The sequence below is a fragment of the Streptomyces sp. NPDC040405 genome, assembly GCF_055595765.1.
This window is the reverse complement of record NZ_JBVIVI010000004.1, coordinates 521,557-577,393: the sequence shown is the minus strand read 5'-3', so window position 1 is coordinate 577,393 and position 55,837 is coordinate 521,557. Positions and strand designations below refer to the sequence as shown.

52 protein-coding genes and 1 pseudogene (1 of these 53 cut by a window edge) are annotated in these 55,837 nt (G+C 72.3%); 28 read left to right on the top strand and 25 right to left on the bottom strand.

Features of this window, described 5'->3' with window-relative positions; translation table 11 throughout:
• The 4 genes from ACZ59A_RS20280 to ACZ59A_RS20265 form a co-directional block, all read right to left on the bottom strand.
• A protein-coding gene (locus ACZ59A_RS20280) for an SDR family oxidoreductase (protein WP_470960463.1) crosses the window boundary here: on the bottom strand, positions 1-650 show its 5' portion. The gene continues 82 nt to the left of window position 1, outside the view; the window shows 650 of its 732 coding nt (coding positions 1-650); it begins with the start codon at positions 648-650; its stop codon lies off the left edge, out of view.
• Positions 651-671: 21 nt separating this feature from the next.
• Complete coding sequence (locus ACZ59A_RS20275) at positions 672-1,100, bottom strand: cupin domain-containing protein (RefSeq protein WP_470960462.1); 429 nt, start codon at positions 1,098-1,100, stop codon at positions 672-674.
• Positions 1,101-1,166: 66 nt separating this feature from the next.
• Entirely contained in the window at positions 1,167-1,832 is a 666-nt protein-coding gene (locus ACZ59A_RS20270) for a nitroreductase (RefSeq protein WP_470960461.1), read from the bottom strand.
• Positions 1,833-1,973: 141 nt separating this feature from the next.
• Positions 1,974-2,477 carry a MarR family winged helix-turn-helix transcriptional regulator gene (locus tag ACZ59A_RS20265; protein WP_470960460.1) on the bottom strand — a complete coding sequence of 168 codons (504 nt, stop codon included), beginning with the start codon at positions 2,475-2,477 and terminating at the stop codon, positions 1,974-1,976.
• 70 nt (positions 2,478-2,547) lie between these two features.
• Between ACZ59A_RS20265 and ACZ59A_RS20260 the strand changes: the two genes are divergently transcribed.
• From ACZ59A_RS20260 to ACZ59A_RS20250, 3 genes are all read left to right on the top strand, one after another.
• Complete coding sequence (locus ACZ59A_RS20260; protein ID WP_470960459.1) at positions 2,548-3,045, top strand: GNAT family N-acetyltransferase; 498 nt, start codon at positions 2,548-2,550, stop codon at positions 3,043-3,045.
• A gap of 97 nt (positions 3,046-3,142) precedes the next feature.
• Entirely contained in the window at positions 3,143-3,925 is a 783-nt protein-coding gene (locus ACZ59A_RS20255) for an MBL fold metallo-hydrolase (RefSeq protein ID WP_470960640.1), read from the top strand.
• Positions 3,922-4,542, top strand: coding sequence for a DedA family protein (locus ACZ59A_RS20250; protein WP_470960458.1), 621 nt, complete (start codon positions 3,922-3,924; stop codon positions 4,540-4,542). The genes ACZ59A_RS20255 and ACZ59A_RS20250 overlap by 4 nt, the downstream gene beginning before the upstream one ends.
• 69 nt (positions 4,543-4,611) lie before the next feature.
• Here ACZ59A_RS20250 and ACZ59A_RS20245 read toward each other — a convergent pair whose 3' ends face one another.
• Positions 4,612-6,249 carry an FAD-dependent oxidoreductase gene (locus ACZ59A_RS20245; RefSeq protein WP_470960457.1) on the bottom strand — a complete coding sequence of 546 codons (1,638 nt, stop codon included), beginning with the start codon at positions 6,247-6,249 and terminating at the stop codon, positions 4,612-4,614.
• A 158-nt stretch (positions 6,250-6,407) separates the two neighbouring features.
• Here ACZ59A_RS20245 and ACZ59A_RS20240 point away from each other — a divergent pair, with 158 nt between their 5' ends.
• From ACZ59A_RS20240 to ACZ59A_RS20200, 9 genes are all read left to right on the top strand, one after another.
• Complete coding sequence (locus ACZ59A_RS20240) at positions 6,408-7,574, top strand: SchA/CurD-like domain-containing protein (RefSeq protein WP_470960456.1); 1,167 nt, start codon at positions 6,408-6,410, stop codon at positions 7,572-7,574.
• Between the two features lie 73 nt (positions 7,575-7,647).
• Complete coding sequence (locus ACZ59A_RS20235) at positions 7,648-8,055, top strand: cupin domain-containing protein (protein WP_470960455.1); 408 nt, start codon at positions 7,648-7,650, stop codon at positions 8,053-8,055.
• Positions 8,052-9,311, top strand: coding sequence for a beta-ketoacyl-[acyl-carrier-protein] synthase family protein (locus ACZ59A_RS20230; RefSeq protein ID WP_470960454.1), 1,260 nt, complete (start codon positions 8,052-8,054; stop codon positions 9,309-9,311). Before ACZ59A_RS20235 ends, ACZ59A_RS20230 begins: the two co-directional genes overlap by 4 nt.
• Entirely contained in the window at positions 9,308-10,576 is a 1,269-nt protein-coding gene (locus ACZ59A_RS20225; RefSeq protein WP_470960453.1) for a ketosynthase chain-length factor, read from the top strand. The genes ACZ59A_RS20230 and ACZ59A_RS20225 overlap by 4 nt, the downstream gene beginning before the upstream one ends.
• The gene (locus tag ACZ59A_RS20220) at positions 10,576-10,833 is read left to right on the top strand and encodes an acyl carrier protein (protein WP_468047140.1); all 258 of its coding nucleotides are present in this window, start codon (positions 10,576-10,578) and stop codon (positions 10,831-10,833) included. Before ACZ59A_RS20225 ends, ACZ59A_RS20220 begins: the two co-directional genes overlap by 1 nt.
• A gap of 1 nt (position 10,834) precedes the next feature.
• Entirely contained in the window at positions 10,835-11,299 is a 465-nt protein-coding gene (locus ACZ59A_RS20215; protein WP_468047143.1) for an SRPBCC family protein, read from the top strand.
• A gap of 5 nt (positions 11,300-11,304) precedes the next feature.
• A complete protein-coding gene (locus tag ACZ59A_RS20210; RefSeq protein WP_468047146.1) occupies positions 11,305-11,628 on the top strand; it encodes a TcmI family type II polyketide cyclase in 324 nt (107 codons plus the stop codon).
• Positions 11,629-11,941: 313 nt separating this feature from the next.
• Positions 11,942-12,490: a hypothetical protein gene (locus ACZ59A_RS20205; protein ID WP_468047149.1), complete on the top strand. Its 549-nt coding sequence runs from the start codon at positions 11,942-11,944 to the stop codon at positions 12,488-12,490.
• Positions 12,491-12,577: 87 nt separating this feature from the next.
• Positions 12,578-13,336 (top strand): class F sortase, encoded by a 759-nt coding sequence (locus ACZ59A_RS20200; RefSeq protein WP_470960452.1) that lies wholly within the window; start codon positions 12,578-12,580, stop codon positions 13,334-13,336.
• Between the two features lie 107 nt (positions 13,337-13,443).
• On the opposite strand, the gene ACZ59A_RS20195 is transcribed toward ACZ59A_RS20200, so the two are convergent.
• The 5 genes from ACZ59A_RS20195 to ACZ59A_RS20175 all read right to left on the bottom strand — a co-directional run bounded on the left by ACZ59A_RS20195 (position 13,444) and on the right by ACZ59A_RS20175 (position 18,866).
• The gene (locus ACZ59A_RS20195) at positions 13,444-14,526 is read right to left on the bottom strand and encodes a methyltransferase (protein WP_470960451.1); all 1,083 of its coding nucleotides are present in this window, start codon (positions 14,524-14,526) and stop codon (positions 13,444-13,446) included.
• A gap of 11 nt (positions 14,527-14,537) precedes the next feature.
• Positions 14,538-15,605 (bottom strand): right-handed parallel beta-helix repeat-containing protein, encoded by a 1,068-nt coding sequence (locus ACZ59A_RS20190; RefSeq protein ID WP_470960450.1) that lies wholly within the window; start codon positions 15,603-15,605, stop codon positions 14,538-14,540.
• Positions 15,606-15,677: 72 nt separating this feature from the next.
• Positions 15,678-16,781: an MBL fold metallo-hydrolase gene (locus tag ACZ59A_RS20185; RefSeq protein WP_470960449.1), complete on the bottom strand. Its 1,104-nt coding sequence runs from the start codon at positions 16,779-16,781 to the stop codon at positions 15,678-15,680.
• Between the two features lie 28 nt (positions 16,782-16,809).
• Positions 16,810-18,030, bottom strand: a complete 1,221-nt coding sequence (locus ACZ59A_RS20180; protein ID WP_470960448.1) for an aminotransferase class I/II-fold pyridoxal phosphate-dependent enzyme — start codon at positions 18,028-18,030, stop codon at positions 16,810-16,812.
• Between the two features lie 92 nt (positions 18,031-18,122).
• Positions 18,123-18,866 carry an ANTAR domain-containing response regulator gene (locus ACZ59A_RS20175; RefSeq protein WP_470960447.1) on the bottom strand — a complete coding sequence of 248 codons (744 nt, stop codon included), beginning with the start codon at positions 18,864-18,866 and terminating at the stop codon, positions 18,123-18,125.
• A gap of 124 nt (positions 18,867-18,990) precedes the next feature.
• Between ACZ59A_RS20175 and ACZ59A_RS20170 the strand changes: the two genes are divergently transcribed.
• Positions 18,991-20,199 (top strand): PAS domain-containing protein, encoded by a 1,209-nt coding sequence (locus ACZ59A_RS20170; protein WP_470960446.1) that lies wholly within the window; start codon positions 18,991-18,993, stop codon positions 20,197-20,199.
• A gap of 13 nt (positions 20,200-20,212) precedes the next feature.
• On the opposite strand, the pseudogene ACZ59A_RS20165 reads toward ACZ59A_RS20170, so the two are convergent.
• A pseudogene (locus tag ACZ59A_RS20165) lies at positions 20,213-20,822 on the bottom strand (sigma factor).
• A 417-nt stretch (positions 20,823-21,239) separates the two neighbouring features.
• Between ACZ59A_RS20165 and ACZ59A_RS20160 the strand changes: the two are divergent.
• From ACZ59A_RS20160 to ACZ59A_RS20140, 5 genes are all read left to right on the top strand, one after another.
• A complete protein-coding gene (locus ACZ59A_RS20160) occupies positions 21,240-22,205 on the top strand; it encodes a TIGR03557 family F420-dependent LLM class oxidoreductase (protein ID WP_470960445.1) in 966 nt (321 codons plus the stop codon).
• A 39-nt stretch (positions 22,206-22,244) separates the two neighbouring features.
• Entirely contained in the window at positions 22,245-24,065 is a 1,821-nt protein-coding gene (locus tag ACZ59A_RS20155) for a thiamine pyrophosphate-requiring protein (protein ID WP_470960444.1), read from the top strand.
• A 30-nt stretch (positions 24,066-24,095) separates the two neighbouring features.
• Positions 24,096-25,187: an enolase C-terminal domain-like protein gene (locus ACZ59A_RS20150; RefSeq protein WP_470960443.1), complete on the top strand. Its 1,092-nt coding sequence runs from the start codon at positions 24,096-24,098 to the stop codon at positions 25,185-25,187.
• A 92-nt stretch (positions 25,188-25,279) separates the two neighbouring features.
• Positions 25,280-25,843, top strand: a complete 564-nt coding sequence (locus ACZ59A_RS20145; RefSeq protein WP_470960639.1) for a type 1 glutamine amidotransferase domain-containing protein — start codon at positions 25,280-25,282, stop codon at positions 25,841-25,843.
• Entirely contained in the window at positions 25,843-27,948 is a 2,106-nt protein-coding gene (locus tag ACZ59A_RS20140) for a catalase (protein WP_470960442.1), read from the top strand. The genes ACZ59A_RS20145 and ACZ59A_RS20140 overlap by 1 nt, the downstream gene beginning before the upstream one ends.
• Before the next feature lie 61 nt (positions 27,949-28,009).
• Here the strand turns inward: ACZ59A_RS20140 and ACZ59A_RS20135 are convergent, their stop codons facing one another.
• The 3 genes from ACZ59A_RS20135 to ACZ59A_RS20125 all read right to left on the bottom strand — a co-directional run bounded on the left by ACZ59A_RS20135 (position 28,010) and on the right by ACZ59A_RS20125 (position 30,868).
• Complete coding sequence (locus tag ACZ59A_RS20135) at positions 28,010-28,867, bottom strand: arylamine N-acetyltransferase family protein (RefSeq protein ID WP_470960441.1); 858 nt, start codon at positions 28,865-28,867, stop codon at positions 28,010-28,012.
• Positions 28,868-28,898: 31 nt separating this feature from the next.
• A complete protein-coding gene (locus ACZ59A_RS20130) occupies positions 28,899-30,167 on the bottom strand; it encodes an MFS transporter (RefSeq protein ID WP_470960440.1) in 1,269 nt (422 codons plus the stop codon).
• Between the two features lie 134 nt (positions 30,168-30,301).
• The gene (locus ACZ59A_RS20125) at positions 30,302-30,868 is read right to left on the bottom strand and encodes an NADPH-dependent FMN reductase (protein WP_468047178.1); all 567 of its coding nucleotides are present in this window, start codon (positions 30,866-30,868) and stop codon (positions 30,302-30,304) included.
• A gap of 501 nt (positions 30,869-31,369) precedes the next feature.
• Here ACZ59A_RS20125 and ACZ59A_RS20120 point away from each other — a divergent pair.
• On the top strand, positions 31,370-32,008 hold the full coding sequence (locus ACZ59A_RS20120; protein WP_470960439.1) for a MarR family winged helix-turn-helix transcriptional regulator: 639 nt from the start codon (positions 31,370-31,372) through the stop codon (positions 32,006-32,008).
• A gap of 37 nt (positions 32,009-32,045) precedes the next feature.
• On the opposite strand, the gene ACZ59A_RS20115 is transcribed toward ACZ59A_RS20120, so the two are convergent.
• Positions 32,046-32,633 carry a TIGR03086 family metal-binding protein gene (locus tag ACZ59A_RS20115; RefSeq protein ID WP_470960438.1) on the bottom strand — a complete coding sequence of 196 codons (588 nt, stop codon included), beginning with the start codon at positions 32,631-32,633 and terminating at the stop codon, positions 32,046-32,048.
• Between the two features lie 342 nt (positions 32,634-32,975).
• Here ACZ59A_RS20115 and ACZ59A_RS20110 point away from each other — a divergent pair, with 342 nt between their 5' ends.
• From ACZ59A_RS20110 to ACZ59A_RS20095, 4 genes are all read left to right on the top strand, one after another.
• Positions 32,976-33,359, top strand: a complete 384-nt coding sequence (locus tag ACZ59A_RS20110) for a DUF2795 domain-containing protein (RefSeq protein ID WP_470960437.1) — start codon at positions 32,976-32,978, stop codon at positions 33,357-33,359.
• A 53-nt stretch (positions 33,360-33,412) separates the two neighbouring features.
• Positions 33,413-33,793 (top strand): CBS domain-containing protein, encoded by a 381-nt coding sequence (locus tag ACZ59A_RS20105; RefSeq protein ID WP_468047186.1) that lies wholly within the window; start codon positions 33,413-33,415, stop codon positions 33,791-33,793.
• A gap of 162 nt (positions 33,794-33,955) precedes the next feature.
• Positions 33,956-34,768: a class I SAM-dependent methyltransferase gene (locus tag ACZ59A_RS20100; RefSeq protein WP_470960436.1), complete on the top strand. Its 813-nt coding sequence runs from the start codon at positions 33,956-33,958 to the stop codon at positions 34,766-34,768.
• 32 nt (positions 34,769-34,800) lie between these two features.
• Complete coding sequence (locus tag ACZ59A_RS20095; RefSeq protein WP_468047190.1) at positions 34,801-35,151, top strand: VOC family protein; 351 nt, start codon at positions 34,801-34,803, stop codon at positions 35,149-35,151.
• A 59-nt stretch (positions 35,152-35,210) separates the two neighbouring features.
• On the opposite strand, the gene ACZ59A_RS20090 is transcribed toward ACZ59A_RS20095, so the two are convergent.
• On the bottom strand, positions 35,211-35,753 hold the full coding sequence (locus ACZ59A_RS20090) for a GNAT family N-acetyltransferase (protein ID WP_470960435.1): 543 nt from the start codon (positions 35,751-35,753) through the stop codon (positions 35,211-35,213).
• Between the two features lie 262 nt (positions 35,754-36,015).
• Here ACZ59A_RS20090 and ACZ59A_RS20085 point away from each other — a divergent pair, with 262 nt between their 5' ends.
• A complete protein-coding gene (locus tag ACZ59A_RS20085; RefSeq protein ID WP_470960434.1) occupies positions 36,016-37,380 on the top strand; it encodes an MFS transporter in 1,365 nt (454 codons plus the stop codon).
• A 29-nt stretch (positions 37,381-37,409) separates the two neighbouring features.
• On the opposite strand, the gene ACZ59A_RS20080 is transcribed toward ACZ59A_RS20085, so the two are convergent.
• The 8 genes from ACZ59A_RS20080 to ACZ59A_RS20045 form a co-directional block, all read right to left on the bottom strand.
• On the bottom strand, positions 37,410-38,135 hold the full coding sequence (locus tag ACZ59A_RS20080; RefSeq protein WP_470960433.1) for a 4'-phosphopantetheinyl transferase family protein: 726 nt from the start codon (positions 38,133-38,135) through the stop codon (positions 37,410-37,412).
• Between the two features lie 99 nt (positions 38,136-38,234).
• A complete protein-coding gene (locus tag ACZ59A_RS20075) occupies positions 38,235-40,388 on the bottom strand; it encodes a S9 family peptidase (protein WP_470960638.1) in 2,154 nt (717 codons plus the stop codon).
• A gap of 7 nt (positions 40,389-40,395) precedes the next feature.
• Positions 40,396-41,742 (bottom strand): M20/M25/M40 family metallo-hydrolase, encoded by a 1,347-nt coding sequence (locus ACZ59A_RS20070; RefSeq protein WP_470960432.1) that lies wholly within the window; start codon positions 41,740-41,742, stop codon positions 40,396-40,398.
• On the bottom strand, positions 41,735-42,568 hold the full coding sequence (locus tag ACZ59A_RS20065; RefSeq protein ID WP_468047199.1) for a M55 family metallopeptidase: 834 nt from the start codon (positions 42,566-42,568) through the stop codon (positions 41,735-41,737). Before ACZ59A_RS20065 ends, ACZ59A_RS20070 begins: the two co-directional genes overlap by 8 nt.
• A 57-nt stretch (positions 42,569-42,625) precedes the next feature.
• Entirely contained in the window at positions 42,626-43,363 is a 738-nt protein-coding gene (locus ACZ59A_RS20060) for a methyltransferase domain-containing protein (protein WP_470960431.1), read from the bottom strand.
• Between the two features lie 48 nt (positions 43,364-43,411).
• The gene (locus ACZ59A_RS20055) at positions 43,412-45,946 is read right to left on the bottom strand and encodes a SpoIIE family protein phosphatase (protein ID WP_470960430.1); all 2,535 of its coding nucleotides are present in this window, start codon (positions 45,944-45,946) and stop codon (positions 43,412-43,414) included.
• Positions 45,947-46,140: 194 nt separating this feature from the next.
• Entirely contained in the window at positions 46,141-48,570 is a 2,430-nt protein-coding gene (locus ACZ59A_RS20050; protein ID WP_470960637.1) for an MFS transporter, read from the bottom strand.
• 334 nt (positions 48,571-48,904) lie between these two features.
• Positions 48,905-49,360, bottom strand: coding sequence for an SRPBCC family protein (locus tag ACZ59A_RS20045; protein ID WP_470960429.1), 456 nt, complete (start codon positions 49,358-49,360; stop codon positions 48,905-48,907).
• Between the two features lie 201 nt (positions 49,361-49,561).
• On the opposite strand from ACZ59A_RS20045, the gene ACZ59A_RS20040 reads away from it, so the two are divergent.
• Together ACZ59A_RS20040 and ACZ59A_RS20035 are read left to right on the top strand one after the other, a co-directional pair.
• Positions 49,562-50,581 (top strand): Rv2578c family radical SAM protein, encoded by a 1,020-nt coding sequence (locus tag ACZ59A_RS20040; protein ID WP_470960427.1) that lies wholly within the window; start codon positions 49,562-49,564, stop codon positions 50,579-50,581.
• Between the two features lie 85 nt (positions 50,582-50,666).
• On the top strand, positions 50,667-51,173 hold the full coding sequence (locus tag ACZ59A_RS20035; protein WP_470960425.1) for a GNAT family N-acetyltransferase: 507 nt from the start codon (positions 50,667-50,669) through the stop codon (positions 51,171-51,173).
• A 711-nt stretch (positions 51,174-51,884) separates the two neighbouring features.
• On the opposite strand, the gene ACZ59A_RS20030 is transcribed toward ACZ59A_RS20035, so the two are convergent.
• Positions 51,885-52,544 carry a HEAT repeat domain-containing protein gene (locus tag ACZ59A_RS20030; RefSeq protein WP_470960423.1) on the bottom strand — a complete coding sequence of 220 codons (660 nt, stop codon included), beginning with the start codon at positions 52,542-52,544 and terminating at the stop codon, positions 51,885-51,887.
• 411 nt (positions 52,545-52,955) lie between these two features.
• Here ACZ59A_RS20030 and ACZ59A_RS20025 point away from each other — a divergent pair, with 411 nt between their 5' ends.
• Together ACZ59A_RS20025 and ACZ59A_RS20020 are read left to right on the top strand one after the other, a co-directional pair.
• Positions 52,956-54,794 carry a 3-hydroxyacyl-CoA dehydrogenase family protein gene (locus ACZ59A_RS20025; protein ID WP_470960422.1) on the top strand — a complete coding sequence of 613 codons (1,839 nt, stop codon included), beginning with the start codon at positions 52,956-52,958 and terminating at the stop codon, positions 54,792-54,794.
• A gap of 85 nt (positions 54,795-54,879) precedes the next feature.
• Complete coding sequence (locus tag ACZ59A_RS20020; protein WP_470960421.1) at positions 54,880-55,701, top strand: TetR family transcriptional regulator; 822 nt, start codon at positions 54,880-54,882, stop codon at positions 55,699-55,701.
• Positions 55,702-55,837: the final 136 nt, after the last annotated feature.

The following is a 55,837-nucleotide window of genomic DNA, read 5'->3' as shown; positions in this document are numbered from 1 at the left end:
AACATCCCGGCGGTGTCGTCCAGGACGACGGTGCGGCTGTCGGAACGCGCGTTCAGCGTGACCCGGCCCAGCTCGTCGAGGGTGAAGACATCGGGCCCGCCGATGTCGCGGGTGCCGTTCAGCGGGGTGCCCACGGCGACTTCGGCGACGGCGTCGGCGACGTCCTGCGCGGCGATCGGCTGGATGGGCGTGGCGGGCAGGCGGACGGTGTCGCCCTCGGTGGTCCAGGACAGGACCGCGTCCATGAACTCCATGAACTGCGTGACGCGGACGATGGAATAAGGGGTCGCCCCGGCCTTGAGGATGTCTTCCTGGAGAACCTTGGCCCGGTAGTAGTCGAGCTCGGGCACCAGTTCCGCGCCGACGATCGACAGGATGACGATGTGCCGCGCCCCGCCCTTCTCGGCGGCGGCCAGCAGGTTGTCCATCGAGGTTTGGAAGAACGCCGCGGAGGCATCGTCGAAGGTGGGGGAATTCGTCAGGTTGATGACGACGTCGGCACCGGCCACCCCCTCGGCCAAACCCTTGCCGGTGATGATGTCGACCCCTGTGGACTGCGAGCACGGCACGGCCTCGTGGCCCGCCGCGTTCAGATTCCGCACGACCTTCGAACCGATCAGGCCGGTACCGCCGATAACTGCGATCTTCATGGTCACCTTCTTTTCTTCATGTCAGGCGGGGCGCGGAGCGCGTCTGTCTTTACGTCGGGCCAGCTCCTCGTCGTCCACCAGGGTCAGCATGGGCTGGCCCGGTGCGCACATCATCGTGACGAGGAAGCGGCTCCAGGAATCCGTTCGGTTGTTCCCGTCCTGGTAGTGGATGACGTCGCCGCCCGGCTCCCAGAACGACTCTCCGGCCCTGACCACTCGCTCCGGCTCGCCTTCGAGCTCGAAGAGCATTTCCCCTTCGAGCATGTATCCGAATGCGGGGCCGGAGTGCCGGTGCGGAGGGGTTCCCGGGTCACCCGGGGGAAATTCGACCAGGACGGTCATCACGTCGACTCCCTCCGGGACGAATGGCGGCTTTGCCGTCTGGAGCGTGGTCAGCGCCGTCTTCCACGCTTCGGACCGTGACTTCTTGTTCTGCTCGGTGCTCGACATGAGTCATAAGTAAAGACCGGAGCGGCCTTTTTGTTCGTGACGACCCGCCCACCGGCTGTCCGTCGGCTATCCGTCGACGAAAGCGACAGTCTCGGCGAGCGGCGCCCGGTCCGTGCGGGCGTCCTCCACCGCGGCGTCCTCGTATCCGATCGACATGCCGCAGAAGAGCATCAGCTCGTCCGGGGGCGACAGGACCTCCGCGACGGTGCGGTGGAACTTCGCCCACGCCATCTGCGCGCAGCTGTGCAGCCCTTCGGCGCGGAGCAGCAGCATGACGGTCTGCAGATACATGCCGACGTCGGACCACTGGGCGGGGCCCAGGCCGCGGTCGATGTAGCAGAACAGGGCGGCGGGCGCGCCGAAGCAGTCCCAGTTCGCGGAGGCGGCCCGCTGGCGCGCCTCCAGATCCCCGCGCGAAACGCCGAGCGCGCCGTAGCGCTGTGCCCCGAAGGCGGATCGGCGCTCGTCGTACGGGGACTTCAGCCGGGGCGGGTACTGCTCGTACTCCGGCTCGTCCCAGGGGTCGCCCGCGGCCAGCCGCTCACCGGCGCGCTTCTTCAGCTCGGCCAGCGGCGCGCCGGTCACCACGTAGGCGTGCCACGGCTGGAGGTTCGACCCGGACGGCGCCCACGCCGCGGCGGACAGCACGCGCTCCAGCGTCTCTCGCGGTACGGGCCGGTCGGTGAAGCCGCGCACGGCGCGTCGGCTGGTGACCGCCTCATAGACGTCCAAGATCGCCCACCTCTCAGGTGTGTCAGCGCATCGACCTTCGTTGCACTCACAACAGTATCACTCGATACCATCTCGGGCGAGACTTCTGCGGTCGAGAGCGCGACCGGCCAGGTCAAGGGGGGCGGGTCCGGAAGGCGGCGCTTACGCCTCGTCGTCTGCGGGATGAGCGGGATGGGCGGGGTGGGCGAACCGGGTCAGCAGCTCCGTCAGCCGCTCCGACTCGCCGAGGCCCAGTTCGGCGACCAGCCGCCCGGCCAGCGGCTCCGCCGCCACATGGGCCGCGTCGAACAGCTCGACGCCCCGCGGCGTGATCTCCACCGCCCGCACCCGCCGGTCCCCCGGAACGGTCTTGCGCACGGCCAGCCCCTGGCGCTCCAGGTCGTCCACGATCCGCATGATGCCCGCCTTGTCCGACCCCGTCGCCGTCGCCAAGTCCCGCTGTACGGTGGGCCCTTGGTTGACCAGCACGATCAGCACGGAAAAGTGCCGCAGCTCGATGCCGAACGGCCGTAGCGCCTCCGCCATCACGGCGGCCACGCGCGCGTGCGCCCGGCGCAACAGCAGGCCGAGGGCGAAGGGCGACTGGTCCCCGGGGCGGTCTGTCGCACGCGAGACGGTGCTCTTGCGGGGAAGGTCGGCGGTCACTTTCGCGACGGTATCACCTGAGATCATTGGCGGCGGGTCGCGGCATCGGCCCGCGGTGCAGACTGAGGGCATGAGCGGACCCAGGGTGCGACTGCGCGCGGTGAGCCGGGACGACCTCGCGGTCTTCTTCGACTATCACCGGGACGCGGAGGCCAACCGGATGGCGGCCTTCACCGCCGAGAACCCGGACGACCGGCGGGCCTTCGACGAGCGGTGGGACCGGATCCTCGGCGATGACACCGTGGTCAAGCGGACGGTGCTGTACGACGGGCGGGTGGCCGGGAACCTGCTGGGGTTCGAGCAGTACGGCGACCCGTCGGTCGGGTACTGGATCGGGCGCGAGCACTGGGGCAAGGGGATCGCCACCCGCGCGCTGGCCGCGTTCCTGGAGGAGGTGCCAGGGCGCCCGCTGTACGCCCGGGCCGCCGTGGACAACGCCGGTTCCCTGCGGGTGCTGGAGAAGTGCGGGTTCCGGGTGGCCCGGGAAGAGCGCGCGTACGCGGCGGCGCGGGGCCGGGAGATCGGCGAGCTGGTGCTGATCCTGGGGGCGGTCGGCCAAGGGCGATGAGCGCGAGGCCCGCCGCCGGGGGGCCACGGCCGAGGGGGCCATCGGAGTGAGAGGATCGGACCCGACGGTGTGGTACGTGCGCGACGGGAGGCACCGCGTGTCGGTGGAGATCACCTGGTGGGGGCATGCCACCGCGACCGTGCGGGACTCCGGCGTGACGGTGCTGACCGATCCCCTCTTCGTACGGCGGCTGGCCCATCTGCGCCGCCGCCGCGGGCCCGTGCCGCCGCCGGACGCGGCGGTGGCCGACGTCGCGCTCGTCTCGCATCTGCACGCCGACCATCTGCACCTCGGCTCGCTGGCCCGGCTGTGGCCCGGCACCCGGCTGGTCGTGCCGTACGGCGCCGGGCGGGCCGTGCCGGGGCTGCGGCGGGTGGCCGCGGCGGGCGATCTGCGGGTCACCGAGGTGCGGCCGGGCGACGAGGTGTCGGTCGGCGACGTACGGATCCGGGCCGTGCCCGCCGCCCACGACGGCCGCCGCCTGCCGTTCGGCCCGCACCGGGCGCCCGCGCTCGGGTATGTGCTGCACGGCGAGGCCACCACGTACTTCGCGGGCGACACCGGGCTGTTCGACGCGATGGCGGACGCGGTCGGCCCGTGCGACGTGGCGCTGCTGCCGGTCGGCGGCTGGGGCCCGTACCTGGGCCACGGCCACCTCGACGCGGGCCGCGCCGCCGAGGCCCTGGCCCGGCTGGGGGCGCGCAGCGCGGTGCCGGTGCACTACGGGACGTACTGGCCGATCGGCATGGACGCCGTGCGGCCGCATGAATTCCACGCACCGGGCGACGACTTCGTCCGCCACGCGGGGCGGCTGGCCCCCGACGCGTCGGTGCACCGGCTGCGGCACGGCGAGTGCGTGCGGCTGGAGCCCGCCAGGTGATAGGCGAGCTGGCACGCCTTCCGGCCGAGTCCACCCAGCAGGCGGTGGGCTATCCGTCGCTGTTCCTGCTGGTGGTGCTGGGGTCGCTGGTGCCGGTGGTGCCGACCGGGGCGGTGGTCAGCTCGGCGGCTGTGGTGGCGATCCACCAGTCCTCGCCGTTCTCACTGCTGTTCGTCTTCTGCGTCGCCTCGGCGGCCGCGTTCTCCGGGGACCTCGCGCTGTACTGGCTGGGGCGGCGCGGGGTGCGGTCCAAAAACGGCTCGCGGTGGCTGGAGCGCATCCACGACCATGCGGCGCCGGAACGGCTGGACCAGGCGCGGACGAAGCTGACCGAGCACGGGGTGGCGGTGCTCGTCCTGTCCCGGCTGGTCCCGGCGGGCCGGGTCCCGGTGATGCTGGCCTGTCTGCTGGCCCGCTGGCCGCTGCGGAGGTTCGCGCGTGGGGCGGGTCCGGCGGCGCTGGCGTGGGCCGCGACGTATCAGTTGATCGGGCTGTTGGGGGGTTCGCTGTTCCGTGAGCCGTGGCAGGGGGTGGTGGCGGCGGTGCTCCTCACCGTGGCGGTGAGCCTGGCCCCGGGCGCGTGGCGCCGCATTGCGCGGCGCCACGGCGCGCGTTAGGTGCCGGGGCTCCGCCCCGGACCCCGGTCCTCAAACGCCGGACGGGCTTGATGTGGTACAGGTTCGCCGTCAGGCGCCAAGGCGCAGCACCTCGCGCAGGACCTCCGTCAGCAGGGCGTTCGGGTCGGACGCCAGCCGCTCCGCGCGCCAGGCCACGAAGCCGTCAGGGCGGACCAGGACGGCGCCGTCGGGGGCGGTGCCGTGGAGTTCGGCCCAGTCGGTGCCCTCCTCGGGGGCCAGCTCGTGGTCCGGTTCCGTGCCGACGCGGTAGCAGTCGAGGGGGACGCCGAGGGCGTCGGCGGCGCCGCGGCCCGCCTCGTGCCAGGCGGCGCCGCCCGGGCCGGTGAGCAGCACGCAGGTGCGCTCGTACAGGTCGAGGGTGGAGAGCCGGACCCCGCAGCGGTGGACCCACATGTGGGGGGCGCGGCTGCCGGGCTCGGCGGAGATCTCGAAGCGGTCGGGGACGGCCGGGGCGGCGGGGTCGGCGCCGAGGACCGCGCCGTTCGCGTAGCGGTAGCCCATCGCGACGGCCATGACGTTGCTCTGCGGGCCCGCGGTCGGCGGGGCGGAGTAGCCGGGGTGGCTGTGCTCGGCCGAGCGGGAGGCGGCCCGGGCGCTGGTGGCCCGGGCGACGGGCTGCCGTTCGGCGCCGTAGGTCTCCAGCAGGGCGGGCCCCGCCCAGCCGCCGAGGACGGCGGCGAGTTTCCAGGCGAGGTTGTGGGCGTCCTGGATGCCGGTGTTGGAGCCGAAGGCGCCGGTGGGGGACATCTCGTGGGCGGAGTCCCCGGCGAGGAAGACGCGGCCGGAGCCGTACGCGTCGGCCACCCGCTCGGCCGCGTGCCAGGGCGCCTTGCCGGTGATCTCGACCTCCAGGTCCGGCATGCCGACGGCGGTGCGGATGTGCTGGGCGCAGCGCTCGTCGGTGAACTCCTCCAGCGTTTCGCCGCGCTCGGGGTGCCAGGGGGCGTGGAAGACCCACTGCTCCTGGTTGTCGACGGGCAGCAGCGCCCCGTCGGCCTCGGGGTTGGTGAGGTAGCAGGCGATGAAGCGGCGGTCGCCGACCACGTCGGCGAGGCGCTTGGCGCGGAAGGTGATGGACACGTTGTGGAACAGCTCGCCGTGTCCGCTCTGGCCGATGCCGAGGGCCTCGCGCACCGGGCTGCGGGGGCCGTCGGCGGCGATGAGGTAGTCGGCGCGGACGGTGGAGCGGGTCTCGGTGCTGCGGTCCAGGATGACGGCGGTGACCCCGTCGGCGTCCTGCTCGAAGGAGAGCAGCTCGCTGCCGAAGCGGAGGTCGCCGCCGAGGTCCTGGGCGGCCCTGAGCAGGACGGGTTCGAGGTCGTTCTGGCTGCACAGACACCATGCGGACGGGCTGATACGGGCGGCCTTGCCGCCCGGGTCGATGTCCCGGAAGAGCCAGTTGTGCTCGGTTCCGGCGAGCGACGGGGTCTGCATGATGCCGTGGTTGTCGGCCAGGACGGCCGCCGCCTCGCGGATCGCGGACTCCACTCCGGCGGTGCGGTACAGCTCCATCGTGCGGATGTTGTTCCCCCGCCCGCGCGGGTGGTGGGAGGTCCGCGGGTGCTTCTCGACGAGCAGGTGGCCGATCTCCAGACGGCCCAGGAACAGTGAGGCGGACAGGCCCACCAGGGAGCCTCCCGCGATGAGTACGGGCACGCGTGTCGCAGTGTCGGCAAGACGGTTCATCTTGCTGCTATGCCCGGTGTTTCGAGGCCCGTTCGGGGCTCTGACCAGGCGTTCGCTCAGATGGCTCACAAATCTCGCGCCATACGTGGGAGCGCCCCACGATCGGTCTGACGGGCGGCGCATCCAAGGAAGGACGCATCCCCTAGGAGGAGTGGAATATGAGCACCCTGCCCCAGACTCCACAGCACACCACGACACCATCCACGACCACGCGGTCCTCGCAGTCCTCACTCGCCGATTCACGGCTGCGCGTGGTGCTGCTACTGGATGTGCGCAGCGGTGCCGAGGAGCGTTTTCTGCGCGCGTACGACGAGCTGTGCCAGCAGGTGGCCTCGGTTCCGGGGCATCTCAGCGACCAGTTGTGCCAGTCGATCGAGGACCCCTCCAAGTGGCTGATCACCAGCGAGTGGGAGAGCGCCCCGCCCTTCCTGGCCTGGGTGGACAGCGAGGCGCACCGGGAGATGGTCAAGCCCATGCACGGCTGTGTGGAGGACACCCGCTCGCTGCGGTTCGGCATCCTGCGGGAGACCGACAAGCCGGGCCGGGGGGCCGCGACCACCCGGGGGCGGCTGCAGGCCGCGCCGAGGATCGGCGACGGCCTGGTCCGGCACGGTCTGACGTTCACCGTGAAGCCCGGCACGGAGAAGGACGTGGCGGCAATCCTCGCCGACTACTCCTCGGTGGAGACGCGGGTCGACGACAACACCCGGCTCTGCCGCACGTCGCTGTTCATGATCGGCAACCGCGTGGTCCGGACCGTCGAGGTGAAGGGCGACCTGGTGGCGGCGCTGCGCCATGTGTCGCAGCAGCCCGAGGTGCGTGCGGTGGAGGCGGCCGTCAACCCGTATCTGGAGGAGCCGCGCGACATGGACGACCCGGACGCGGCACGGGAGTTCTTCTTTCGGGCGGCGCTTCCGGTGGTGCACCATCTGACGGCGGTGAACGGGGCGAACGGCCAAGCTCCCGCGGGACCACTGCGGCGGCACGCCCTGTGCTACCCGGTCCGGGAGGGCTCCGGCACGGCCGTCGCCCGGCTGCTGGCCCGCCAGGACGAGCTGGCGATGAACAGCGGTACGACGCCCCTGGTGAGCAGCACGATCTTCCAGCAGGAGGACGTCGTCGTGCGGATGGTCGACATGCGGGCGCCGATCGACCAGGACCCCGCGCTGGCGGTCGGGGTCGGCGGCAAGCGTGCCGCGGCGGTGCTGAGCCGCCTTGTCGAACGCGGCCCGGACCGGGATCTGGCGCACGAGGACGGGCTGCGGCGCTTCCTCGCGGACTGCGACATGGAGCCGGTCACCGACCGCCGGGCGGCGGACTACTGACAGTTCCCTCTCCTTCTTTGCGGCTTTCACGCTTTACGTCCCCTGTCACGTTCCATGTCCGGAGGCACCGATCATGACCACGCAGTCCCCTCACATCGTCGACCTCGCCGACGTCGCTCACAACACGCGGCGCGGCGGCGATCTGCGCGCCATGCTCACCCCGAGCACGGTTGGCGCCACCAGCGGCTTCATGGGCCTGGCCCTCATCGGGCCGGGTGAGCGCATCGGTGAGCACTACCACCCGTACTCCGAGGAGTTCGTGTTCGTCGTCTGCGGTGACCTGGAGGTGGACCTGGACGGGACCGCCCACCAACTCCGCCCCGACCAGGGCCTGCTGATCCCTCGCGACATGCGGCACCGCTTCCGCAACGTCGGTGACACCGAGGCCCGGATGGTCTTCCATCTGGGCCCGCTGGCCCCCCGTCCCGAGCTGGGGCACGTGGACACGGAGGCCACCGAACCTGCCGAGGCGTCATCGTGACGCGACGGGTGGCGATCACCGGGCTCGGCGTGGTCGCTCCGGGGGGCGTGGGTGTTCCGGCCTTCTGGGACATGCTCACCTCCGGGCGTACGGCGACGCGCGGTATCACGCTCTTCGACCCCGCGGGCTTCCGTTCGCGGATCGCCGCCGAATGCGACTTCGATCCGGTGGCCGCCGGGCTGGCCGCGGAGCAGGTCGAACGCTCCGACCGCTACGTGCAGTTCGCGCTGGCGGCTTCCAAGGAGGCCGTGCGGGACGCGGGCCTTACGACCGGCGGCGACCAGTGGCGTACGGGCGTGTCGCTGGGCACCGCGGTCGGCGGCACCACCCGGCTGGAGCGCGACTACGTCGAGGTCAGCAACAAGGGCGAGTCCTGGAACGTGGACCACCGGCGGGCCGGGCCGCATCTGCACCGGGCGTTCTCGCCCAGCGCGCTGGCCTCCGGGGTGGCGGAACTGATCGGGGCGCAGGGGCCGGTGCAGACCGTCTCGACGGGCTGCACCTCGGGTCTGGACGCGATCGGGTACGGCTTCCAGGCGATCGAGGAGAACCGGGCCGACGTATGCGTCGCGGGCGCGGCGGACTCCCCCATCTCCCCCATCACGGTGGCCTGTTTCGACGCGATCAAGGCGACCTCGGCCAACAACGACGACCCCGAGCACGCGTCGCGGCCGTTCGACGCGCGCCGCGACGGCTTCGTGCTGGGCGAGGGCGCCGCCGTGCTGATCCTGGAGGAGCTGGAGCACGCGCGCGCCCGCGGCGCCCGGATCTACTGCGAGATCAGGGGGTTCGCCACCTACGGCAACGCGTACCACATGACCGGGCTGACCCGGGAGGGCCTGGAGATGTCCGAGGCCATCGACCACGCCCTGGGCCACGCCCGGATCAACAGCTCCGACATCGACTACGTCAACGCGCACGGCTCCGGCACCCAGCAGAACGACCGCCACGAGACGGCCGCCGTCAAGCGCTCGCTGGGCGATCACGCGTACCGGACGCCGATGAGTTCGATCAAATCCATGGTGGGGCATTCGCTGGGCGCCATCGGGGCCATCGAGATCGTGGCCTGCACCCTGGCCCTCGCGCACGGTGTGGTGCCGCCCACGGCCAACTACGAGAATCCCGATCCCGAGTGCGATCTGGACTATGTGCCGCGCACCGCCCGCTCCCTGCCGCTGCGCCATGTGCTCTCGGTGGGCAGCGGGTTCGGCGGCTTCCAGTCCGCGGTCGTGCTCAGTCATGGGGGTGCGTCATGAACCCGACCGTGAAGACGACCAGCAGGACCAGGAAGCACATCCGGGGCGCGGCGATCACCGGGATGGGGATCGTGGCGCCCAACGGCGTGGGCACGGACGCCTTCTGGAAGGGCGTACGCGAGGGGATCACCTTCCTCGACCAGCTCACCCGCGAGGGCTGCGAGGACTTCCCGCTGCGGGTCGCGGGCCAGGTCAGCGGCTTCGAGCCGGGGTCGCTGATCGAGGAGCGGTATCTCGTCCAGACCGACCGCTTCACCCACTTCGCGATGGCCGCGGCCGAGCTGGCGCTGGACGACGCGAAGCTGCCGCGCCGGGAGATGTCGCCGTTCGCGGTGGGCGTGGTGACCGCGTCCGGCTCCGGCGGCGGCGAGTTCGGCCAGCGCGAGCTGCAGCAGCTGTGGGGCAAGGGGCCGCGCTATGTGGGCCCGTACCAGTCCATCGCCTGGTTCTACGCGGCCAGCACCGGCCAGATCTCCATCCGCGGCGGGTTCAAGGGCCCGTGCGGGGTGCTGGCCAACGACGAGGCGGGCGGCCTGGACGCGCTCGCGCACGCCTGCCGGTCCATCCGGCACGGGGCGGACGCGATCGTGGTGGGCGCCGCCGAGGCGCCGCTCGCCCCGTACTCGGTGGTCTGCCAGCTGGGGTACGAGGAGATGAGCCTCGCCCGGGACGCGGGCCGGGCCTATCTGCCGTTCACCGCCGACGCCTGCGGCTTCGCGCCGGGCGAGGGCGGGGCGATGCTCATCGTCGAGGAGGAGGGCGCGGCGCAGCGCCGCGGGGCCCGCGTGCGCGGCCGGATCCTCGGCCACGGCGCGACCTTCACCGGCCCCTCGCAGTGGGAGCGGTCCCGGGAGGGCCTCGCGCAGGCCATCCGCGCCGCGCTGGCCGAGGCCGGGTGCGCCCCGGAGGAGATCGACGTGGTGTTCGCGGACGCCATCGGCACCCCGGAGGCGGACCGCGCCGAGGCCCTGGCCATCGCCGACGCGCTCGGCGCCCATGGCACCCGGGTGCCGGTGACCGCCCCCAAGACCGGCTTCGGCCGGGCGTACTGCGCGGCTCCGGTGCTGGACGTGGCGGCTGCGGTGCTCGCCATGGAACACCGCGTCGTGCCGCCCACTCCGTACGTCACCGACGTATGTCATGACCTCGACCTCGTCACCGGCAGTTCCCGGGCCGCCCAGCCGCGGACCGCGCTGGTGCTGAGCCGAGGGCTCATGGGTTGCAACGCGGCGCTCGTGCTCCGCGGCCCGGAAGGAGATATCTGATGACCAGTCAACTGTCCTATGGCGACCTGGCCTCGCTCATGAAGCGCTGTGCCGGACTGACCGTCGACCCGGACCGGATGCGCACCCGGCCGGACTCCACGTTCGAGGAGTACGGGCTGGACTCGCTCGGCCTGCTCGCGATCGTCGGCGAGCTGGAGAACCGGTACGGCACCCCCATCGAGCCCGGAGCCGAGAGCGCCAAGACGCCCGGCGACTTCCTCGACGTCATCAACACCTCACTCACCACGGGAGCATGAGATGACCGGCCACACCGACAACGAGATCCTGATCAAGGCCCCCATGGACCTCGTCTGGGACATGACGAACGACCTGGAGAACTGGCCGAACCTCTTCAGCGAGTACGCGTCGGTCGAGGTGCTCCAGCGGAACGGGGACACCACCACCTTCCGGCTGACCATGCACCCCGACGAGAACGGCAAGGTGTGGAGCTGGGTCTCCGAGCGCGAGACGGCCCGCGACGTACGGACCGTCTGGGCGCGCCGGGTGGAGACCGGGCCGTTCGCCTTCATGAACATCCGCTGGGAGTACGAGGAGGAGCCCGAGGGCACCCGCATGCGGTGGACCCAGGACTTCGAGATGAAGCCGGACGCACCGGTCGACGACGCCGGAATGACCGAGCACATCAACCGGAACTCCAAAATCCAGATGGAGCTGATCCGGGAGAAAATCGAACAGCGCGCCCGCGCGCGGGTGGAGGCGTGAGGGAAATGCACCGTGAACTGATCGTGGCCCGGATGAAGGAGAATGCGGCGCCGGACATAGCCGCCGTCTTCGACGAGTCCGACCGCCGTGGGGAACTGCCGGGGCTGATAGGCGTGCGGGGCCGGAGTCTGTTCCAGTTCGGTGAGCTGTATCTGCACCTGATCGAGGCCGACCGGCCGCCGGGACCTGAGGTCGCGCGGGTGGCCGGCCATCCGGAGTTCCGCGCCATCAGCGAACGGCTCACGGCCTATGTACAGGCCTACGACCCGGCGACCTGGCGGGAGCCGAAGGACGCCATGGCGAGCGAGTTCTACCGCTGGGAGCGCTAGGAACCGGGCCGGGCGACTGCCCGGCCCGCTTTATTCGAACCGGCTGCCCGCATACGCGCGGAGGCCGGTTTCGGCGTTTACGGGAAAGCCGAAAAGCCTGTCGGCCAATCAGATGATTCACCGTCAGCCCGTTCGCGCGGCATAAGAGTGATCAACGGCCGGAACTCCACTCGGAGGGCTTACATCCATCAGATTTGCTGGCCGCGTCAGGTGGCAGCCGGGCCACTCTTCGCTGACGGTGGTTAAGACGCCGACGCGATCCCTTTGTCTGGCAAATGGTCAGTAATCGCGCCGGTGCCGGAAGGAATGACTCATGCGATCTACTCGCGCACTCTTCGCCGGGGCGGCGATTGCCGCCACCCTGACCCTGGGCGCCCCCGCCGCCGCGTTCGCTGCCGACGTCTCGGACCCGGGCGGTCACGGCGGGTACTCGAGCAGCCAGGAGTCCTCCGAGGACGGCTACGGTCAGAGCGGCAGCTCCTGGAAGGACAAGGACAAGGACCAGAAGGAAGAGCACGGGAAGGAAGAGCCGAAGGGCAAGGACGAGGACCCCAGCCAGCACGACTGGTCCGACAGCGGCAGCAAGGGCAAGGACGAGGACCCGAGCGAGCACGACTGGTCCGGGAAGGGCAAGGACGAGGACCCGAGCAAGCACGAGTGGTCGGGCAAGAAGGACGACCACAGCTGGGACGGCGGGTCCTGGAAGAGCCACGAGAAGCCGAAGGGCGGTGTCCACACCGGTGGTGGCGGCATGGCCACCACGGGCAGCGGCATGGCCGCCGGTTCGGTTCTGCTCCTCGGCGGGCTCGGCGCCGGCGCCTACGCCCTGCGTCGCCGCAAGCCGTCCGGCACCGCTATCTGAGCCTGACGCTTCCGAAAGAACCCGTGCTGCCGTGGCACCACCGCTCGCTTCGGCGGAGGTGCCACGGCAGCGCCACGAACGGGCGCTGTGAGAAAGGCGAACACCCGCATGGGCAACCAGGGCAAGCAGGGCGGTACTGACGGCAACAACAACACCCGCACGCTCCGATGGGCCGCGGCCTCGGCCCTCATCGGTGTCTTCCTGATCTACAACTCGGTCGACGCGTCCTCCCAGTCCTCCTCCCCGGTGGCACCGGCCACGCCCGCGGTCACCTCCTCGGAGGAGGCGGATTCGCAGCCGGAGACGGCGGAGGTGCCCCCGGCGGGGGCCGACTCCCAGGCGCCGGCGTCCAAGCCCGCGTCCCGGCCGGGGCCCGCGCTGCCGCGGTCGGCCCCGAACCAGCTGGACATCCCCTCGATCGGCGTGACCGCCCCGTTCACCGCGCTGTCGCTCAACCGCGCGGGAACACTGGTCCCGCCGCCCGACACCGACAACAACCTCGTCGGCTGGTACAAGGCCGGTCCCTCCCCCGGTGAGCGCGGCAACGCCATCGTGGCCGGACACGTGGACACCAAGACCGGCCCCGCGGTGTTCTCCATGCTCAGCACCCTGAAGGCGGGGGCCAAGGTGACCATCACCCGCGACGACGGCATCCTCGCCACGTTCGTCGTCGACGAGGTGCGGACGTTCAAGAAGAAGGACTTCCCGGACCGGGAGGTGTACGGGGACACCAACGACGCCCAGCTGCGCGTGATCACCTGTGGCGGTGTGTACGACCACACCGCGAAGGACTACACGGCGAACGTGGTGGCCTTCGCCCACCTCACCTCGTTCCGCTGGGCCTGAGCCCACACCGGAACCCCACAGCGGAACCTCTCACCGAAAACCCTCACCGAAAACCACGAAGGTGCCCGCGGGTGCGGGCACCTTCGTCGCGCTGTGCGCACCGGCGGCTAGCCGGGCACCGTGCTGTCGATGGCGTGCAGATACGCGTTGACGGGACGGCTCTCGGTGACGTTCAGCCCGGCCTCGGTCATCCGCGCCACCAGGCTGTCCGTGGTGTGCTTGCGGCCGCCCACGTTGAGCAGCAGGAACAGGTCCATGGCCGTGGTGAACGAGGAGCGGCTGTTGTCGATGAGGTTCTCGATGACGAGGACCCGGGCACCGGGGCGCGCGGCCGCGACCACGTTGGCGAGCGTGCGGCGGGTGTTCTCGTCGTTCCATTCCAGGATGTTCTTGATGATGTAGAGATCGGCCTGAACGGGGATCTCCCGGCGGCAGTCCCCCGGCACCAGCGTGGCCCGCTCCGCCAGCGCGCCGCCGTCCCGCAGCCGGGCATCGGCGCCCGCCACCACCTGCGGCAGGTCCAGCAGGGTGCCGCGCAGATCGGGGCGCTTCTCCAGGAGGCTGGCCAGCACATGGCCCTGGCCGCCGCCGATGTCGGCGACCTCCTTGATGCCGTCGAGGTCGATGAAGGCCGCGACATCGGCCGCGGACTGCCTGCTGGAGGTGGTCATCGCCCGGTCGAAGACCTCGGCCGACTCGGGCGCGTCCTCGTGCAGATAGGTGAAGAAGTCCTTGCCGTAGAAGTCGTTGAAGACGACGCCGCCGGAGCGCACCGCCCGGTCCAGCCGCGGCCAGACCTCCCACGTCCACGGCTCGGTGCACCACAGGGAGATGTACCGCAGGCTGCGCGGGGCGTCCTCGCGCAGCAGCCGGGACATGTCGGTGTGGACGAAGCGGCCGTCGTCGGTCTCCGCGAAGATCCCGCAGCAGGCCAGGGCCCGCAGCAGGCGGCACAGCGGGTCGGGTTCGGCGTCCACCGTGGCGGCGAGTTCGCCGATGGAGGTGGGCTCCTCCCCCAGCGCGTCGGCGACGCGCAGCCGGGCGGCGGCGCGTACGGCGGCGGACCGGGCGGCGCCGAAAGCGATCTCCCGCAGCTGCATGGCCGCGGCCTGGGACGCGGCCGCCGGGGTGCCGGGGGCGGTGCCGTCGGGGTCGGTGCTGTCGGGGGCCGGGGTGGCAGTGGTGGTCATGACGCCGCCTCTCAGCACCGGCCGGTGGGCACCGACAGCGTGCAGACGTTGCCGGTGAAGGTGTTGCCGGGGCCCTTGTCCCGGTCGGCCATGTCGGCGGGCTTGTTGCCGGTGAGCACGTTGCGGCTGATGGCGTTCTTGCTGTTCGCGATGCCGACGACGCTCTTGAACAGCACGATCCCGCCGGACATGGGCGAGGTGCCGACGTTGTTGTGCACCTGGTTGCCGGTCACCCGGGTGGTCTCGGCGCCGGTGAGCACGATGCCCGCGCCCTGGATGAACGGCAGCCGGGCGTTGGGCGCGCAGTAGGCGTTGTTCGCGTGGACGGCGTTGTGGGCCACCGTCAGGTCACCGGCGCGCGGCTTGGACTCGTCGCCCACGACGAACACCCCGCCGCAGTTGCCGGTGGCGGTGTTCTGCTCGACGGTCAGGTTGCGCAGCCGCCGCACCACGACGCCGATCCGGTTGCCGGTCAGCCGGTTCTCGGCGACCCGGGTGCCCTTGGCGTCGGTGGCGCCGCCCTCGGCGTCGACGGTGTTCGCGAGGAAGATGCCCGATTCCTTGTTGTTGCGGGAGATGTTGCGGAGGAAGGTGCCACGGGTGGACAGCTGCTGGCCGATGCCCTGCTGCCCGTTCTTCTCGGCGAGGGTGTGGCGTACGTCCATCCGGACGGTGCGCGAGCCCCAGATGCCGTTCTTGGGGAAGCCGGTGACGGTCAGCGAGCGGATCCGGACATTGCTGACGGGGTGTTGGGCCGTACCGGTGACGCATACCCCGTGTCCGGCCTTGCCGCAGGCGTTGGCCGACGCCTTGGCGGGCGCAGTGAGGACGGTCGTGCGGCCCACCCCGCGCAGGGTCAGGCGGCTCTTGGTGATCTGCACGTTCTCCTGGTAGACACCGGCCCGCAGCTGGATGGTGTCGCCGGGCCGGGCCGCCTTCACCGCAGCCTGGATCGACTGGCCCGGTTTGACGGTGTGCACGGTGGGGGCCGGGGCGGCGTGGGCGCCCGGCAGCTGGGTGAGTTCGATGGCGAGGGCGGCCGTGAGGCCCGCGACGTAGCGAAGCTTTCGTGTGCGCATGAACAGGAAGTTATGGGCGAGATGCACCACTCGCCACTTATTCCCCGCGTGGGCTATCCGCCCCTTCGGCCGCTACTCCAGCACCCGGGAGCCGCCCACCGGCAGGTCCCACAGCTCCTCGCGGGGGCGGCCCGTCGCCTCGAAGGCGGCACGGACCCGGTGCAGGGGCTCCAGCGGCGGTTCGGCGGCGAGCAGGAACGTCGACCAGTGCATGGGGACCAGCGTCCGCGCCCCGAGGTCCAGATACGCCCGTACGGCCTCGTCGGGATCGGTGTGCACCGGACGGAGCATCCAGCGCGGTTCGTACGCGCCGACCGGCAGCAGCGCCAGGTCGATGTCCGGGTAGCGGTGGCCGATCTCCCGGAACCAGTGGCCGTAGCCGGTGTCGCCCGCGAAGTACACCCGCTGCCCGTCGGGCGCGGTGACGACCCATCCGCCCCACAGCGACCGGCAGGTGTCGGTCAGGGTGCGCTTGCTCCAGTGGTGCGCGGGGACGAAGTCGAAGCGCACCGGGCCGCCCTCGCCCGGCAGTTCGGCCGCCTCCCACCAGTCCAGCTCGGTCACCCGGGTGAACCGGCGCGCCCGGAACCACCCGCCGAGACCGGCCGGAACGAACAGCGGCGTGGCCCGGGGCAGCCGCTTGAGGGTGGGCGCGTCGAGGTGGTCGTAGTGGTTGTGGCTGATGACCACCGCGTCGACGCGCGGCAGATCCTCCCAGCGCACCCCGGGCGGGGTGACCCGGGGCGGGGTGCCGAGGATCCTGCGGGACCAGACGGGGTCGGTGAGCACGGTCAGCCCGCCGGTCCGCAGCACCCAACTCGCGTGCCCCGCCCAGGTCAGCGCCGTCTGCGCGGGGCCGGTCGGCGGCAGCGGGCCCGGCGCGAAGGGAAGGTCCGGGATCTGGCGCAGGCTCTCCACCGGCGGCCGCAGCCGCCCCTCGCGGGCCAGCCGGGCGAGGGCGCGCACCCCGGGCAGCGGGGAGGTGAGCCGGTGGACGAACGACCTCGGCCAGGTGCGGACCTCGCCGAGCGGGCGAGGGGCGGGCAGCGGCGGCGGCGCGAGGGGAGTCGGCTGCCCCGCAGCGGGGTGCCCCGCGCCGGGCGGCCGCGCCGGGAGGGGCGACCGGGACGGGCCGCGGTCCTCACCCGCTTCGGTGGGTTCGGCCTGGTCGGTCATGGGACGCGCTCCCTCCACGGTCGGCCGGTCATGGCGCCCCGGCCCGGACGAGCTGACGGAAGACCGCCTCGAAGGCGGCCAACTCCTCGGCCACCGAGGGAAGTCGCAGCGGATCCGGGGCGGCCAGCGCGGCGAGCCGCAGCTCGTCCGACGCCCCGAGCAACGGCAGCGTCGACAGCCGGACCCGCAGGGTGTGCGGCGGGTCGCCGAACCGGTGGCCACCGGCCACCGCCGGGCCGAGCCGCGCGGCCAGTTCGCGCTCCAGCTCCACCGAATCGGTGAGGGAGCGGGCGGCGAGCACCCCGCGCAGCTCGTCGAGGTCCGCGTACAGCTGACGGCCCGCCTGGGGCGGGCGGCAGAGCGCGCCGACGGCGGTCAGCGCCCGGTACGCCGCGGCCGCCACCGCCCCGTGCGCGCGGGCGGCGGCGGCCATCCGGCCGCGCACCGGCTCGGGCTCGGTGAGCGCGTAGGCGGCGGCCACCGAGACCGGCGCGGGCAGCCCGGCCCGTACGGCGGTGAGCGTGGACAGCACCCTGGTGCGCAGCTCCGCGCCGCGCCCGGTGGCCGGGAACCGGGCCACCGCGGCGGGCCAGCCGACCGGGGTGAAGGCGCCCGCGAGGTCGGTGAGCACGACCACGTCCTCAGGTGCCATCTCGGCGGGGCTCAGCAGCACCGTGCCGTGCGGATGGTGCACCGTGTCCCGCCACGTCTCGTCGCTCACGATCAGCAGCCCCTCGGCCACCGCCGCCTCGCACACCTCGTGCAGCAGCTCGGGCGGGGCCACCGTGCCGGTCGGGTCGTCGGCGACGGACAGCAGCAGGATGCGCGCCGCCCCGCCCTCGGCCCGGACCCGGCGGACGGTCTCCAGCAGCGCGAACGGATCGGGCAGCCCGCCGCACTCGGCCGGTACGGGGGCGTGGTGCCCGCGCCGCCCCACCAGCCGCACCAGCGGCTCGTACCAGGCGGCGCAGGGGCGGGGCAGCAGCACGTCGCCGCCGGGCGCCGAGGCGAGCAGCGCGAGCAGCAGCGGCTCGGCGCCGGGGGCGGCCACGACGTGCTCGGGGTCGGTCCACAGCCCGCGCCGCGACCAGTAGCCGCAGGCGGCCGTGCACAGGTCGACGGAGCCGCCGACCGGCTCCGGCGCGACCCGGTCCGCGGCCGCCGCGAAGCACGCGGCCAGCTCCGGGAGGACCGGCAGCCCGCCGTCGTCCCGGTCAGCCGGGGCCGGTGCGGTCCACTGCCGTTGCATCCGTCCACACCTTTCGTGTGTGTGCCGACGCTGTCCACCTTCGCAGATCCGCGGTGGCGGCGGCGTGGGACGACACCCGGGAGGCGGGACGGTCAGGAGGAGTCGTCCTGGTCCAGGGCGATCAGCCGGCTCTCCAGGCCGCGGCCACGGGTCCGTACGACCGTCTCGGCCACGTTCACCAGCTTGCGGTTCGTCCGCTGCGAGGTCCGGCGCAGCAGGTCGAAGGCGCGGTCGGCGTCGCACCCCAGTACGTACATCACGATCCCGCACGCCTGGTCGACCACCGGGCGCGACCGCAGCGCCGCGTCCAGCTGGTCCACCTGGGCGAGGGCGGCGCGGTAGAGGCGGTCCCGGGCCAGGGACTCGGTGGTGAGGTCGCCGAGCAGTTCGGTGGCGCCCTGGGCCGCCTCCGCCAGGGGGCCGGGCCGCAGGCCGTAGACGGAGATCGTGACGGTCAGCCCGTCACATTCGAACGGCAGCGTCGCGCTCGACCGCACCCCCGCGTCCAGCGCCCGGGCCCGGAAGCGCGGCCAGCGCAGATCGTGCAGCAGATCGTCGGCGCCCGCCGGGCGGCCGGTGTCCAGGGCGGCCAGGATCGGCCCCTCGCCCGACATCATCTGCACGGACACCAGCGCCGAGAGATCGGGGTGGGTGGCGGCGATCGTCCGGTCGTCCTCCGCGTCGACGGCGGGCCCCTGGGGAAGGAGCGCCGTGGCGGTCGCCCCGCAGCTGGCCGGAGTGCACGAGGCGGCCTGTTCCGCCAGCTCCGCGAGCCCCCGGCCGAGCGAGGGGGCATCGGGCTGGCACTGCGGACGGCTGTACGAGCGTTCGGGCATCGCCGACTCCGGTCCTTTCCTGGGGTAGAGGTCGCGGAGGTCCCTTTCGGTCGGCTTCCCGCTGCCTTGCGCGGAAAACAACACCCGGCGGATGCGGCGCCGCCCGCCGGGCTAACGTATGCCCATGTCCCGGGCGCAGGATTATGGTGCAGAACTCACGGATTTCCGCAGACGTGTCGATGAATTGCGGACGGCGAGGGCGCTGCCTTCGCAAGAGCGGCTGTCCTTGCTGGACGCCGCTCTTTTCGAGCTCCAGCACGTGGTCGACGTGCTCTGGCCGCGGTACGAGGAGCTGGCCGCGGCGAGCCGCGCCCCCTCGGGAGGACGGGGCGATCCCCACGAACAGCAGCTGCTGCGCGCCCTGTTCCAGCGACTGCCGATTCCAGTCGTCCTGCTGGACCGGGAGTCCGTCGTCCGTCGTATGAACTTTGCGGCGACCCAACTGTTCAACACCCGCGCCGGATACGCCACCGGCCGCCCGCTGACGTCGTCGCTGCGCCGCGACGGACAGGCGGCGCTGCGGTCGCAAGTGGCGGCGGTGGCGCGCGGGGAGGGCGGGCGGAGCCTGACCGTGTATCTGTCGCAGCCGGGGCCGGACGGCGGCGTCCGGGTGACGCTGGCGGCCCTGCGGCCGCCGGGCGAGCCGCAACCGGCGGTGCTGGCCGCCTTCCAGCCGGAGCGCGGGACCCCGGTGGCCGTCTCCTCGGCCACGCTCGCGGTGCCCAGGTCCGCCAGGAAGGACACGGTGGACGGGACGGCCGCGCAACCGGATCTGGCCGAGGTGACGCGCCACGCCGAACTGCTGGACCTGGTGGACGACATGGCGACCGCGCTGCTGCGGGTCACCCTCGCGGGCGGCGGGCCGGACGAGGTGCTGGAGCGGGCGGCGGAGCTGCTGCACGGCCGGTTCGCGGACTGGGTGATCGCCGACCTGGCCGAGAGCGCCACCGGCGCGCCGCGCCGGATGGTGGCGCTCGGCCCGCCGGAGGCGGCCGGTGAGCGCACGGCCTCGCTGGCCGGGCAGGATCCGGCCGGCTGCCCGCTGGTGGCCGACGCGCTGGACGACGGGGTGTCGGCCCTGCGGGTGAGCCCGCCGGACGCGAACGCCTTCGGCCGGGACGCCACGGGCGCGCCCGTGCTCGTCCGGGAGGAGGTCACCTCGCTGCTGTGCATCCCGCTGCGGGTCTCCCCCACGTCCCCGGTCCACGGCGCGCTCACGCTGTTCCGTACGGGCGGGCGGCGCGCCTTCGAGATGGCGGAGGCGGGCGCGGCGGACCGCGTCTCCCGCCATATCGCGCTGGCCCTCAGCCGCCCCCGGGTCCGGGAGGGCTGACCGTCCCCGCGCTTCAGGCCGCGTCGACTTCCTCGCCCAGGCGTTCGCAGGTGCGGCTGATCAGCCGGGAGACATGCATCTGGGAGAGGCCCATCCGGTCGGCGATGACGAGGGCTCCGGGGTGCCGAGGGTGTCGACGAGCGCGTACCCGCTGTCGGCGCCGCGCAGTTCGGCGTCCAGGGACAGCGGGCTGAAGCTCTCCAGCGCCTCCATCCCCGCCCGGACGTCCTCCTCGCTCATCCCGGTGCGCGCGGCGATGTCGGCGACGCACGGCGTACGGGCGTCCGGGGAGCGGGTCGGCCCCTGGACCGCCGTACGGAACGGTTGCGCGACTCCTGCACCCGGCGCGGGACGTGCAGGCCCCACGGGTGGTCGCGGAAGTGGCGCTTGACCTCGCCGACCACCGTCGGCACGGCGTAGCTCTCGAAGGCCGAGCCGCGGTCCGGGTCGTAGCCCTTGACGGCCTTGACCAGGCCGAGCGTGGCGACCTGGCGCAGGTCCTCGGCGGACTCGCCGCGGTTGCGGAACTGACCGGCCAGCCGCTCGGCCATCGGCGTCCAGGCGCGGGCGGCGTCCTGGCGCAGGGCTTCCTTCGACGGGCGGCCGCGCCTCCCTTGGGCTATGGTGTGTCACCTGGGAGCGAACCGGACAAATGAGGCGACCACTGTGGACACGCCTGTCGCAGCCGGGCTGCTCCTGTGGCGTGCCTCCGGTCCGAAGCACTAGGTCCTGTCCGGCGGATCTTCGTGGATCAGCCCGCGGCGTCTGGTGCGGTACATCGCAAGGCGGAGGGTCGTCCTCGTACCGGGTCGTACTCGGGCGATCCCGACAACGCGGCGAGGTGCCGTGCCAGGCGTCGTGGGCCCGCGAAGATCCGCCGGACAGGGCCTAAGGGTCCCGTGCCCGTGCGAGACCCCGCCGAACCCGTTCGAGACCCCGCCGAACCCGTTCGAGACCCTGCCGAACAAGGTTTCTTCCCGTGTTTTCTTCCCCGCGCGGCGGTTACCCGTGGCACCGCATCCGCGCTCGAGGAGGGTCCGATGACCGAGTACGGCTACTTTCTGGCCGCCGAGGAACACGGTCCCGCCGAGCTGGTCGAGCAGGCGCGGATGGCGGAACAGGCGGGGTTCACCTCGCTGTGGATCTCCGACCACTACCACCCCTGGAACGCGGCACAGGGCCAGAGTTCGTTCGTCTGGTCCGTGATCGGCGCCCTGGCCCAGGCCACCTCGCTGCCCGTGCAGACCGCCGTGACCTGCCCGACGTTCCGCGTCCACCCCGCCATCGTCGCCCAGGCGGCGGCCACCAGCGCGGTCCTGCTGGAGGGCCGGTTCCGGCTGGGCGTGGGCAGCGGTGAGGCCCTGAACGAGCATGTGCTGGGCGACCGCTGGCCCCCGGCCCCGCTCCGGCTGGAGATGCTGGAAGAGGCCGTGATGGTGATGCGCCAGCTGTTCACGGGGCGCCGGGTCGACCACCACGGCAAGCACTACACGGTGGAGAACGCCCGGCTGTTCACGGTCCCCGACGAGCCGGTGCCCATCGACATCGCCGCGTCCGGGGCGGCCGCCTGCGCGCTGGCCGGGCGGGTCGGCGACGGCTTCATCACCATGGCGCCGGACGCGGAGCTGGTGGAGCGGTTCCGGCGCGGCAGCGGTGCGAGCGGCAACCACAAGCCCGTACGCGGCGGCCTCAAGGTGTGCTGGGGGCCGGACGCCGACGAGGCGCTGCGCACCGCACACCGGCTGTGGGCCGTCGAGTCGCTGCCCGGCGCGCTGCTGACGACACTGCCCGCCCCGGCCCACTTCGAGCAGGCCGCCGAACTCGTCCCGCCCGAGCGGACGGCGTCCAAGGTGACCTGCGGAGACGACGTGGACGCCCATACCAGCGCGCTGTCCGCCTACGCCGAGGCCGGGTTCGACACCGTCTACGTCAACCAGATCGGCCCCGACCAGCGCGGCTTCTTCGACTTCTACCGCACCAAAGTGCTGCCGCAGCTGGCCGGTTGAGCCCTGATTTCCGAGCACCCACAGGAGTGAGTGACCGACATGACCACCAAAGTCGCCGACTATGTCCTCGCCCGGCTGCGCGAATGGGGCGTCGAGCATGTCTACGGGTACCCGGGCGACGGCATCAACGGACTGCTCGCCGCGTGGGGGCGGGCGGAGAACGAACCCCGGTTCATCCAGGCGCGGCACGAGGAGATGGCCGCGTTCCAGGCCGTCGGCTACGCCAAGTTCAGCGGACGGCTCGGCGTCTGCGCGGCCACCTCGGGGCCGGGCGCCATCCACCTGCTGAACGGGCTGTACGACGCCAAGCTGGACCACGTCCCGGTGGTGGCGCTGGTCGGCCAGACCCACCGCAGCGCGATGGGCGGCTCGTACCAGCAGGAGGTCGACCTGCACAGCCTCTACAAGGACGTCGCCTCCGACTTCCTGGAGACCGTGACCGTCCCCGAGCAGCTGCCGAACGTGCTGGACCGGGCCATCCGCACCGCCTACGCCCGGCGCGCCCCCACCGCCGTGATCATCCCGGCGGACGTCCAGGAGCTGGACTACACCCCGCCCACCCACGAGTTCAAGATGGTGCCCTCCAGCCTGGACCGCAGCGGCTGGTCCGCCGTGCCCTCCAGCAGCGCGCTGGAGCGCGCCGCCGAGGTGCTGAACGCGGGCGAGCGGGTCGCCATCCTGGTCGGCCAGGGCGCCACCGGGGCGCGCGCCGAGGTGCGGAAGGTGGCGGACACGCTCGGCGCGGGCGTCGCCAAGGCGCTCCTCGGGCTGGATGTGCTGAGCGACGACCTGCCGTATGTCACCGGGCCCATCGGACTCCTGGGCACCCGCCCCTCGTACGAGCTGATGCGCGACTGCGACACCCTGCTGACGATCGGCTCCAGCTTCCCGTACACCCAGTTCCTGCCGGAGTTCGGCAAGGTCCGCGCGGTGCAGATCGACCTCGACCCGCACATGATCGGGATGCGCTACCCGTACGAGGTCAACCTCGTCGGGGACGCGCGCGAGACGCTGCTGCGGCTGCTGCCGATGCTGCGCCGCGAGGAGTCCCGCGGCTGGCAGGACGGGGTGATGGCGGGGGTGCGGCGCTGGGACGAGGTGATGGAGCAGCGCGCCGAGGTGTCCGCCGACCCCATCAACCCCGAGTACGTGGCGCATTGCCTGAACCCGCTGCTCCCCGACGACGCGATCCTCACCTGCGACTCCGGCTCCGTCGCCAACTGGTACGCGCGCCATGTGCGGATGCGCGGCCGGATGCGCGGCTCCCTGTCCGGCACACTGGCCACCATGGGCAGCGGCGTGCCGTACGCGATCGGCGCCAAGTTCGCCCACCCGGACCGGCCCGTGGTGGCGCTGGTCGGGGACGGCGCGATGCAGATGAACGGGATGGCGGAGCTGATCACCGCGGCCAAGTACCGCCACGCGTGGGACGATCCGCGGCTGATCGTCGGCGTCTGGAACAACCAGGACCTCAACCAGGTGACCTGGGAGATGCGGGCGATGGGCGGCGCGCCCCAGTTCCTGCCCTCGCAGGAGATCCCCGACGTGTCCTCCGCCCGGTTCGCCCAATCGCTCGGCCTGAAGGGCATCCGGGTGGAGAAGCCCGAACAGGTCGAGCAGGCGTGGCGCGAGGCGCTGAGCGCGGACGGCCCGGTGTGCGTCGAGTTCCTGACCGACCCGGCCGTGCCGCCGATCCCGCCGCACGCGACCTGGGAGCAGATGGAGGCCACGCTCGAATCGATGGCCAAGGGCGACCCGGACCGCACCGGCATGGTGCGCCAGGGGCTGAAGGCGAAGGTGCAGGAGTACCTGCCGCACCGCTCGCACCGGGGCAAGAAGGCCGACGGCGACGGCGCATGAGCGGCGACGAGACGTGAGCGCGGGTGCCCCGTGAAGATCGAGCGGCTGGACGTCACGGCCTACACGGTGCCGACCGACGCCCCCGAGGCGGACGCCACCCTCGCCTGGGACGAGACCACCGTCGTGGTGGTCGAGGCGCGCAGCGAGCTGACCACCGGCCTCGGCTGGACGTACGCGCCGGCCGACGCCGGGTCGGTGGTCTGCGACCTGCTGCGCGCCCATGTCCTGGGCCGCTCCCCCATGGACGTCGCGGGGACGAACGAGGCCATGGGCCGCGCCGTGCGCAACGCGGGGCGTCCCGGTCTGGTGTCCTTCGCGATCTCCGCGGTGGACATCGCGCTGTGGGACCTCAAGGCGCGGCTGCTGGAGCTGCCGCTGCCGCGGCTGATCGGCGCGGTGCACGAGTCCGTGCCGGTCTACGGCTCCGGCGGCTTCCTCACGTACCACGACACCCATCTGGCCACCCAGCTCACCGGCTGGGTGCACGGCCAGGGCATCGATCGCGTCAAGATCAAGATCGGTGAGGCATGGGGCCGGGCCGTCGAGCGCGACCTCGCCCGGGTGCGCCACGCGCGCGACGCGATCGGCCCGCACGCGGAGCTGTACGTGGACGCGGGCGGAGCGTACAACCGCAAGCAGGCGGTGCGGATGGGGCACGCGCTCGCCGAGAGCGGGGTGGGCTGGTTCGAGGAGCCGGTCTCCTCCGAGGACCTGGACGGCCTGCGGGTCGTCCGCGACCTGGTGGTCTGCGACGTCACGGCGGGCGAGTACGGCTATCTGCTGCCGTACTTCGCGCGGCTGGCGCCGGTCGTGGACTGTCTGCAGGCCGACGCCACCCGCTGCGGCGGGCTCACCGTCTGGCTGCGCGCCGCCGCCCTCGCCGAGGCCATGGGGCTGGAGATCTCCGCGCACGGCGCACCGCACGCCCATGCGCAGGTGGCCGCGTGCGTACCGAACCTGCGCCACGTTGAATGGTTCCACGACCATGCGCGCATCGAATCCACCCTCTTCACCGGCGCCCTCGACCCCACCGGCGGCTCGGTGCGGCCCGGCGTGAGCGGTGCGCCGGGACACGGCATGTCCTTCCGCCACGAGACGGCGACGCCGTACCGGGTGCTGTGAGCGGTTTCGGCGCCGTCCTGCTGGCTACCCGCCGGGCGGCTCACCTACGGATGGCACGACGTACGCAGGACACCGGAAAGGACGTGAACACGATGATGGTCGCCTTCCTCGTCGCCCCCGAAGGCGTTGAGCAGGTCGAGCTCACCGATCCCTGGCAGGCGGTCCGCGACGCCGGCGGCACGCCCCGACTGGTGTCCACCGCGTCCGGCCGCGTCCAGGGGTTCCACCACCTCGACAAGGCCGACACCTTCGAGGTCGACCAGACGGTGAAGGACGCGACCGTGGCGGAGTACGACGCTCTGGTGCTGCCCGGCGGGGTCGCCAACCCCGACTTTCTGCGCCTGGACAAGCGGGCCGTCGCCTTCGTCAAGGGCTTCTTCGACGCGGGCAAGCCCGTCGCCGCGATCTGCCACGCGCCGTGGACGCTGGTCGAGGCCGATGTCGTACGCGGCCGCACCCTCACCTCGTGGCCCAGCCTGCGGACCGACATCACCAACGCGGGCGGTGTCTGGGTGGACGAGCAGGTCAAGATCTGCGACGGCGGCCCGAACACCCTGATCACCAGCCGGAGGCCGGACGACCTGAAGGCGTTCGACGAGGCCCTGGTCGAGGAGTTCGCGAGGGCCACGGGCTCGGCGCGGAAGGGAGCGGCGTGATGACCGGACAGCCGGACCGCAAGGAGCGGCAGCGCGAGGAGCACCTGGCCGCCGACCCCGCCGAAGGGCCGCTGACCACCGACCAGGGCGTGGCGGTCGACCACACCGACGACTCGCTCTCGGCGGGCGAGCGCGGCCCCACGCTGATGGAGGACTTCCACTTCCGCGAGAAGCTCACGCACTTCGACCATGAGCGGATCCCGGAGCGGGTGGTGCACGCGCGCGGCGCGGGCGCTTACGGGTACTTCGAGCCGTACGAGTCCTGCGCGGAGTTCACCAAGGCCGCCTTCCTCCAGGACCCGTCCGTCCGCACCCCCGTCTTCGTACGGTTCTCCACCGTGCAGGGGCCGCGCGGGTCGGCCGACACGGTGCGCGACGTACGCGGCTTCGCCACCAAGTTCTACACCTCGGAGGGGAACTACGACCTGGTCGGCAACAACATGCCGGTCTTCTTCATCCAGGACGGCATCAAGTTCCCCGACTTCGTGCACGCGGTCAAACCCGAACCGCACAACGACATCCCCACCGGCGCCTCCGCGCACGACACCCTGTGGGATTTCGTCTCTCTCCAGCCCGAGACCATGCACATGATGATGTGGCTGATGTCGGACCGGGCCATCCCGCGCAGCTACCGGATGATGCAGGGCTTCGGCGTGCACACCTTCCGCTTCGTCAACGCCAGCGGCAAGGGCACCTTCGTCAAGTTCCACTGGAAGCCCAAGCTCGGCGTGCACTCGCTGGTGTGGGACGAGGCCCAGGAGTGCCAGGGCCGGGACCCCGACTTCAACCGGCGCGACCTGTGGAACGCCATCGAGGCGGGCGAATACCCGGAATGGGAGCTGGGCGTTCAACTGGTGCCGGAGGAAGACGAGTTCAACTTCGACTTCGACCTGCTCGACGCCACCAAGCTCATCCCGGAGGAGCAGGTGCCGGTGCGGCCGCTCGGCCGCATGGTCCTGGACCGCAACCCGCACAACTTCTTCGCCGAGACGGAGCAGGTCGCCTTCCACACCGCCAACGTCGTCCCCGGCATCGACTTCACCAACGACCCGCTGCTCCAGGCCCGCAACTTCTCCTACCTGGACACCCAGCTGATCCGGCTCGGCGGCCCCAACTTCGCGCACATCCCGGTCAACCAGGCCGTCGCCCCCGTACGCACCAACCACCGCGACGGCTACCACCAGAGCGAGATCCACACCGGCACCAACTACTCCCCCAACTCCCTGGGCGGCGGCTGCCCCGCCATCGCCGGAGCCGACGGCTATGCCTTCTCCCACTACGCGGAACGCGTCGACGGCGACAAGATCCGCAAGCGCAGCCCCAGCTTCAAGGACTTCTACAGCCAGGCCGCCATGTTCTGGAACAGCATGAGCGACTGGGAGCGCGAGCACATCGTGGCCGCCTTCCGCTTCGAACTGGGCAAGGTGGCCACGGTGCGGATCCGCGAGCGTACGGTCGACCAGCTCGCCCACATCGACTACGGCCTGGCCACGGAGGTCGCCGAGGGCATCGGCATCGCCAACCCCGCCCCGGCTCGCGACAACCACAAACCCGTCGCCTCGCCCGCCCTCAGCCTGGACAACCTGCGCGGCGACCACTCCCTCCACACCCGCACCGTCGCGGTGCTGGTCACGGACGGCGTGGACGCCGGACAGCTCGCCCAGGCGCAGGAGGCGCTGACCGTCGAGGGGGCCGTCGTCGAAGCGCTCGCGGCCCATGACGGCAAGGTGCGCGGCAGCGACGGCAACGGCTACGCGGTGGACCGCGCCCTGCCGACCGTCGCCTCCGTGCTGTACGACGCCGTCCTGCTGCCCGGTGGTCCCCCCGGAACTCCGGACCTGGCTTCCGACGAGGCCGCCATGCGCTTCGTCCGCGACGCCTACCGGCACGGCAAGCCCATCGGCGCCCTGGGCTCGGGCGTCGGCCTGCTCACCGCCCTCAGCCCCGACGGCCTTCACCTGTCCGCCGGGCATGGGCAGGTCTGCGCGGACCGGGGCGTGGTCACCGATACGACGACGGGGGCGGCGAGCGAGGAGTTCACCCGGGCGTTCGCCGATGCCATAGCCGCCCACCGGCACTTCACCCGCCCCCCGGCGCGCCCCTGACCGCGGCCCGGCACCGCGCGAAGCCGGGGAGGGCGCGGTGCCGGGAGCATGCGGGGTCACCTCATGCGAGGAAGGTCCGTACGGCGGCGGCCTCCTCGTCGGTGAGGGTGACGCCGAAGCCGTCGCGCAGCTCCTGTACCGCCTGGTCCGCGGTGAGCTGACGCTCGTCGATGAGGCCGTCCGGACGCTGCGTGCGCAGCGTCCGGTCACGCAGGACGTGGCGGGCCTTGTCGTCACCGCGCTGGGCCACGATGTGGCCGGTGAAGACGGACTTCGGGTGGGTGGCGGTGTAGTGGAAGGACGCCACGAAGTCGCTCGGGGCCTGGGTCTCCAGTCCGAAGGCGTAGACGTCGAACCAGCTGTCCGCGTTGAGCGTGCGGAGCACCCAGGTCTCCTCGCCCTCCCGGACCACCTGCCACGTCCACTCGCCGACGGTGGAGTGGCCCTCGTGCTCGAAGGGCACGGGGTGGAGCGGCCCCGCGTCCCCGAAGCCGACGTCCACGAGGTAGGTGCGCCCCTCGGCCCGCGCGGTCAGCATGGTGTGGGAGCGGAACCGCACGTCCGTGGTGTTGCCGCGGCGGACCCGGGCCAGGTGCCGGTTGACGGTGAAGCCCAGGGCCTCCAGGACGGCCGCGAACAGCAGATTGTGTTCCAGGCACATGCCTCCCCGCCCACGGTGGACGAGCTTGTCCTGAATGCCCGCGACACCGGTCGGCACGAGGATGTCGAGCCCCACGTCGATCGACTCGAAGCAGATGGTGTCGACATGGCGCCGATGGATCTCGGTGAGGGTCGCCAGGGTCGCCTCGCGCGGGCCGGAGTAGCCGATCCGGGCGAAGTAGGCGTCCAGGTCCGGGGTTTCGTCCTCCCACAGATTGCGCGGGGCGGTGCTGGCGGAGGTGGGGAGAGAGGTGGTCATCGCAGGTCTCCTCGAAGTGCTGTGGCGTGGCTCAGCCGCGCTGGGACACGGCTTCGGCTTCGGCCTTTTCGCTGGGTTCGGAGCGTGCCGCGACGGTGTCCTTCCGCGGCCGGGCACCGGTCGGTCCGAACAGGGTGACGATGATGGCCGCGATCAGGTACGCCGCGGCGAGGCAGAGGGCCGTGGGGACGAATTCCCCGAAGAGCGCCGGTACTTGGGCGCCCAGCCCGGCGCACAGGTTCAGCACGAAGCTGAAGACGGCGAGCGCGGTACCGGCGGCGGCCCCTGCCGCCGCACCGGTCGACTGCACCAGGGCCGGGGTGGCGCTGGACGAGGCGAGCATGGTGAAGAACATGGCGGCGCCCATGCCGACCACGCTGTCGTTCAGGAGCGCGGCGGTGCCCACACCGATACCGCAGATCGTGAGGGCCCCGGCGGCACGCCACTTGGGGACGATCCGGGCGAGCACGGGCGCCAGCACCACCGAGAGGACCAGGGCGGGCAGTGCGCTGGCGCGCAGTCCCAGCATGGCGTCGTGGTCACCGGCCAGGCCGGAGGGTCCGTAGAGCTGGATCGCGGTGTAGGCGGAGGTGATGCCGCCGAGCGAGATCACGCCGCCCACCAGGAAGGGGACGATGCGCAGCAGACCGGAGCGAGGCGCGGTGGCCGACTGCCCGGCCTTCTGGGGCGAGCCCTTGGGGGTGGTGGGGCTGGGGAGGTCGGGCAGCATCACCTTGTGCACCGCCACGGCCGACAGGGCCAGCAGCGGGCCGGAGATCCAGAAGAGCGACTGCCAGCCGAAGGTCGGCTCCAGCAGCTGGGCGGCGACCTGTCCGACGACCAGGCAACCGCCCAGCGAACAGGAGATGATGGTGATCGCCGTGGCGAGCCGGGAGGCGGGCAGCCGCTGGCCGAAGTAGGCGTAGACCACAGGTGAGAAGACACCTGCCGCGACGCCCTGCACCGCTCGGACCAGCGAGCCGGACAGCAGCGATTCGGTGAACGGCACCAGCATCGTGATCACGGCCATCGCGGAGATCGACCACACCAGGGCGCCCCTCCGGCCGAGCCGGGCGCTGAGCGGCGCGGCGAGCAGCGAGCCGAAGGCGAAGGCGATGGCGAAGGACGTGGTGGCCCAGGCGGCCCCCTCGTCGCTGGTGTGCCAGGCCGAGGCGAAGTTGGGGATGAGCGAGATCGTGGCGTACGCCTGGCTGGCCAGGATGATCGCGATCGGGGCCAGGGTCCCCACGGTACGGGCGAACGGCGCTTCAGGCGCTTTCGTCCCGGTGTCGGTTGTCATGGTGGTTGTGCCTCTCCGGGGCAGTGGTGACGGTCAGGGGCCGCACGGTCCGGATGCGGACCGTGCGGGACGGTGGCCTGCGGTCCGGCACACGCTGACGCACCGCAGGCCACGGTCCTTGAGGGTCGGTGCGGTCAGACCTCCTGCAGTCGGCCGACGGGCGGGGCGGCGCTGATGACCGCCCGGCGCAACTGCCCCGCGATCTCGGGGTCGTCGACGGGGTGGGTGTCGGCGAAGCGCGTCTCCGTCTTGCCCACGGCGACTCCCTCGCCGGGAATCACCTGGGCACCGGCGACACCGAGCGCCTTGATGACTTCCTCCTGGGCCCATACGCCGCCGAACTGGCCGTACGTCGCGCTCAGTACGACCGTCGGCATGTTGGACAGGGCGCTCTCCCCGAACGGGCGGGAGAGCCAGTCGAGGGCGTTCTTCAGGACGGCCGAGGTCGTGCCGTTGTATTCCGGGGTGAAGACCATGAGGGCGTCCGCCTCGCCGACGTTCCGGCGCAGGGCGACGGCCTGGCGCGGGGCGACGCCGTCCGCCAGGTCGATGTCCTCGTCGTAGTAAGGGAGTTCTGCCAGCCCCTCGACGATCTCGATGGTCACGCCGTCAGGGCACAGCCTGACAGCGGCTTCGGCGAGCTGTCGGTTGAACGAGCCGGCTCTGAGGCTGCCGACGAGAGCGACTATGCGCACAGGCATGACGAAGTGACTCCTAGAACTGAGGTGGAAAAGCGTCCGGTGCAGGGGGCCTCGGAGCCGACCCGTGGGCCGGGGTCGGCGAGGGTGTGCCGAGGCCATGGACCCGGTTGTCCATCCCGTTCTGCCGCAGAGCGTGCCACTGAAGCAGGCGGGTGCTTGTTGTGGGCATGTCATCCGGACTTCGGTCAGGTGCGTACGAGGGTTTCCGGTGGGGGGGCTTCGGTCGTCATCGTCCGAAGCCTCGGAGGTTGTGGCGAGGGCGCCGGGGACCGCCCCGGCGAATGCACTTCACACGTAAGCAGATTTCGGCCATCGACGTCAAACAGTTCGGCGTCGAACTGTCTGTTCTGACGGGAGCGCAGCCGAGCTTCGCGGCACGTCCGGACGCGCGTCACCTCGCGTTTGAGCAGGCTGTATTCTCAGTTTTTGAAGATTCAGTGTCGAATGATTCGACCTCGATGCCGAGGGCCGGTCGATCAAGGAACGGAGGACAGCCGAGGCATGACGGACGAGCGGCGTGCAGGCGACGACAAGTTGGCCACCACGAGCGAGGAGACCGCGGCAGGCGAGCCCTCCGAACCGACAGGCGCGACCGATGCCGTCGACGCGATCCTCCGGCAGTGGGAGCGCGTCCGGCCGGACCTCGACGCCTCCCCGATGGGTGTGATCGGGCGCCTGTCCCGCGCCGCCCGGCTGACCAGTCTGCGCGTCGACGAATACCTGCGCTCCGAGGGGCTGGAGAGCTGGGAGTTCGATGTCCTCGCGACACTGCGGCGAGCCGGTGCGCCGTACACCCTCAACTCCAAGGAACTCGCCTCCGCCAGCATGATCGGGGCCGCGGCGATGACCAACCGCGTCGCCCGGCTCCTGGACCGGGGCCTGCTCACCCGCGAGTCGGACGCCCAGAACCGGCGCCGGGTGAAGATCGCCCTGACGGCCGAGGGTCTGGCAATGGTCGACCGGGTCGTCAAGGGACACGTCGAGAACGAACGCAAGCTCATGGAAGGCATGACGCCGGAGGAGCAGGACCAGCTTGCCCACCTGCTGCGCCTTCTCCTCATCTCCCTCGGGGACGGCACAAGGGGCGGCGCCGGTGGGCAATGCCCCATCGAGTGTCCGATGCCGGCAGCGGACCGCTGAGGTTCGCGCGGGGGCCGGGAGGAGCTCCCGGTTCGGGCTACGCCTCGCGGCCCAGCAGCGCCAGCAGCCTCGTCTGGGCGTCGGCATCCGGCGGCGGCTCCACCGGGGCCGCGAAGAGGCCGCTCTTCTCCAGGTCCGCCGCGTACGGCGCCACCTCTCGTACGGCGAAGTCGACCAGCAGCTTCGGGAGCCGCTCGTCGGCGCCGATGGCGCGGGACAGGTCCCAGGCGTGGACCGTCGCGTCGGTGGTCATCTGCGCGCAGTAGTCGGTGGCGGGGCTCGCGCCGTAGGAGAGGGCGACGGTGCGGTCCAGGGCGCCCGGCTCCTGGAAGGCCGTACGGGCGACGGCCACGGCCGCGTCCCAGGTGGCGACGGGGTCGCCGCCGAGCTGATCGCCGGACAGGACGTCGTCCTCGCCGCCGGGGCTCGCCCCCTCGCGGAGCAGCGCGGGCACCCACATCTGCTCGACCGCCAGGTGGTTCACCAGGTCCCGCACGGTCCACTCGGTGCAGGGCGTGGGGGCGTCCCACTGGCCGGGCCGTACGGCGTGCACCCGCTCGGTGAACAGGTCCAGCGCCTCACCGTGCCTGGCCAGCAGCGGATTGTTCGCGTCAGTGTCAGTCATGGGCGCCGAGTACCCGCGCGACGGGCCGCTAATAAAACGCAGAGGCGCCGGGCACGGGCCCCTGATCTCCCGTGCCCGGCGCCGCCCTCACTCCCTGCGGGCCGCTCGGCCACACGCCGGGTCCCCGGGCCGGAGGACCTCAAACCCTCCCGGAAAAACTTCCGGACCCGACCCCTCCGGTCCCGTGTCAGTGGCGTGGCGACGGGTACGCGGGAGGGACGAAAAACCGGACCGCCAGGAGGGAGTGACCGGCAGCACCTGGGCGGCGCGACGCAGTGAACCACTACTCGGGGACATGACCATCCCACGAGCACCACGGACCCATGAGGGAAGGGGACCGACATGCAGCGAGGCAGCAACCGGCTGAGCGCTCACCGGGACGATGAGATGAAGCAGGAGCTTCAGGGACTGATCCGTTCCGGCCATCCGACCCGCGTCGAGGAGTGGCACGACCCGGAGCCCGCCGCCGACGACGACCCGGCGGTGACGACCGGTCCGGTGCCCTCGCCGGGGGCGATCGGCGAGGCGGAGAGGCTGCGCTTCGAGTTCGCCCGCCATCTGGGCCGTACGACGTTCCCGGCGGAACGGAGCGCCGTGCTGCGCGTCCTGCACGAACGGCACGCACCGGACCGGCTGATCAATCTGGCCGAAGAGCTGCCCGCCCACGAAACGTTCCGTACCGTGCAGGAGGTGGTCTCCGCGCTCGGTCTGCGCCCCGAGGCGTAAGCGGCCCCCGAGACGCGAGGCCCGGCCCGGCACACCCGAAGAAGGCGAGCGAAATGCCGCAGTACGTGAAAGACGTCATGACGCCGACGGTCACCTTGGTGCGTCCCGATGCCTCGCTGGTGGAAGCCGCGCAGCTGATGCGCGCGAAGGACATCGGCGGTGTGTTCGTGGCGCTCGACGGTGAGCTGCTGGGCGTCCTCACCGACCGCGACATCACGCTGCGCGCGGTCGCGGACGGCGTCGATCCGCTGACGGTCAGCTGCCATCTGGTGTGCACTCCGAACCCGGTGACCATCGGCCCCGACGAGGAGATCACCGAGGCGGCCGCGCTGATGCGCGAGCATGAGGTGCGGCGACTGCCGGTGGTCCGGGCGGGGCGCCCGGTGGGAGTGGTGAGCATGCGGGATCTGGAGCAGGGGCGGACGCCCGCCTGAGGGTGCCAAGAGGGCGGCGGGGAACGGGAGTTGCCGGTTCCCCGCCGCCATTCTCATGCCTTCCATGGACCATATGGTGAGACGACTCTTCTCGTCATGCGAGATGGCGGCGTACGGTGGCAGTCGTTCCCGATCGCGGTCGACTCGACGAGGAGTTCCGTCATGCCGAACGACGCCGTCTACACCCACGGACACCACGAGTCGGTGCTGCGCTCGCACACCTGGCGCACGGCCGCCAACTCCGCGGCCTATCTGACCGGCCATCTCGTGCCCCATATGCGGGTCCTGGACATCGGCTGCGGCCCCGGCACCATCACCGCCGACCTGGCCGGGCTGGTGCCGCGGGGCGAGGTCGTCGGCGTCGACGCGGAGCCCGCCATTCTGGAGCAGGCGCGGTCGGTCGCCGATGAGCGCGGCCTGACCAATCTCCGCTTCGCGGTCGCCGACGTCCACGATCTGGACTTCCCCGACGACTCCTTCTGCGTCGTCCACGCCCACCAGGTGCTCCAGCACGTCGGCGACCCGGTGCGGGCGCTGCGCGAGATGCGGCGGGTGTGCAAGCCGGGCGGCATCGTCGCGGTCCGCGACAGCGACTACGCCGCCATGACCTGGTATCCGCACCTCACCGGGCTGGACGCCTGGCTGGACCTCTACCGCCGGGTCGCGCGCGCCAACGGCGGCGAGCCGGACGCGGGGCGCCGACTGCGCTCCTGGGCCCTGGAGGCGGGCTTCGCCGGCACCGCCCTCACCGCGACCGCCGCCGCGTGGTGCTACGCCACCCCCGAGGAGCGGGCGTGGTGGAGCGGGCTGTGGGCGGACCGCACGGTCGCGTCGTCGTACGCCCGGCGCGCGGTCGAGGGTGGCCACGCCACGGATGCGGAGCTGGCAGAGATCGCCAGCGCCTGGCGCGCGTGGGGCGGCCGGGACGACGGCTGGTTCGCCGTCCTGCACGGCGAGCTGCTGTGCCGTATCTGACGTGCGGTTGAGGTTCAACTAGGCTCGCCCGCATGGACATCATGGGGACTTCACTGCGGGTCTGTGTCGACGATCTGGACTCCGCCATCAGCGTCTACGAACGGCTCACCGGAGCCGAGGCGTCCCGCTCCCAGCGCGGCGGCGTCTCGGTCGCGGCGGTCGGCTGCTTCTTTCTGATGAGCGGCCCGGAGTCGGAGATGGAGATTCTCCGCAAGATCGCGGCGACGATCGCGGTGAAGGACGTGGACGAGGCGATCGCCGATCTGACGGCGGTCGGCGCGCAGATCGTCGCGGGCCCGATCCCCGCCCCCACCGGCCGCATGCTGGTGGCCCGCCACCCGGACGGTTCGATCTTCGAGTACGTGGACCGCAACCCCGCCTGAACAGCGCACTCCCGGCCGGTCGGCGGGGGCGCCTCCCCCGGTGCCCTCGCCGACCGCGATTACGCGGGCCCCGGCATGTCGCTGGTGATGGCCCAGCGGTCGTGGTCGCGCCACGCCCCCTCGATATAGAGAAAGTCGGGCGAAAAGCCCTCCAGCCGGAAGCCATGCCGCTTGACGAGCGCGGTCGACGCCTCGTTGCCGGGCTGGATGTTGACCTCGATCCGGTGCAGCCCGAGCGGCCCGAATGCCTGCCGCAGCACCAGCCCGAGCCCCTCGGACATATAGCCGCGCCCGGCGGCGGGCGGGAAGGCGCCGTAGCCGATCGCGCCGCACTGGAACGCGCCGCGCACGATGTTGTTGATGTTGATGAATCCGGCGAGCGCCCCGGTCTCCCGCTCGCAGACCAGGAAGCCGCGCCGGTCCTCCCGCTCCAGCTGGGCGATGAAGCCCTCGTACGCCTCGTCCGTCGTGGGCAGCGTCAGCCAGGGGCTGTGGAAGGACGCGCTCTGCCGCGCGAGCCGGACGAATTCGGCGCCGTCCGCACGCCGATGGGGACGGATGGCCGCGCGGGTTCCCTCGGCGAGATACGCATGATCAGGCATTGGTCAATGATGGTACGGAGGCCGGGCCTCCGCCACCGACTTAGCGGCCGCGACCCCATCTGGTCATATCCATGAACGCTGCGCCGCTGGTCGCACGAACGGCCCCCTTGACTTTTCCGGCCGCATGGGCGGCCTGAACACCAGGTCAGCGCTGCGGAATAAGTGCTTCACAGGCCATTGACCGAGTGCATACAGAACCGTATGGTCCTGCGCACCACTCATTGACTGTTCACAGGGATGAACATATCGCCAGGAGAGCACCATGGCACAGCAGGGACCCCCCGGCCAGGACGCGGCGCCCGCGCCGGAGCTGGTCGACCGGGCGGTGAGCAAGTTCTTGCGGCGCGTCATGCCGATGCTGGTGTTGATGCTCGTCGTCAACCAGATGGACCGCACCAACGTCGGTTTCGTCCAGGACGACCTCAGCGCCGACATCGGAGTCGGCGCCGCCGCATACGGCTTGGGCGCCGGGCTGTTCTTCATCAGCTACGCCATCTTCGAAGTGCCGAGCAACATGCTCATGGAGCGCTTCGGCGCCCGCGTCTGGCTGACCCGCATCATGATCAGCTGGGGAGCGGTGACGCTCGCCATGTGCTTCATGCACGGCGTCACGTCCTTCTACGTCCTGCGCTTCCTGCTCGGCATCGCCGAGGCGGGGTTCTTCCCGGGCGTCATGTACTACTTCACCACCTGGCTGCCCAACTCCTACCGGGGCCGGGCCAGCGCCCTCTTCCTCGGCGGCTCCGCCACCGCCTACATCGTCACCGGCCCGATCAGCGGCGCGCTCCTCGAAATGCACGGCCTCGGCGGCTTCGCCGGATGGCGCTGGATGTTCGCCATGGAAGGCGCCATCTCGATCGTGGTGGGCCTGATCGCCGCGTTCTTCCTGGTCTCCAAGATCGGCGACGCCCGCTGGCTCACCACCGAGGAGCGGACGGCCCTGAGCGCGGCGGTCGAGCGCGACCGGGCCAGCCGCAGCCGCGAGCCCAAGGTGTCCCGGCTGCGCCTGGTGCTCCACCCGCAGGTCGCGCTGCTCACCCTGGTCTTCTTCGCCATGGCACTGACCGGCTACGCCATCACCTTCTGGCTGCCGAGCCTGGTCGACGACATCGGCGGTCTTTCGCCCTTCCAGGTCGGACTGCTCTCGGCCGTCCCGTGGATCTGCGCGGTGGTCACGATGTACACCATGAGCCGCTACACCGACCGCATGCCGGACCGGCGCCCGTACCTGGCCATCGTGCTGGTGCTGTCGGCCATCGGCACGTTCCTCGCCACGCTCGGCTCCCCGTGGTTCGGCCTCGCGGCCATCACCCTGGCCGCCGTCGGCAGCAAGTGCGGCGCCAACCTCTTCTGGCCGCTGGCGCAGTCCAGCCTCGACCTCAAGGTCACGGCCTCCGGGCTCGCCGTCATCAACTCCCTCGGCAACCTGGGAGGGTTCGTCGCCCCGACGCTCTTCGGCTACCTGGAGGAGAGCACGGGCAGCACCAACGGCGGGCTCTACGCGCTCTCCGCCGCCTCCCTGATCGCCGTGGTCGGGGTCTACCTGCTGCGCCGCCCGGCGGCCGGGACCGGCAGCGGGACGGGCGCCAACGCCCCCGCCCCGGCGCCCGCACCGGCCGCGCACTGAGCCCCGGGCCCCGGCCGGGCCGAGGGTTCCTAGCCCTCCCGGCCGGGGTCGCGCAGGGCCATCGCCGCCGCGTAACCGGACTCCACCGGTACGTCGGCCATCGTCCACGGCCCCACCGGCACCGGCTCCCGGCCGGTGCCGAGGTAGTCCCGCGCCGGGTCCTGGGACAGCCCGGTGCCGATGCCCTTCAGATACGCCTCCTTGCGCGTCCAGCAGCGGCCGAAGGCGGCGGGCCGGTCGGCCTCCGGCAGCGCGGCCAGCTCGGCGCGCTCCCTGGGGTGCAGGCTCTCGGCGACCTGGGCCACCACCGAGGCGGCCTGCATCTTCTCCACATCGACCCCGACCGGAGTCCCGGCGAAGGCGAAGAGCACCAGGTCACCGGCGTGCGACATATTGAAGTGGAGCGGGGTGCCGACCACCGCGGGGCGGCCGTGCGGACCGCCGCAGCCGGGGCAGTCCTCCCGGGTGAACGGAACGCCGGACGGCTCCATGCCCAGATAGCCGCCGAGCAGCTGGCGCAGCCCGATATGGGCCGCCGTGTACCGCTCCCGGTCCTCGGCGCGCAGGAACCTCCCGGCCCGCTCCAGCTCCTCGGCGTCGAGGATCTTGCCGGGTGCGGCGGCGTCCAGAGCGGCGATGAAGGACGAGACGCTGAGCAGCCAGGTCTCGGGCTCGCCGCCCTGCGGCCAGCCACCGGCCAGGGCGGTGGGCAGCGGCTCACGGCCGACGAGGCGCGGGGCCCGTGCGGTGGTCAACTGGCTCCTCCAGAACGAATGATGGCGAAACAGTTCGCATATCGGATCTTGCGCGGTTCACGCTACCGCCGCCGAGGGTGCCCGGGGCACCCAGGGCGCTCATGTGCGCAGCTCCAGCGCGGGCACCCCGGCCACGGACAGGCCGAAGGTCCCGGCATACAGGGACAGTTCGGCCTCCAGGGCGCGGACCATGGTGTCGGCGCGGCGGAAGCCGTGCCCCTCGCCCTCGAAGGTGAGATACGCGTGCGGCACCCCGCGCCCCGCCATCGCCTCCATGAACCGCTCGCACTGCACCGGCGGGCAGATCGTGTCGTCCAGCCCCTGGAGCAGCAGGAACGGCGCGGCGATCCGGTCGGCCCGGTGGAGCGGCGAACGCTCCCGGTAGCGGTCCGGGACCTCGGCGACCGGTCCGATCAGCGATTCGGCGTACCGCGATTCAAAGTCATGGGTTTCGCCGGTGGCCCAGGCGGCGGGGTCGAGGATCGGATAGCTGACCGTGCCGCACGCGTACAGCCGGGTGGCGGTAAGCGACACGGCCGCCGTCCACCCGCCCGCGCTGCCGCCGCGGATCGCCAGCCGGGCGCGGTCGGCGACGCCCTCGTCGGCGAGCGCCCCGGCGACGGCGGCGCAGTCCTCGACGTCGGCCACGCCCCACCGCTCGCGCAGCCGGTCGCGGTAGGCGCGGCCGTAGCCGGTGGACCCGCCGTAGTTGACCTCGACGACGCCGATGCCGCGCGAGGTGAAGTACGCGATCTCCAGATCGAGGACGAGCGGGGCCCGCCCGGTGGGCCCGCCGTGCGCCCACACCACGTAGGGCGGCAGCTCGCCGGGCGGGGCGGTGCGGCCGGGGTGGTGGGGCGGGTAGAGCTGGGCGTGGATCTCGCGGCCGTCCGCCCCGGTGAAGGTGCGGACCCGCGGCTCCGGGTAGTACGCGGGGTCGACGGGGTCGGTATGGGCGCTGCCGATGACGCGGGCGTGGCCGGTACCAGTGTCCAGCTCCACGACCTCATGCCCGCTGCGCGGGCTCGCGGCGACGCCGACGACCCGGGTGCCGTCCACCGCGAGCGTCGGCTCCCACTCGGTCCACGGCCCGGCGACATCGGCCACCTCGCCGCTCTCGGGGTCGAGGACGCCGAGCGTCTGGGCGCCCCGCCCGTGCAGCACGGCGACCAGCCCGCCGGGCAACGGCGCGAACCAACGGTGCCCGAGCTTCCACAACGGCCCCCCGAATTCCTCCTGCCGAGGACACACCTCCCGGGCCTCCGCGCCTGCGTCCCGCCCGGTCGCACCCGGGGCACCTGCCCCGGCCACGCCGGGATCCGTGCCGCCCCCGGCCCCGGCCACGCCAGGACCCGCCGCCGGGGGCGGGACAGGTCGCGGCGCCGCCGCCCCCGCACCCGGGGCCGGGGCCGCCGCCGCGAGGACTCGCGGCGGCAGGCGGTGGAGGTTCCACCAGCCCGTGCGGTCCGTGGTGGCGAGGAGCGCGCCGTCGGGGGCCCAGTCGACTTGCGCGATGGACTCCTCCGGCCCGCCCAGCACCGCACGGGCCTCGCGGAACGGGCCGTCCTCCGCCACCTCCGCGACCATCACCTCCGTGCCGTCCCACGGCATCCGGGGGTGGTCCCAGGCGATCCACGCGACCCGGCGGCCGTCCGGTGCGAGCCGGGGGCCGGTGACGAAGTCATGGCGGGCATCGGTCAGTTCGCGCACCGCCGCACGGTCCTCGGCGGCCGAGCCGTCCAGCGGTACGGCGGCGATCACACGCCGTACGTCCGTCGGCCGCTCGCCCGTGAACTCCTCCAGCACGCACCACACTTCGCCGCGGTCCGGGTACGGCACGAGATCCGCCCAGCGCAGCCCCTCGCCCACCTCCGACACCGGGGTCAGCGGGCGCGGCGGGGCGCCCGCCGGGGCGTCCGGTGCGTACGCGTACAGCCGCTGGTCGGCGAAGTGGACGAACACCACCAGCGGGCCGCCCACCGGGCGCGGGTCCGCGGCCCACGGGGTGCCGCCGTAGCCCATGACCTTGCTGCGCACGTTCCACGGCGGCGGCAGCACCGGGACCTCGGTGCCGTCGGCCCGCCGCCGCACCAGCGCCCGGCGGCCGCCCTCGGCGGGGCGGGGCGCGGTCCACCACACCTCGTCGCCGACGATGCCCACGTACTCCGGGTGGCCGTCGTGCGAGGCGGCGAGGGCGGCGTCGACCGGGGAGGGCCAGGTCCCGTACGGGGCCGTGGCCGCCACCTGCTGCACCACCGGCTCACGCCCCCTGCAGGAAGTGGTCCAGCACCCGGACGCCGAAGTGCAGGGCGTCGACCGGAACCCGCTCGTCCACGCCGTGGTAGAGCGCCTGGTAGTCGAAGCCCTCGGGCAGCCGCAGCGGCGAGAAGCCGTAGCCGCGGATGCCGAGCCGGGAGAACTGCTTGGCGTCGGTGCCGCCGGACATGCAGTACGGCACGGCGTGGCCGCCCGGGTCGAAGCGCTGGACGGCGGCGCGCATCGCCTCGTACGTGGGCGCCTCGGGACCCACCGGGGCCTGGAGCGGGACCTCGCGGTGGTGGAACTCCCAGTCGACGTCCGGGCCGGTGAGCTGGTCGAGGGTGTCCCGGAACTCGTCCTCGCCACCGGGCAGCATCCGCCCGTCGACGTAGGCGGTGGCGCTGCCGGGGATCACATTGATCTTGTAACCGGCCTCCAGGACCGTGGGGTTGGCGCTGTTGCGCACGGTCGGTTCGACGAGGGCGGCGGCCGGGCCCAGCTTGGCGAGCAGTTCGTCGACGTCGAAGCCGGGCGCGTCCACATCGGCCGGGATGTCCTGCAGCGCGGCGATCTCGGTGAGCGCCGCCTTCACGGTGGGCGTCAGCCGGACCGGCCAGCGGTGGTCGCCGATGCGGGCGATGGCGGCGGCCAGCCGGCTGACCGCGTTGGACCGGTTGACCTTCGAACCGTGTCCGGCGCGGCCGTGCGCGGTGAGCTTCAGCCAGGCCGTGCCGCGCTCCCCCGCCGCGATGGGGTAGAGCCGCAGCCCGGGCCCGGCGTGGAAGGTGAAGGCGCCGGATTCGCTGATGCCCTCGGTACAGCCCTCGAACAGCTCGGGGTGGCTGTCGGCGAGGTAGCCGGAGCCCCAGGCGGCGCTGTCCTCCTCGTCGGCGGTGAAGGCCAGCACGATGTCCCGGCGGGGCCGCACCCCGGCCCGCGCCCAGGCCCGGACGACCGCGAGGACCATCGCGTCCATGTTCTTCATGTCGATGGCGCCCCGGCCCCACACCACTCCGTCGCGCACCTCCCCGGAGAAGGGGTGCACGGTCCAGTCGGCGGGCTCGGCGGGCACCACGTCCAGATGGCCGTGGACGAGCAGCGCGGGCGCGGCCCTGTCGGTGCCCTCGATCCGGGCGACCACATTGGTGCGCCCCGGCGACCGCTCCAGCAGCGTGGGGTCGATGTCCACGTCGCTGAGCATCTCCGCCACGTACTCGGCGGCCGGGCGCTCCGAGCACTCCCCTCCGCCACGGTTGGTGGTGTCGATCGCGATCAGCTCGGAGGTGAAGCGCACCACCTCCTCCAGCGCCTGCGCGTCGATCGCCTCCGGACGGACCGTGTCAGCCATATTGCTCCTCCACCGCGGCCGATACGACAGTCGTGACCGCCTTGAAGCAGCGGATCCCCTCGTACATGGTCGGTGAGGTGTAGGCGACGCGCCGCTCGCCGCTGCGCTCCACGCCCGGCACGACGCTCGCCGCCCCCACCAGATGCTCGGCGTCGAATTCCAGCTCGATGGTGAACGGCCCGCGGTGCGGGGGTTCGTGGCGCACCGCCAGCACGGCCGCCTCGCGTGCCGCCTCCCGGATGTCCGCGGCGGTACGGGCGGGGGTGCGGCACACCGCCGCGTACCGCGAGACGTAGTCCTTGACGGCGACGCAGCGGGCGTCCGGCGCATAGCCCTTGGCGTCCTTGCAGGTCAGGTCGTCGCCGGTGACCAGCACCACCGGTACGCCGTACTCGGCGACCACGAGCGAGTTGAGCAGCCCCTCGCTCGCCCGGGCGCCGTTCGCCCAGACGCCCGTCACGGAGTTGGGGAGGTAGGTGTGCGCGAGCACGCCCTCGGTGCCCGCGCCGGTGTGGTAGCCGATGAACGCCACCCCGTCCACATCGCCGTGCTGCACGCCCTCGACCATGCTCAGCGTCTTGTGCCGCCCGGTGATCATCTGCGCCCGCTGATCCAGCTTCTCCAGCAGCAGATTGCGCATGGACCAGTGGGCCTCGTTGATGAGCACCTCGTCCGCGCCGCCGTCGAAGAACCCCAGCACCGCCGCGTTCACATCCGAGGTGAACGGGTGTCGGCAGCGCTCCCACTGCGGGGTGCCGGGAAGGACGTCGCCCGGCCAGGTCACCCCGGTGGCGCCCTCCATGTCGGCGCTGATGAGGATCTTCATGGTTCGTTACGTTACGCGCTGTGCGGGGGCCGAACCACCCCTGTGGATAACCCTCCCTCACCCTCCCTCACCCCCCGGCGTCCGTCCCACCACGAACCACCGGGCCGGAAGCTCCACCCGCGAACCGTCGGCCCATTGCTCCGTCTGGGCCAGGGCCGTGGGACCGTCGGCCAGGATCCGCAGGCCCGCGGCCGCCAGCAGCTCCGGGACTTCCGCGTCCGCCGCGTCGGCGGGCTTGAGGCCGTGGTCGAAGACGCGGCGGAGCTTGAGGGGCGGGCCGCCGGGGCTCTCGGCCAGGCGGGCCAGCGTCTTCTTGGACTCCTCCGTCAGCTCCGCGACGAAGCCCCGGCCGCGGCGGCCGACCAGGGCGGCCACCGCTTCGGCGACGAGGCGGCGGTCGGGGGCGTCACTCTGGTGGATGACGGCGCGCATGTAGACGTTGGTGTCGCCGAGCCGCTCGGACAGCTCGCCCACGGCCGCCGGATCCGTGAGGCTCAGCTGCCGGAACTCGGCGGTCCCCGCCGGATCGGCGCGCCGCGCGTGCGCGACCGCCGCATGGGACAGGTCGACGCCCAGGGCGCGGCCGAAGCGGGTGGCCAGATAGCGGGTCTGGGTGCCGTTTCCGCAGCCCAGGTCGACGATGGGGAGGGCGAGGTCGGCGTGCGGGGCCAGGCGGTCGACGTCCCGGGCCGCGCTCAGCGACGGGTCGGCGTCCCAGATGGCCTCCCCCGGGGCGTCCGAGGTGGCCCGCCAGTAGCTCTCCCACGCTTCCCGGTAACGCTCCGACACGCTCATCGCCGCTCCCCACGTCCGTCGTTACGTCCGTCCCTACCCCGGCGCGGCTCAGGGATGACGCACGGGGCCCGTCAACGCCTGTTCGAACCAGACGGTCTTGCCCTGCCGCGTCCGGCTCGTGCCCCACTCCCTGGCCAGCTCGCTGATCACGCGCAGCCCGCGCCCGTACTCGTCGTCCGGGCGGGCGTCCAGCAGCGCGGGCAGTTCGTGGTCGTCGTCCCCGACCTCGCACAGCAGCGCCTCGGTGCGGACCAGGCGCAGCACCACGTGGTGGGTGTGGGCATGCCGCACGGCGTTGGTCACGGCCTCGCTGACCAGCAGTTCGGCGGTCTCCACTGCGTGCGGCAGCCCCCAGCGCAGCAGCCGCTCCCGGACCAGGCGGCGGGCCCGGCCCACCTCGCCCGGGTCGAGGGCCAGCCGCCACTGGGCGACATCGTCGGAGGGGATGCCGTTCAGCCGGGCCATCAGCAGCGCCACATCGTCCTTGCGGCCGCCGCGTTGATTGAGCGCGCGGATGACGGTGTCGCACGCGTCGTCCATCGACGCCGCCGGATGGGCGGCGGACTCGCACAGCGCCGCGAGCCCGGCGCCGATGTCCTGGCCGCGCACCTCGACCAGGCCGTCCGTGCACAGGATGAGGCGGTCGCCGGGCGCGACCCGCACCGTGGCCGTCTCGAAGGGCACCCCGCCGACGCCGACCGGCGCGCCGGTCGGCAGGTCCAGCAGCTCGCTGCGGCCGTCCTGGGCGCGGACCAGCACGGGCGGGATGTGGCCCGCGTTGGCCAGGAGCAGCTCGGAGCGGATCGGGTCGTAGACCGCGTACAGACAGGTGGCGAGATAGTGCTCGCCGAGCCGCTGCGCCAGGTCGTCCAGATTGCGCAGCAGCTGCGCGGGCGGCAGGTCGAGGGCGGCCATGGTCTGGACGGCGGTGCGCAACTGGCCCATCATCGCGGCCGAGTTCAGCCCGTGCCCCATCACATCGCCGACGACGAGCGCGGTACGCGAACCGGACAGCTTGATGGCGTCGAACCAGTCGCCGCCGACCCGGCCGAGCCGGGTGCCGGGCAGATAGCGGGTGGCGGTGTCACAGCCCGCCATGCGCGGCGTCACCTGGGGCAGCATGCTGTCCTGGAGGGTCTCGGCCACGTTCTCCTGGTACGTGTACATCCGGGCGTTGTCGAGCACGAGCCCGGCGCGGGCGGCGAGTTCGGCCCCGGTCGTCCGGTCCATGTCGTCGAACGCCTCGCGGCCCGCGCGGCGCAGCAGCACCATGAAGCCGAGCACCACGTGGCGCGCCTTGAGCGGCACGATGAGGACCGACCGGCCGTTGATCAGCGGGCGCAGGTCCCGCTTCTCGAACTGTCCGGCGATCCGGTCGCCCAACTCGTCGCTGAGGTACGGGATGAGCACGGGTTCGCCGGTGACCATGCACTGGAAGAACGGGGTGTGCTCGGGGAACGCGATGCTCTCCCCGACCGGCACCGTGTCGTCCCAGCGCCCGGGTTCGTCGTTGTGCTCGACCCAGACGCGGTGCCAGACGGTGGTGACGTCGGGCGGACCGTCGGGGAAGCCCTCGCCCGCGAGGACCTGGGCGCGCAGATGCGTACCGGCGAAGTCCGCGAAGCGGGGGACGGCGGCGCTGGTCACCTCGCGGATGGTGCGGGCCAGGTCGAGGGAGCTGCCGATGCGGCCGCTGACCTCGTTCAGGAACTCCAGGCGCTCGCGGACGGCGGCGTATTCGAGGTCTTCGAAGTCATCGCGGCCTTCGTGGTCTTCGGGTGCTCGGCGGTCTTCGGGTGCTTCGCGGTCTTCGAGTGCCGCGGGCCCGGGCGTCGGCCGCTCGGCCGCGCGGCGCCGGGCCTGGCGCTCGCGGTAGCGGGGCATGCCCCAGTCCGGGGTCACCGGGACCCGCTCGTGGTGGCTGATCTCCAGTACGGGATAGCCGAGTTCGAGCACCTGGGCGACGATCCGGCCGCCGGTGGCCGGGCCCATGTTCGGCAGGATGTCCGGCAGCCGTCCGGCCAGCAGCTCGGCACCGGGGAACTCGGTGTGCAGCGCGAAACCCGGCGCGAACCGCTCGTCCGGGGCGGCCCCGGTGAGCCCCGAGGCGTCCGCCGCCAGCACCAACAGCCGCTCGGGGCCCGGCCCGAGGAGCGGATACGCCCACCACAGGACGTCGGCCTGGGCGGCGTCGGCCGAGGGCGTCATCCGGGCGCGGCCCGCGGTCGGGTAGGACCGCGCGCCGCCGAAGGCGCCGTCCGGACCGGGCTCCGGCGCCCGGCCGCGTATCCGGTCCGCCTCGCCGGGCGGATCCCGTAGCTCCCGTAGCTCCGCCTCGTCCGGCAGATCCGCGCCGCGCAGCGCGCCGGAGACCGGCATCAGATCGACGACGGGCGCGCCGACGGCCTGCTCCCGGGTGCGTCCGAAGAGCTTGCGGGCGCCGGAACTCCAGTGCGTGACCAGCCCGTCGGCATCGACGACGACCACCGCGAGCGGGATCCGGCCGGACACCTCCGTCCGCTGTGCGGGCACCCTGGGCGCCCCGCCCAGCCCGCCGTCACCGCGCGCCGTGCCATGGTCCATGGGCGGAAGACTCCTTCGCACGCAAGATCTGCGACACCGTCTTCAACGGTACGGCGGGGGCGGGGCACGGCGTGGGCCAATACCCGAATAGGTGTTTTCTCGACGGCCCCCCTGCCCGGACACGCTCCTGCCCCGGACATGCCTCCGCCCCGGCCCCCGGCGGAAGTCGGGGGCCGGGGCGGGGCGACCGGGGGTCAGTCCTCGTGGCCCAGGTGCAGATCGCGTTCCGTACGGCCGCCGCCCGCCACCTGGAGCACCGTCGCGACCGGCGGGTAGCCCGCCGCGATCACGGTGTACTCCCCCGCCGACAGGTCGATGAAGCGGAACGCCCCGTCCGCGCCGGTGGTCGCGGTGTCGACCACGTTTCCGGCCGCGTCCAGCAGCGTGACCCGGGCGTCCTCGACGAGGCGGCCGCCACCGGCCCGGACGACGCCGCGCAGCACCGCGCCACCGGCCAGTTCGATGTCCTGGTGGGTCTCGCGGGCGGCCTGCACGGTGACCGGGAGGGCGGCGGGGCGGAAGGCGGGCGCGCTGGAGGCCAGGGTGTACTCCCCGGCGACCAGCTCGGTCATCACATAGCCCCCTTCGCGTCCGCTGCGCGTGGAGGCGACCACCTCGCCGCGTACGTCGGTGAGGGTGACCGTCGCGTCCCGTACGGGCGTGCCGTCCGCCGTGAGCACGGACCCGGCGAGTCGGCCCGCGCCGCCAAGCACGACGTCCAGCTCGACCGGGCGGTCGCCGACCGTGACGCTGACCGCCCGCGGCTGATGGCCACCGGCCGCCGCGATCAGGACGTACGCCCCGGTGCCGGGCGTGCTCAGCGCGTACCGCCCGTCCTCGCCGGTGGCGCCGCGCCCGATCTGACGGCCGCTGACGTCGATGAGGGTGAGCGCGGCCCGCGGGACCGAGGTGCCGTCGTGGTGCTGGACGGTGCCGCAGACCGGGATGCCCGCGACGGGCGGCGGCGGGGGCGGCGAGGCGGCGTGCCGGGGCACCGAGCGCGCCGCCGGTACGACGGGTTCCGGCTGGACGCCGGGGTCTGGCTGGACGGCGAAGTCGGTGTGGGACACCAGAGGTTTCTCCTTCAACAGGAAGGCGAGCAGGAAGCCCAGGACGAGCACCGGCACGAGGTAGAGGAAGATCCGCGGTATGGCCTCGGCGTACGCCGTGATGTAGCCGTCGCGCAGGGCGTGCGGCATGGCGTGCACGATCTGCGGGGTGACGGAGTCGAAGTCGGGCAGCTCCGGTCCGGCGACGGCCCGGGCGCCCGTCCCCTTGGGGAACTCCTCCGCGAGGCGGTCGGCGAGCCGATGGGCGAAGAGCGTGCCGAAGATGGCCGCCCCGACGCTGCCGCCGATCTGCCGGAAGTAGTTGTTGGCGCTGGTGGCCGAGCCGAGGTCGGCGGGGGACACCGAGTTCTGCACGGAGAGGATCAGCACCGGCAGCACGAGCCCGATGCCGAGCCCGAGGACGCCCATCCAGAGGCTGTAGTCCTGGCGGGAGGTGTCCTCCTCCAGCCGGGACAGCAGCCACATGCCGCCGATCGAGATGAGGCCGCCGGCCACGGGGAAGACCTTGTAGCGGCCGGTCGTGCTGATGAGCTGGCCGGAGACGATCGAGGCCAGCACCATGCCGCCCATCATGGGCACCATCAGCAGCCCGGACTCGGTGGCGGAGACGCCGTCGACCATCTGGAGGAAGGTCGGCAGATAGCTGGCGGCGCCGAACAGCGCGACGCCGATGACCGCGCCGATGAGCCCGGAGACGCAGAAGACCGAATCGCGGAACATCCGCATCGGCATGAGCGGTTCGGGGACGACGCACTCCACGACGACGAAGAGGATCGCGGAGCCCGCGGCGCCCAGGGCGAGCCCGAGGATGACGCGCGAGTGCCAGCTGTACTCCGTACCGCCCCAGCTCGTCAGCAGGATGGTGCAGGTGGAGAACATGGTGAGGAACAGGGCGCCCAGGAAGTCGAAGCGCGGCCGCCGCGCCGGTTCGGGCACCTTGAGGACGGCCGCCACCACGGCGAGCGTGACCAGGCCGAAGGGGACGTTGACGTAGAAGCACCAGCGCCATGAGGCACGGTCGGTGAAGAAGCCCCCGATCAGCGGCCCGGCCACCGACGCGAGGCCGAACGCGGCGCCGATGAGGCCCATGTAGCGGCCGCGCTCCCGCGGCGGCACGATGTCGGCGATGATCGCCTGGACGCCGATCATCAGCCCTCCGGCGCCCACGCCCTGCACCGCCCGGAAGATGATCAGCTCGTCCATCGTGCGCGACCACCCGGCGAGCGCTGAGCCCACGACGAAGACGACGATCGCGAAGACGAAGACGCTCTTGCGGCCGACGAGATCGCCGAGCTTGCCGTAGACCGGCAGCACGATGGTGACGGCGAGGAGGTAGGAGGTGACGGTCCAGGACATCTTGTCCAGGCCGTGCAGTTCGCCGACGACCTCGGGGAGGGCGGTGGCGACGATCGTCTGGTCGAGGGCGGCCAGCAGCAGGGCGAGCATCAGCCCGAGGAAGACCGTCCGCACCCGGGCCGGGCTGAGCCCGGCCCCGGCGGGGCCGTCGGCCGCGGGGCCGCCGGGTGGCGAACCGTTTCCGGCCTGCCGTGGCACCGCGCCCGGGCCGGTGCCGTCGCCCGCTCCGTCGCCTGTTCCGTCGCCGGACGCGGTTCCGCCGGATCCATCGGAGGCGCGGGCGGGTGCGCCTGCCGGCCGATGGCCCTTCGCGAAGGTGGTCTCGGTGATCCCGCCCACGTATGTCTCCCCTCGTCAACGCCTGCGCCGCCGCCCTGTTCTCGCATCGCGAGACAACTAGGGGCAAGCGCGACGAATCGACAAAGAGACGGGTCCGGGCGGCTTTACCGCAAGTGAGAGCATGTGCGCCTATGAAGCGCACCGCGGAGAAAACCACCCGAACCGGTGACCATGACGCCGGGGCGGACGGAGGCTACTGGGCGCTCTGAGCCGGGAGTTCGGCCGCGAGCTTCTCCAGCACGCCGTCGTAGATGCGGGCGAGCCCCTTGGGCGCGAACGTGCGCTCGAAGAAGCCGCCGATGCCGCCCGCGCCGTTCCACACCGAGGTCACGACGACCCGCGCCTTGCCCTCCCCGGCCGGGGTGACGGTCCAGGTGGTGACCATGGAGGAGTTGCGGTCCTTCTCCACGAGCTGACCGTCGCTCGGCTCGGAGACCTCCAGCAGGCAGTCGCGCACCCGCTTGCTGGTCGCCTGGAGCCGCCAGTGCACGACAGTGCCCTCGCCGTCGCCGCCCTCACGGATCTCGTACTCGCTGAACTGCTCGGTGAGCAGCCGGGGGCGGACCTCGCGGTAGTCGGCGAGCGCGTCGAACACGTCCTCGGGCTTGCCCGTGACGATGCGCTCCGTGGTGGCCTCGACCTGGCCCATTGCTCTTTCCTCCGATGGTTGCGGTTGCGCTGCCTCATGCGTGCGTGCGCGTCTGCCTCGCGTACGCGCGCGTCGGCGCCCTTGCCCTGCGCTGGCAAGCCAACCACCTGGGGGTCACCCGCCCAAATTCGGGGTTGACGGAAGTGAAGGGAACATGTGTTCTATTGTGGTACTGAGCGAGACCCCCCGGAGGTGCGTGCCATGCGCTGGGACAACCTGACAGGCGACGGCGAGGCGGCCGCCCCGGCCCTCTTCGCCGCCGACGCGGTCACTTCTCGCACCTTCGACACGCCCGAGTTCCGCGGCATCACCTTTCACGAGATCCGCGCCCGTTCGATCGTGAACCGGGTGCCCGGGGCCTCCCGGATGCCCTTCGAATGGACCGTGAACCCGTACCGCGGCTGCACCCACGCCTGCGTCTACTGCTTCGCGCGCAAGACGCACAGCTATCTCGACCTCGACACCGGGCGCGACTTCGACACCCAGGTGGTGGTCAAGATCAACGCCCCGGAGCTGCTGCGGCGCGAGCTGGCCGCGCCGCGCTGGCGCGGCGAGCACATCGCCATGGGGACCAACGTGGACTGCTATCAGCGCGCCGAGGGCCGCTATCAGCTCATGCCCGGCATCCTCGGCGCGCTCGTCGAGCGCGCCAACCCGTTCTCCATCCTCACCAAGGGCACCCTGATCCTGCGCGACCTGGAGCTGCTGCGCCGCGCGGCCCGCGTCACGGACGTCGGCGTCTCGGTCTCCGTCGGCTTCACCGACAGCGCGCTGTGGCGCACCGTCGAGCCGGGCACCCCCTCCCCCGAGCGGCGCCTCGACGCCGTACGGACCCTGTCCGGGCACGGCGTCCCCTGCGGGGTCCTGATGGCCCCGGTGATCCCCTTCCTCAGCGACTCCCCCGAGCAGCTGCGCGCGACCGTCCGCGCCATCGCCGAGGCCGGGGCGACCTCCGTGACCCCGCTCGTGCTGCATCTGCGCCCCGGCGCCCGCGAATGGTTCACCGCCTGGCTCACCCGGCACCATCCGCGGCTGCTGAAGCGCTACGACGCCCTGTACGAGGGCGGCTCGTACGCACCGAAGTGGTACCAGCGGCGGATCACCGGGCTGGTGCACGACCTCGCCGCCGAGTACGGCATCGGCCCGTACGAGCCCGGGACCCACCGAGCCGTCCCCGCCCCCGACGACCCCCCGGGCCCGGCGCAGCTGTCCCTGCTGTGATGGCGGAGATCATGCGCCCCTGCCGCCGGTGCCGAGGTCAGGCCACCTACGGTGGACGCATATGAACGGGGCACGGGTGAGGGAGATGACCGAGTCCGACATCGACGCCGTGGCGACGGTGCGGGTACGGGGGTGGCAGAAGGCGTACGCGGGGCTGATGCCGCAGACGTATCTGGACGGCCTCAGCGTCGAGGAGGACGCCGAGCGGCGGCGGGAGTTCTTCTCCCGGGGGCTCGGCGACGTGGTCAACCTGGTGGCGGAGGACGCGGTCGGCGAGGTGGTCGGCTGGTCCTGCTTCGGCCCGTACCGGGACCGCGATCTGCCGCCCGGGGACGCCGAGTTGTACGCCCTCTACGTGCACCCCGCCCAACTGGGCACGGGCATCGGCCGCGCCCTCCTCGACGAAACCCGCCGCCGCACCGCCGAGCGCGGCTTCCCGCATCTGCGGCTGTGGGTGCTGGAGCGGAACACGCGGGCGCGCCGCTTCTACGAGCGGGCGGGCTTCGTGACGGACGGGGGCGCGGAGACCCACAAGGTGGAGGGCGCGGCGGTCCCGGAACTGCGCTACGCCGCACGCCTGCCCGCGGGTTGATTCCCTCCCCCCGGCCCCAGAACCGTGCCCCAAGCCCCGGTCCCGGGACGCCGCAGAGCTCGGTGCGGGCGGGGTCTGTCCCCCACCCCGCCCCTTCCCGAAACCGGGGCTCCGCCCCGGACCCCACCGGGCGCGAGCCGCGTACGGCCTCCAGGGCAGGTGCCAAAACTGAGCACTGGACTCCGGGGCAGGGCGCGCCGCCCCGCCGGAGTCCGGGGCGCCGCCGCATCGGGGACCCTGCACAGAACCCTGGTGAGGGCCGGGGCCGGGACCCAGCCGGGCCCCGGCGGCGCAGTAGCCAAGCCGCACCCCGGCCGGGACCCGGGCCAGAGCCCCCGTAGGGGCCCGGGGCGGAACCCCGGTGAAGGCCGGAGCCGGGGCCAGCCCGGCCCCGAGGGCGCAGTAGCCAAGCCGCACCCCGGCAGGAACCCGGGGCAGAGCCCCCGTGGAGGCCCGGGGCGGAACCCCGCCCCGGCCCCGGCGGCGGCAGTAGCCAAGCCGCACCCCGGCCGGAACCCGGGCCAGAGCCCCCGTAGGGGCCCGGGGCGGAACCCCGTCCCGGGCCCGGCGGCGGCAGTAGCCAAGTCGTACCCCGGCCGGGACCCGGGCCAGAGCCCCCGTGGGGACCCGGGGCGGAGCCGCGGTGGGGGCCGGGGGCTGCCCCCCGGTTCGGGAAGGGGCGGGGTGGGGGAAAGCCCCCGCGGGCAGTGGTCAGCGGACGGTGGCTCGGCCTTTGCCTGGGCGGGGTGGGGGTGGGGTGGGGTCCAGGGAGCCGCCGCCGCTGATGCGGGCCAGGGCGGCGGCGGCCGCGGCGCTGAGCCGTATGTGCTCGGCCGCCGCCTTCAGCGCGGGGATGGCGCGTTCGTCGCCGATCGCGCCCAGCCCCTCGACGCAGGCGCGCGCGATGGGCCAGTGCCGGTCGCGGGCGGCCAACTGCCGTTCCAGGGCGGCGACCAGCGCCGGTACGGATTCGGGGGCGCGGAGTTCGACGAGGAGCCGGATGGGGTGGAGGGAGTACGCGGTGCGCAGCGGATTCGTGGCGAGGGCGGCGGCGGCGCGGGCGGTGCGCGGATCGTCGAGCCGGGCCAGCACCCGGGCGGCGGTCGCGCAGCGCGCGGGCTCGCGGTAGTTGAGGAGCAGGACGAGCGTTTCGAAGGCCCGCCGGTCGCCCGCGCTGCCGAGGACGAAGGCGGCGGTCTCGCGGGCCCACAGGGGCTGCTCCGGCGCGACCAGGATGCGGGCGAGTTGTTCGCGCGCGGCAGGGGTGCCCTGCCGTACGAGGGCGAGCAGCGAGGCGTGCGCCGCGGTCTCCTGCTGCGATGTGAGCGAGGCCCGTACCCGCTCCGTCAGCGTTCGGAATTCGTCGTCCATTGTCGAGGTCTCCCCTCCCCGGTGATCCGCGCGCCATCGCGCAGGACTCACAGTGGCTCTGGCGTCTTGGTTACCCGCGAGTTAATATGGCGACACGAGCAGCACCCCTGCTCGGGCGGCCTGGTGACGCAGCCGCCTTGTGTGACGTCGGTTCGGCAGTTCCAGCAGTACGGCATGGCCCCGGGACAGGGCCCGCCGTGTGTCTCCCACGGGCAGTTTCCTCCGTGCGGCGCTGTCCGCCAGGGAGCGTGCAAGCCCTTCCGTCGGAGTTTTCGAACGTGCCGGAGGAGAACCCGCAGCGGATGCCGGACGGCTGTCCGGAATGCGGCGCGGCCCCTCCGTTTTTCACCGGGAACTCCCCTCAGTCGTCACTTCATCCCCGTTTCCGGGGAACACCCTCTGGAGTCCGCGATGGACCGTCTCCCACAGACCGGCGTCAGCCCCACGTCCTCCTCCTCTGATCTCTCCCCCTCCGGGACCCCGCTCACTACTGTTGCGGTCGTCGGGCTCGGCACGATGGGCACCGGCATCGCCGAGATCCTGGCCCGTGCGGGGCGTCAGGTGATCGGCATCGACATCAGCGAGAGCGCCTGCCGCCGGGCCGTCACGGCGCTGGAGGTGGCCACCGCCCGGGCGGTGGGCCGCGGGCGGATCACCGAGCGCGACCGGACTGCCGCGCTCGACCGCTTCCGCACGGCGACCGACGTCTCCGCCGCGGCGGACGCCGATCTGGTGATCGAGGTGGTGCCGGAGGACCACGGCATCAAGCGCGAGGTGTTCGCCGCGCTGGACGCCGTCGTCCGGCCGGACACCATCCTGGCGACCGGCACCAACGCGCTGTCGGTGACCCGGCTCGCGGCCGAATCCGCCCACCCCGAACGCGTGCTGGGGCTGCACTTCTTCAACCCGGCGCCCGCCATGAAGCTGGTGGAAATCGTCTCCAGCGTGCTGACGGCGCCCACGGCCGTCGAGGCGGTCACGGTGCTCGCCCGCGATCTCGGCAAGGAGCCGGTGGCGCTCGGCGACCGGCCGGGGTTCATCGCCGACGGGCTGCTGTTCGGCTACCTCAACCAGGCCGCCGCGATGTACGAGTCGCGGTACGCGGCGCGCGAGGACATCGACGCCGCGATGCGGCTCGGCTGCGGGCTGCCGATGGGCCCGCTGGCCCTGCTGGACCTGATCGGGATCGATACGGCCCGTACCGTCCTGGAGGCGATGTACGCGGCCTCGGGCGACCGGCTGCACGCGCCCGCGCCGGTCCTGGGCCAGCTGGCCGAGGCCGGGCTCACCGGCCGTAAGGCGGGCCGCGGCTTCTATACGTACGAGGCGCCCGGCAGCGCCACCGTCGTCCCGGACGGCGCGGCCCCGCAAGTGCCGTCCCCGGATCAGGGCCGTGCGGTGCGCACGATCGGCGTCGCGGGCTCGGGCACGATGGCGAGCGGCATCGCCGAGGTCTTCGCGAAGGCGGGCCACGAGGTGGTGCTGGCGGCCCGTACCGGCGCGAAGGCGGAGATCGCGAAGGCCCGTGTCGGGAAGTCGCTGGCGCGGTCGGTGGCCAAGGGGCGGATGACGGAGAAGGTGCGGGAGCGGGCGTTGGCCCGGATCACCCCGGCCGACTCCCTCGACGCGTTCGCGGACGCGGACCTCGTGGTGGAGGCGGTGGCGGAGGATCTGGCCGTCAAGCAGGAGCTGTTCACCGCGCTGGACAAGGTCTGCAAGCCGGGCGCGGTGCTCGCCACCACCACCTCCTCGCTGCCGGTCATCGCCTGCGCCCGCGCCACGTCGCGCCCGCAGGACGTGGTCGGCATGCACTTCTTCAACCCGGCCCCCGCGATGAAGCTGGTCGAGGTGGTGCGCACGGTGCTGACCTCGGACGAGGTGCGGGCCACCGTGCACACCGTGTGCCACGAGGTCGGCAAGCACCCGGTGGACTGCGGCGACCGCGCCGGGTTCATCGTGAACGCCCTGCTGTTCCCGTATCTGAACAACGCGGTGAAGATGGTCCAGGAGCACTACGCGTCGCCCGATGACATCGACGCCGCGATGAAGCTCGGCGGCGGCTATCCGATGGGCCCCTTCGAGCTGCTGGACGTGGTGGGGCTGGACGTCTCGCTGGCCATCGAGAAGGTGCTGCACCGCGCGTTCCGCGACCCGGGCCTGGCGCCCGCGCCGCTGCTGGAACACCTCGTCGCGGCGGGCTGCCTGGGCCGCAAGACGGGTCGCGGCTTCCGCGAGTATGCGAAGGCCTGAGAATCCGCTGGGCTGGGGCGGACTGCTGGAACCGTCCTTGGGTCCGCCCCCGCACCGGCACTCACAAGCGTGTTACGTTCCCCACATGTCCCAGCCCGTAAAGGCCACTCGTACGCAGCGTAACCGCTCGAATTCCTCCAACGGCGGGGAGAGCGCGGGCAGCCGCCGCGCCGCCGCCCAGCGCTTGATCATGCGCCGCAAACTCGCGGCGGCCGCCATGGAGTTGTTCGCGACGCAAGGGTACGAGGCGACGACGGTCGACGAGATCGCGGCCACGGCGGGCGTGGCCCGACGCACGTTTTTCCGCCATTTCCGGTCCAAGGAAGAGGCGATCTTCCCGGACCACGACGACACCCTGGTGCGGGCCGCCGCGGTGCTGGACGCGGCACCGGCCCATGAGAACCCGCTGGACACCGTGTGCCGGGGCATCAAGGAGGTCATGCGCATGTACGCGGCCTCCCCGGCGGTCTCCGTCGAGCGCTACCGGCTGACCCGCGAGGTCCCCGCCCTGCGCGAGCGCGAGATCGCCTCGGTGGCCCGCTACGAGCGGCTGTTCACCCGCTACCTCCTGGGCCACTTCGACGAGGGCGCCCACCACGACGGCGACGACGACCCCCTGCTGGCCGAGGTCGCCGCCTCCGCGGTGGTCACGGCCCACAACCACGTACTGCGCCGCTGGCTGCGGGCGGAGGGCGAGGGCGACGTCGAGGCCCAGCTCGACCACGCCTTCGCCATCGTGCGCGAGACCTTCGGCACCGGCATCGGCGCCGGGCGCCCCTCCCCGGGCCGCCCCCCGGTGAGCGTGTCCTCGCCGGGCGAGGAGGAGGACGTGGTGGTGATGGTGGCCCGCACGGATGCTCCGCTGGGCGAGGTCATGCGAACGATCGAGCGCGCCCTGAAGCGGTAGCTTCGGCGCAGCGGCAAGTCCCCCAACCCCGGGGGTTGGAGCCAGAGCCCCCCGCACCCTTCTGGGTTGTGTTCCCCCCCACACAAATGCGGGTTTTTCCCCCCCCCTCTCGTGGGGGGACAACGGGCGAGGAGAA

Bases quoted from the DNA above. Each gene is read 5' to 3' on its own strand.
- ACZ59A_RS20110 (WP_470960437.1), top strand. From the start codon at position 32,976: ATGCAGCGAGGCAGCAACCGGCTGAGCGCTCACCGGGACGATGAGATG.
- ACZ59A_RS20235 (WP_470960455.1), top strand. From the start codon at position 7,648: ATGACCACGCAGTCCCCTCACATCGTCGACCTCGCCGACGTCGCTCAC.
- ACZ59A_RS20240 (WP_470960456.1), top strand. From the start codon at position 6,408: ATGAGCACCCTGCCCCAGACTCCACAGCACACCACGACACCATCCACG.
- ACZ59A_RS20030 (WP_470960423.1), bottom strand. From the start codon at position 52,544: ATGGACGACGAATTCCGAACGCTGACGGAGCGGGTACGGGCCTCGCTC.
- ACZ59A_RS20210 (WP_468047146.1), top strand. From the start codon at position 11,305: ATGCACCGTGAACTGATCGTGGCCCGGATGAAGGAGAATGCGGCGCCG.
- ACZ59A_RS20045 (WP_470960429.1), bottom strand. From the start codon at position 49,360: ATGGGCCAGGTCGAGGCCACCACGGAGCGCATCGTCACGGGCAAGCCC.
- ACZ59A_RS20020 (WP_470960421.1), top strand. From the start codon at position 54,880: ATGTCCCAGCCCGTAAAGGCCACTCGTACGCAGCGTAACCGCTCGAAT.
- ACZ59A_RS20040 (WP_470960427.1), top strand. From the start codon at position 49,562: ATGCGCTGGGACAACCTGACAGGCGACGGCGAGGCGGCCGCCCCGGCC.
- ACZ59A_RS20160 (WP_470960445.1), top strand. From the start codon at position 21,240: ATGACCGAGTACGGCTACTTTCTGGCCGCCGAGGAACACGGTCCCGCC.
- ACZ59A_RS20170 (WP_470960446.1), top strand. From the start codon at position 18,991: ATGTCCCGGGCGCAGGATTATGGTGCAGAACTCACGGATTTCCGCAGA.
- ACZ59A_RS20095 (WP_468047190.1), top strand. From the start codon at position 34,801: ATGGACATCATGGGGACTTCACTGCGGGTCTGTGTCGACGATCTGGAC.
- ACZ59A_RS20035 (WP_470960425.1), top strand. From the start codon at position 50,667: ATGACCGAGTCCGACATCGACGCCGTGGCGACGGTGCGGGTACGGGGG.
- ACZ59A_RS20090 (WP_470960435.1), bottom strand. From the start codon at position 35,753: ATGCCTGATCATGCGTATCTCGCCGAGGGAACCCGCGCGGCCATCCGT.
- ACZ59A_RS20205 (WP_468047149.1), top strand. From the start codon at position 11,942: ATGCGATCTACTCGCGCACTCTTCGCCGGGGCGGCGATTGCCGCCACC.
- ACZ59A_RS20185 (WP_470960449.1), bottom strand. From the start codon at position 16,781: ATGACCGACCAGGCCGAACCCACCGAAGCGGGTGAGGACCGCGGCCCG.
- ACZ59A_RS20220 (WP_468047140.1), top strand. From the start codon at position 10,576: ATGACCAGTCAACTGTCCTATGGCGACCTGGCCTCGCTCATGAAGCGC.
- ACZ59A_RS20125 (WP_468047178.1), bottom strand. From the start codon at position 30,868: ATGCCTGTGCGCATAGTCGCTCTCGTCGGCAGCCTCAGAGCCGGCTCG.
- ACZ59A_RS20145 (WP_470960639.1), top strand. From the start codon at position 25,280: ATGATGGTCGCCTTCCTCGTCGCCCCCGAAGGCGTTGAGCAGGTCGAG.
- ACZ59A_RS20105 (WP_468047186.1), top strand. From the start codon at position 33,413: ATGCCGCAGTACGTGAAAGACGTCATGACGCCGACGGTCACCTTGGTG.
- ACZ59A_RS20085 (WP_470960434.1), top strand. From the start codon at position 36,016: ATGGCACAGCAGGGACCCCCCGGCCAGGACGCGGCGCCCGCGCCGGAG.
- ACZ59A_RS20195 (WP_470960451.1), bottom strand. From the start codon at position 14,526: ATGACCACCACTGCCACCCCGGCCCCCGACAGCACCGACCCCGACGGC.
- ACZ59A_RS20260 (WP_470960459.1), top strand. From the start codon at position 2,548: ATGAGCGGACCCAGGGTGCGACTGCGCGCGGTGAGCCGGGACGACCTC.
- ACZ59A_RS20175 (WP_470960447.1), bottom strand. From the start codon at position 18,866: ATGCCCGAACGCTCGTACAGCCGTCCGCAGTGCCAGCCCGATGCCCCC.
- ACZ59A_RS20155 (WP_470960444.1), top strand. From the start codon at position 22,245: ATGACCACCAAAGTCGCCGACTATGTCCTCGCCCGGCTGCGCGAATGG.
- ACZ59A_RS20130 (WP_470960440.1), bottom strand. From the start codon at position 30,167: ATGACAACCGACACCGGGACGAAAGCGCCTGAAGCGCCGTTCGCCCGT.
- ACZ59A_RS20215 (WP_468047143.1), top strand. From the start codon at position 10,835: ATGACCGGCCACACCGACAACGAGATCCTGATCAAGGCCCCCATGGAC.
- ACZ59A_RS20115 (WP_470960438.1), bottom strand. From the start codon at position 32,633: ATGACTGACACTGACGCGAACAATCCGCTGCTGGCCAGGCACGGTGAG.
- ACZ59A_RS20275 (WP_470960462.1), bottom strand. From the start codon at position 1,100: ATGTCGAGCACCGAGCAGAACAAGAAGTCACGGTCCGAAGCGTGGAAG.
- ACZ59A_RS20025 (WP_470960422.1), top strand. From the start codon at position 52,956: ATGGACCGTCTCCCACAGACCGGCGTCAGCCCCACGTCCTCCTCCTCT.
- ACZ59A_RS20060 (WP_470960431.1), bottom strand. From the start codon at position 43,363: ATGAGCGTGTCGGAGCGTTACCGGGAAGCGTGGGAGAGCTACTGGCGG.
- ACZ59A_RS20100 (WP_470960436.1), top strand. From the start codon at position 33,956: ATGCCGAACGACGCCGTCTACACCCACGGACACCACGAGTCGGTGCTG.
- ACZ59A_RS20140 (WP_470960442.1), top strand. From the start codon at position 25,843: ATGACCGGACAGCCGGACCGCAAGGAGCGGCAGCGCGAGGAGCACCTG.
- ACZ59A_RS20190 (WP_470960450.1), bottom strand. From the start codon at position 15,605: ATGCGCACACGAAAGCTTCGCTACGTCGCGGGCCTCACGGCCGCCCTC.
- ACZ59A_RS20135 (WP_470960441.1), bottom strand. From the start codon at position 28,867: ATGACCACCTCTCTCCCCACCTCCGCCAGCACCGCCCCGCGCAATCTG.
- ACZ59A_RS20055 (WP_470960430.1), bottom strand. From the start codon at position 45,946: ATGGACCATGGCACGGCGCGCGGTGACGGCGGGCTGGGCGGGGCGCCC.
- ACZ59A_RS20180 (WP_470960448.1), bottom strand. From the start codon at position 18,030: ATGCAACGGCAGTGGACCGCACCGGCCCCGGCTGACCGGGACGACGGC.
- ACZ59A_RS20225 (WP_470960453.1), top strand. From the start codon at position 9,308: ATGAACCCGACCGTGAAGACGACCAGCAGGACCAGGAAGCACATCCGG.
- ACZ59A_RS20245 (WP_470960457.1), bottom strand. From the start codon at position 6,249: ATGAACCGTCTTGCCGACACTGCGACACGCGTGCCCGTACTCATCGCG.
- ACZ59A_RS20120 (WP_470960439.1), top strand. From the start codon at position 31,370: ATGACGGACGAGCGGCGTGCAGGCGACGACAAGTTGGCCACCACGAGC.
- ACZ59A_RS20070 (WP_470960432.1), bottom strand. From the start codon at position 41,742: ATGGCTGACACGGTCCGTCCGGAGGCGATCGACGCGCAGGCGCTGGAG.
- ACZ59A_RS20065 (WP_468047199.1), bottom strand. From the start codon at position 42,568: ATGAAGATCCTCATCAGCGCCGACATGGAGGGCGCCACCGGGGTGACC.